The 54,796-nt window shown below is 72.4% G+C and carries 54 protein-coding genes (1 of these 54 running past the window's edge); 18 read left to right on the top strand and 36 right to left on the bottom strand.

Features of this window, described 5'->3' with window-relative positions:
- Positions 1 to 1,004: 1,004 nt before the first annotated feature.
- Complete coding sequence (locus tag IPJ95_04000; protein ID MBK7922781.1) at positions 1,005 to 1,571, top strand: DNA-3-methyladenine glycosylase 2 family protein; 567 nt, start codon at positions 1,005 to 1,007, stop codon at positions 1,569 to 1,571.
- Position 1,572: 1 nt separating this feature from the next.
- Here IPJ95_04000 and IPJ95_03995 read toward each other — a convergent pair whose 3' ends face one another.
- Positions 1,573 to 5,325, bottom strand: coding sequence for a TonB-dependent receptor (locus IPJ95_03995; GenBank protein ID MBK7922780.1), 3,753 nt, complete (start codon positions 5,323 to 5,325; stop codon positions 1,573 to 1,575).
- Between the two features lie 111 nt (positions 5,326 to 5,436).
- Here IPJ95_03995 and IPJ95_03990 point away from each other — a divergent pair, with 111 nt between their 5' ends.
- On the top strand, positions 5,437 to 6,402 hold the full coding sequence (locus IPJ95_03990) for a DUF3187 family protein (GenBank protein ID MBK7922779.1): 966 nt from the start codon (positions 5,437 to 5,439) through the stop codon (positions 6,400 to 6,402).
- A 31-nt stretch (positions 6,403 to 6,433) separates the two neighbouring features.
- Here the strand turns inward: IPJ95_03990 and IPJ95_03985 are convergent, their stop codons facing one another.
- The 5 genes from IPJ95_03985 to IPJ95_03965 all read right to left on the bottom strand — a co-directional run bounded on the left by IPJ95_03985 (position 6,434) and on the right by IPJ95_03965 (position 8,505).
- The gene (locus IPJ95_03985) at positions 6,434 to 6,685 is read right to left on the bottom strand and encodes an oxidative damage protection protein (protein MBK7922778.1); all 252 of its coding nucleotides are present in this window, start codon (positions 6,683 to 6,685) and stop codon (positions 6,434 to 6,436) included.
- Between the two features lie 43 nt (positions 6,686 to 6,728).
- Positions 6,729 to 6,992, bottom strand: a complete 264-nt coding sequence (locus IPJ95_03980; GenBank protein ID MBK7922777.1) for a hypothetical protein — start codon at positions 6,990 to 6,992, stop codon at positions 6,729 to 6,731.
- 74 nt (positions 6,993 to 7,066) lie between these two features.
- A complete protein-coding gene (locus tag IPJ95_03975) occupies positions 7,067 to 7,522 on the bottom strand; it encodes a hypothetical protein (protein ID MBK7922776.1) in 456 nt (151 codons plus the stop codon).
- A 1-nt stretch (position 7,523) separates the two neighbouring features.
- Entirely contained in the window at positions 7,524 to 7,904 is a 381-nt protein-coding gene (locus tag IPJ95_03970; GenBank protein ID MBK7922775.1) for a hypothetical protein, read from the bottom strand.
- A complete protein-coding gene (locus IPJ95_03965; protein MBK7922774.1) occupies positions 7,891 to 8,505 on the bottom strand; it encodes an RNA polymerase sigma factor in 615 nt (204 codons plus the stop codon). Before IPJ95_03965 ends, IPJ95_03970 begins: the two co-directional genes overlap by 14 nt.
- 225 nt (positions 8,506 to 8,730) lie before the next feature.
- Here IPJ95_03965 and IPJ95_03960 point away from each other — a divergent pair, with 225 nt between their 5' ends.
- Entirely contained in the window at positions 8,731 to 9,147 is a 417-nt protein-coding gene (locus IPJ95_03960) for a hypothetical protein (protein MBK7922773.1), read from the top strand.
- 19 nt (positions 9,148 to 9,166) lie between these two features.
- On the opposite strand, the gene IPJ95_03955 is transcribed toward IPJ95_03960, so the two are convergent.
- The gene (locus IPJ95_03955) at positions 9,167 to 10,162 is read right to left on the bottom strand and encodes a ketoacyl-ACP synthase III (protein MBK7922772.1); all 996 of its coding nucleotides are present in this window, start codon (positions 10,160 to 10,162) and stop codon (positions 9,167 to 9,169) included.
- A gap of 90 nt (positions 10,163 to 10,252) precedes the next feature.
- Between IPJ95_03955 and IPJ95_03950 the strand changes: the two genes are divergently transcribed.
- Both IPJ95_03950 and IPJ95_03945 read left to right on the top strand, forming a co-directional pair.
- The gene (locus IPJ95_03950) at positions 10,253 to 10,714 is read left to right on the top strand and encodes a tryptophan-rich sensory protein (protein ID MBK7922771.1); all 462 of its coding nucleotides are present in this window, start codon (positions 10,253 to 10,255) and stop codon (positions 10,712 to 10,714) included.
- A gap of 4 nt (positions 10,715 to 10,718) precedes the next feature.
- The gene (locus tag IPJ95_03945) at positions 10,719 to 10,955 is read left to right on the top strand and encodes a CPXCG motif-containing cysteine-rich protein (protein MBK7922770.1); all 237 of its coding nucleotides are present in this window, start codon (positions 10,719 to 10,721) and stop codon (positions 10,953 to 10,955) included.
- A gap of 7 nt (positions 10,956 to 10,962) precedes the next feature.
- Here the strand turns inward: IPJ95_03945 and IPJ95_03940 are convergent, their stop codons facing one another.
- The 8 genes from IPJ95_03940 to IPJ95_03905 all read right to left on the bottom strand — a co-directional run bounded on the left by IPJ95_03940 (position 10,963) and on the right by IPJ95_03905 (position 19,367).
- Entirely contained in the window at positions 10,963 to 13,224 is a 2,262-nt protein-coding gene (locus IPJ95_03940; GenBank protein MBK7922769.1) for a carbohydrate binding family 9 domain-containing protein, read from the bottom strand.
- 81 nt (positions 13,225 to 13,305) lie between these two features.
- Entirely contained in the window at positions 13,306 to 14,514 is a 1,209-nt protein-coding gene (locus IPJ95_03935; GenBank protein ID MBK7922768.1) for an ABC transporter permease, read from the bottom strand.
- An 8-nt stretch (positions 14,515 to 14,522) separates the two neighbouring features.
- The gene (locus IPJ95_03930; GenBank protein MBK7922767.1) at positions 14,523 to 16,016 is read right to left on the bottom strand and encodes an efflux RND transporter periplasmic adaptor subunit; all 1,494 of its coding nucleotides are present in this window, start codon (positions 16,014 to 16,016) and stop codon (positions 14,523 to 14,525) included.
- A gap of 7 nt (positions 16,017 to 16,023) precedes the next feature.
- On the bottom strand, positions 16,024 to 16,773 hold the full coding sequence (locus IPJ95_03925; GenBank protein ID MBK7922766.1) for an ABC transporter ATP-binding protein: 750 nt from the start codon (positions 16,771 to 16,773) through the stop codon (positions 16,024 to 16,026).
- A complete protein-coding gene (locus IPJ95_03920; GenBank protein ID MBK7922765.1) occupies positions 16,770 to 18,074 on the bottom strand; it encodes a TolC family protein in 1,305 nt (434 codons plus the stop codon). Before IPJ95_03920 ends, IPJ95_03925 begins: the two co-directional genes overlap by 4 nt.
- 5 nt (positions 18,075 to 18,079) lie before the next feature.
- Positions 18,080 to 18,478: a periplasmic heavy metal sensor gene (locus IPJ95_03915; protein MBK7922764.1), complete on the bottom strand. Its 399-nt coding sequence runs from the start codon at positions 18,476 to 18,478 to the stop codon at positions 18,080 to 18,082.
- Between the two features lie 11 nt (positions 18,479 to 18,489).
- Positions 18,490 to 18,813 (bottom strand): hypothetical protein, encoded by a 324-nt coding sequence (locus tag IPJ95_03910; GenBank protein MBK7922763.1) that lies wholly within the window; start codon positions 18,811 to 18,813, stop codon positions 18,490 to 18,492.
- A 2-nt stretch (positions 18,814 to 18,815) separates the two neighbouring features.
- Positions 18,816 to 19,367, bottom strand: coding sequence for a sigma-70 family RNA polymerase sigma factor (locus IPJ95_03905; protein ID MBK7922762.1), 552 nt, complete (start codon positions 19,365 to 19,367; stop codon positions 18,816 to 18,818).
- 323 nt (positions 19,368 to 19,690) lie between these two features.
- Here IPJ95_03905 and IPJ95_03900 point away from each other — a divergent pair, with 323 nt between their 5' ends.
- The 4 genes from IPJ95_03900 (at position 19,691) to IPJ95_03885 (ending at position 23,979) form a co-directional block, all read left to right on the top strand.
- Positions 19,691 to 20,917: a glycosyltransferase family 4 protein gene (locus IPJ95_03900; GenBank protein ID MBK7922761.1), complete on the top strand. Its 1,227-nt coding sequence runs from the start codon at positions 19,691 to 19,693 to the stop codon at positions 20,915 to 20,917.
- A 163-nt stretch (positions 20,918 to 21,080) separates the two neighbouring features.
- A complete protein-coding gene (locus tag IPJ95_03895) occupies positions 21,081 to 22,430 on the top strand; it encodes a sigma-54-dependent Fis family transcriptional regulator (protein ID MBK7922760.1) in 1,350 nt (449 codons plus the stop codon).
- A complete protein-coding gene (locus IPJ95_03890) occupies positions 22,430 to 23,065 on the top strand; it encodes a hypothetical protein (protein MBK7922759.1) in 636 nt (211 codons plus the stop codon). Before IPJ95_03895 ends, IPJ95_03890 begins: the two co-directional genes overlap by 1 nt.
- An 11-nt stretch (positions 23,066 to 23,076) precedes the next feature.
- Positions 23,077 to 23,979 (top strand): tetratricopeptide repeat protein, encoded by a 903-nt coding sequence (locus tag IPJ95_03885; protein ID MBK7922758.1) that lies wholly within the window; start codon positions 23,077 to 23,079, stop codon positions 23,977 to 23,979.
- A gap of 7 nt (positions 23,980 to 23,986) precedes the next feature.
- Here the strand turns inward: IPJ95_03885 and IPJ95_03880 are convergent, their stop codons facing one another.
- From IPJ95_03880 to IPJ95_03850, 7 genes are all read right to left on the bottom strand, one after another.
- Positions 23,987 to 25,405, bottom strand: coding sequence for a phosphatidylserine/phosphatidylglycerophosphate/cardiolipin synthase family protein (locus tag IPJ95_03880; protein MBK7922757.1), 1,419 nt, complete (start codon positions 25,403 to 25,405; stop codon positions 23,987 to 23,989).
- Positions 25,402 to 25,983: an HAD family hydrolase gene (locus tag IPJ95_03875; protein MBK7922756.1), complete on the bottom strand. Its 582-nt coding sequence runs from the start codon at positions 25,981 to 25,983 to the stop codon at positions 25,402 to 25,404. The genes IPJ95_03880 and IPJ95_03875 overlap by 4 nt, the downstream gene beginning before the upstream one ends.
- A gap of 72 nt (positions 25,984 to 26,055) precedes the next feature.
- Positions 26,056 to 27,318 (bottom strand): SGNH/GDSL hydrolase family protein, encoded by a 1,263-nt coding sequence (locus IPJ95_03870; GenBank protein MBK7922755.1) that lies wholly within the window; start codon positions 27,316 to 27,318, stop codon positions 26,056 to 26,058.
- Positions 27,319 to 27,336: 18 nt separating this feature from the next.
- Positions 27,337 to 28,704 (bottom strand): outer membrane protein transport protein, encoded by a 1,368-nt coding sequence (locus tag IPJ95_03865; protein ID MBK7922754.1) that lies wholly within the window; start codon positions 28,702 to 28,704, stop codon positions 27,337 to 27,339.
- A gap of 172 nt (positions 28,705 to 28,876) precedes the next feature.
- Positions 28,877 to 29,281 (bottom strand): hypothetical protein, encoded by a 405-nt coding sequence (locus IPJ95_03860; protein MBK7922753.1) that lies wholly within the window; start codon positions 29,279 to 29,281, stop codon positions 28,877 to 28,879.
- 20 nt (positions 29,282 to 29,301) lie between these two features.
- Positions 29,302 to 29,748: a peptidylprolyl isomerase gene (locus IPJ95_03855; protein MBK7922752.1), complete on the bottom strand. Its 447-nt coding sequence runs from the start codon at positions 29,746 to 29,748 to the stop codon at positions 29,302 to 29,304.
- Positions 29,749 to 29,818: 70 nt separating this feature from the next.
- The gene (locus IPJ95_03850; protein MBK7922751.1) at positions 29,819 to 31,906 is read right to left on the bottom strand and encodes a thioredoxin domain-containing protein; all 2,088 of its coding nucleotides are present in this window, start codon (positions 31,904 to 31,906) and stop codon (positions 29,819 to 29,821) included.
- 64 nt (positions 31,907 to 31,970) lie between these two features.
- On the opposite strand from IPJ95_03850, the gene IPJ95_03845 reads away from it, so the two are divergent.
- The 5 genes from IPJ95_03845 (at position 31,971) to IPJ95_03825 (ending at position 36,378) form a co-directional block, all read left to right on the top strand.
- Entirely contained in the window at positions 31,971 to 33,026 is a 1,056-nt protein-coding gene (locus IPJ95_03845; protein MBK7922750.1) for a hypothetical protein, read from the top strand.
- Positions 33,013 to 34,416, top strand: coding sequence for an MBOAT family protein (locus IPJ95_03840; protein ID MBK7922749.1), 1,404 nt, complete (start codon positions 33,013 to 33,015; stop codon positions 34,414 to 34,416). Before IPJ95_03845 ends, IPJ95_03840 begins: the two co-directional genes overlap by 14 nt.
- A 103-nt stretch (positions 34,417 to 34,519) precedes the next feature.
- Entirely contained in the window at positions 34,520 to 35,038 is a 519-nt protein-coding gene (locus IPJ95_03835; GenBank protein ID MBK7922748.1) for a hypothetical protein, read from the top strand.
- Between the two features lie 178 nt (positions 35,039 to 35,216).
- Entirely contained in the window at positions 35,217 to 35,483 is a 267-nt protein-coding gene (locus tag IPJ95_03830) for a hypothetical protein (protein MBK7922747.1), read from the top strand.
- Positions 35,467 to 36,378 (top strand): prohibitin family protein, encoded by a 912-nt coding sequence (locus tag IPJ95_03825; GenBank protein ID MBK7922746.1) that lies wholly within the window; start codon positions 35,467 to 35,469, stop codon positions 36,376 to 36,378. Before IPJ95_03830 ends, IPJ95_03825 begins: the two co-directional genes overlap by 17 nt.
- 47 nt (positions 36,379 to 36,425) lie before the next feature.
- Here the strand turns inward: IPJ95_03825 and IPJ95_03820 are convergent, their stop codons facing one another.
- Positions 36,426 to 37,802: a tryptophanase gene (locus tag IPJ95_03820; GenBank protein ID MBK7922745.1), complete on the bottom strand. Its 1,377-nt coding sequence runs from the start codon at positions 37,800 to 37,802 to the stop codon at positions 36,426 to 36,428.
- A 174-nt stretch (positions 37,803 to 37,976) separates the two neighbouring features.
- On the opposite strand from IPJ95_03820, the gene IPJ95_03815 reads away from it, so the two are divergent.
- Positions 37,977 to 39,152, top strand: a complete 1,176-nt coding sequence (locus IPJ95_03815; protein MBK7922744.1) for an aminoacetone oxidase family FAD-binding enzyme — start codon at positions 37,977 to 37,979, stop codon at positions 39,150 to 39,152.
- Positions 39,153 to 39,201: 49 nt separating this feature from the next.
- Here IPJ95_03815 and IPJ95_03810 read toward each other — a convergent pair whose 3' ends face one another.
- The 6 genes from IPJ95_03810 to IPJ95_03785 form a co-directional block, all read right to left on the bottom strand.
- A complete protein-coding gene (locus IPJ95_03810) occupies positions 39,202 to 39,747 on the bottom strand; it encodes a porin family protein (protein ID MBK7922743.1) in 546 nt (181 codons plus the stop codon).
- Between the two features lie 78 nt (positions 39,748 to 39,825).
- Positions 39,826 to 40,377, bottom strand: a complete 552-nt coding sequence (locus IPJ95_03805) for a hypothetical protein (GenBank protein ID MBK7922742.1) — start codon at positions 40,375 to 40,377, stop codon at positions 39,826 to 39,828.
- A 97-nt stretch (positions 40,378 to 40,474) separates the two neighbouring features.
- A complete protein-coding gene (locus tag IPJ95_03800; protein ID MBK7922741.1) occupies positions 40,475 to 41,464 on the bottom strand; it encodes a hypothetical protein in 990 nt (329 codons plus the stop codon).
- A 37-nt stretch (positions 41,465 to 41,501) separates the two neighbouring features.
- Complete coding sequence (locus IPJ95_03795) at positions 41,502 to 42,569, bottom strand: zf-HC2 domain-containing protein (protein MBK7922740.1); 1,068 nt, start codon at positions 42,567 to 42,569, stop codon at positions 41,502 to 41,504.
- Positions 42,556 to 43,059 carry a sigma-70 family RNA polymerase sigma factor gene (locus IPJ95_03790; GenBank protein MBK7922739.1) on the bottom strand — a complete coding sequence of 168 codons (504 nt, stop codon included), beginning with the start codon at positions 43,057 to 43,059 and terminating at the stop codon, positions 42,556 to 42,558. Before IPJ95_03790 ends, IPJ95_03795 begins: the two co-directional genes overlap by 14 nt.
- A 3-nt stretch (positions 43,060 to 43,062) precedes the next feature.
- The gene (locus tag IPJ95_03785) at positions 43,063 to 45,243 is read right to left on the bottom strand and encodes a VWA domain-containing protein (protein ID MBK7922738.1); all 2,181 of its coding nucleotides are present in this window, start codon (positions 45,241 to 45,243) and stop codon (positions 43,063 to 43,065) included.
- Between the two features lie 112 nt (positions 45,244 to 45,355).
- Between IPJ95_03785 and IPJ95_03780 the strand changes: the two genes are divergently transcribed.
- Together IPJ95_03780 and IPJ95_03775 are read left to right on the top strand one after the other, a co-directional pair.
- Complete coding sequence (locus IPJ95_03780; GenBank protein ID MBK7922737.1) at positions 45,356 to 45,868, top strand: GNAT family N-acetyltransferase; 513 nt, start codon at positions 45,356 to 45,358, stop codon at positions 45,866 to 45,868.
- Positions 45,869 to 45,955: 87 nt separating this feature from the next.
- On the top strand, positions 45,956 to 46,384 hold the full coding sequence (locus IPJ95_03775; protein MBK7922736.1) for a hypothetical protein: 429 nt from the start codon (positions 45,956 to 45,958) through the stop codon (positions 46,382 to 46,384).
- Positions 46,385 to 46,396: 12 nt separating this feature from the next.
- On the opposite strand, the gene nth is transcribed toward IPJ95_03775, so the two are convergent.
- Genes nth through IPJ95_03745 form a run of 6 tightly spaced genes read right to left on the bottom strand, consistent with a single transcriptional unit; the run spans position 46,397 to position 52,137 of the window.
- Entirely contained in the window at positions 46,397 to 47,095 is a 699-nt protein-coding gene (gene nth / locus IPJ95_03770) for an endonuclease III (GenBank protein ID MBK7922735.1), read from the bottom strand.
- Complete coding sequence (gene polX, locus IPJ95_03765) at positions 47,092 to 48,822, bottom strand: DNA polymerase/3'-5' exonuclease PolX (protein ID MBK7922734.1); 1,731 nt, start codon at positions 48,820 to 48,822, stop codon at positions 47,092 to 47,094. Before polX ends, nth begins: the two co-directional genes overlap by 4 nt.
- On the bottom strand, positions 48,819 to 49,532 hold the full coding sequence (locus tag IPJ95_03760) for a hypothetical protein (protein MBK7922733.1): 714 nt from the start codon (positions 49,530 to 49,532) through the stop codon (positions 48,819 to 48,821). Before IPJ95_03760 ends, polX begins: the two co-directional genes overlap by 4 nt.
- Before the next feature lie 12 nt (positions 49,533 to 49,544).
- Positions 49,545 to 50,411 carry an alpha/beta fold hydrolase gene (locus IPJ95_03755; protein MBK7922732.1) on the bottom strand — a complete coding sequence of 289 codons (867 nt, stop codon included), beginning with the start codon at positions 50,409 to 50,411 and terminating at the stop codon, positions 49,545 to 49,547.
- On the bottom strand, positions 50,408 to 50,866 hold the full coding sequence (locus IPJ95_03750) for a GAF domain-containing protein (protein ID MBK7922731.1): 459 nt from the start codon (positions 50,864 to 50,866) through the stop codon (positions 50,408 to 50,410). The genes IPJ95_03755 and IPJ95_03750 overlap by 4 nt, the downstream gene beginning before the upstream one ends.
- Positions 50,866 to 52,137, bottom strand: coding sequence for a M28 family peptidase (locus IPJ95_03745; GenBank protein ID MBK7922730.1), 1,272 nt, complete (start codon positions 52,135 to 52,137; stop codon positions 50,866 to 50,868). The genes IPJ95_03750 and IPJ95_03745 overlap by 1 nt, the downstream gene beginning before the upstream one ends.
- 125 nt (positions 52,138 to 52,262) lie before the next feature.
- On the opposite strand from IPJ95_03745, the gene IPJ95_03740 reads away from it, so the two are divergent.
- Positions 52,263 to 53,804 carry a HEAT repeat domain-containing protein gene (locus tag IPJ95_03740; protein ID MBK7922729.1) on the top strand — a complete coding sequence of 514 codons (1,542 nt, stop codon included), beginning with the start codon at positions 52,263 to 52,265 and terminating at the stop codon, positions 53,802 to 53,804.
- Between the two features lie 24 nt (positions 53,805 to 53,828).
- Here IPJ95_03740 and IPJ95_03735 read toward each other — a convergent pair whose 3' ends face one another.
- Positions 53,829 to 54,796 carry the 3' portion of a M20/M25/M40 family metallo-hydrolase gene (locus IPJ95_03735; protein ID MBK7922728.1) on the bottom strand. Its footprint extends 100 nt past the window's final position, so the window shows 968 of its 1,068 coding nt (coding positions 101–1,068); the start codon falls outside the window, past its right edge — the gene reads right to left on this strand; its stop codon occupies positions 53,829 to 53,831.

Genomic DNA, 54,796 nt, shown 5'->3' with positions numbered 1-54,796 from the left:
CCCCCCTCGACATCGAAGTAGAAGCGGTAGGTCCACGGCGCGGAGCGCTCCGGCCGCGACTGCAGGCTGGTGAGGTTCACGCCCCGGCCGGCGAAGGCCTGCAGCACCGCCGCGAGCATCCCGGGGCGGTGATCGGTCCATACGATCAGCGAGGTCTTCTGCGGCAGCGTGCTGTCGGCCGGCTCGGGAGTGGACAGCTCGGCGCGGGTGAAGGTCAGGAACCGGGTCTGGTTGGTCGGGTCGTCCTCGATGCGCTCCTCGAACACCGACAGCCCGTAGGCGTCCGCGGCGTGGCGGGAGCAGATGGCGGCCTGGGTCGGGTCGCCCGCCCTGGCCACGATCTCCGCGCTCCCCGCGGTGTCCCAGGCATTCACCAGCGTGGCATTGGGCAGGTGGCGCGCCAGCCAGATGCGGCACTGGCCCAAGGCCACCGGGTGGGAGAGCACCCGGGTCACCTGCTCGAGCCGCGCCCCCGGGACACCCATGATGCTGTGGTGCACCGGGAGGAGGATCTCGCGGGAGAGCGTGAGGTCGCCCTCGCCGAAGGCCTCCTGCAGCAGGTCGTAGGTCGGGGTCACCGACCCGACCAGCGAGTTCTCGATGGCCAGGCAGCCCGCCTCGGCCTCGCCGGCCCGCACCGCGGCCACGGCATCACCGACCTCACGACAGCTGATGGTCTCCAGGTCCGGCCACTGCTGCCGGGCCGCCGCCTCGCTGAAGGCACCCCGGGTGCCCTGAATCGCCACGCGCATGTTCCACTCCACGGATGGACAAACAAAAACGCCCCGCCGGTCATCGGCGGGGCGTCGGGATCCGGGTGACAGGGAGCGTCAGGGCTTCCCCGCACCGGACGACGACGCGCCGCCGGGCGTGGTAAACGAGAAGAAGAAGCCGAATCGCTCAGTGCACCGCATGGACATACGGTACGATGCATACCCGAGGGGTGTCAAGGGCCGCGCCCGCCCGCTGGCCGTCGGGGTCACGTCCCCGGGTAGATTCTGCCCATGCACCCGCCGCTCCTTTCCTGCCCCATCATGGCCGACCTGGTGGCCCGGCACCGCCCGCCGGCGATCACGCCCCAGCCTCCCTTCCCGGCCCTGGTCGACGCCATCGTGTCGCAGCAGATCTCCGGCAAGGCGGCGGCGAGCATCCTGGCCCGGCTGGCGGAGCTGGTCCCGATCCGTCCGGCGGCCCTGGCCAGCGCCGACTTGCGGCGGCTGCGGCGCGCCGGCCTCTCCCGGGCGAAGGCGTCGTATGTGCGCGAGCTGGCGCGGTTCGCCGAGGCGGGTGGCCTGCGCGGACTCGGCCGCCTGTCCGATGCGGCGGTGATCGAGCGACTGGTGCAGGTGAAGGGCGTCGGGGTGTGGACCGCCGAGATGTTCCTGATCTTCTCGCTTGAGCGGCCGGACGTCTGGCCGGTCGGGGACGGCGGCATCCAGCGCGCCGCGGAGCGGCTGTATCGCGTCCGGGCGCGCTCGCGGCTGGAACGCCTGGGCGAGCGCTTCCGCCCCTACCGCACCAGCGCCGCCTGGTATCTCTGGCGGTCGCTGGAGGATCCGACGCCGGCCTGACCTACTGCGGCGGCCGACCGCCCGGCCCCCCTGGGCCCCCGGGCCCGCCGAAGCGGGGCAGGACCTTGGCCTCTTCGGGCAGCTGGGCCCACTGCTCGGCCGTCAGCACCGCCTTGGCGCGGTCGAGGATCCCCTGCGACATCTCCCGCCCGTGCTCCATCCGGCTGCGGATCATCGAGAAGAGCACCGCCCGGTCCGGGTCGCGCCCCATCCCTTCGATCTCCTTCTGGATGTCGGTGCCAAGCGTGTCGCGACGGGCCGCGAACTCCGTGCTCAGCCCCTGCAGCCTGGCCAGCTGGTCGTCGGTGAGCCGGAGCGCGATGTTGAGCGCGATGATCGGCTCGACCGGGTCACGGAGTGCCTGGGTGATCCGGCTCGCGAAGGTCGGCTGCGCCGCCGGCGCGGCCCCCGCGCCCGCCGCCCCAGCCGCGGCCTCGGGCGGGGGGCCACCGGCCGGCGGGCCGCCGAACCCGCCCGGCGGCGGGCCACCGAAGCCGCCTGGGCCGCCGGGACCGCCGGGACCGCCCGGGCCACCGGGCCCCCCGAAGCCACCCGGCCCCCCGCCGAACAGCGAGCTGCCACCGAGCGCCAGCCGCAGCTGCAGCCCGACCTGGAAGGGCTGCCGGAAGGTCTGGGTGCCGCGGATGTCGCCGAAGCGCTCGTTCACGTCGTAGACGAACTGCTGGGTGGCGGCGTCGAAGCCGCGGACCGTGAGCAGGGTCGGGTCGGGCCGCGAGAACTGCCCCCAGCCGTGCAGGTGGTCGTCGTCATGGAACAGCTGGTCCATCCCCGCCAGCAGGTTTGAGGTCAGCAGCGAGATGGTGAGCCGCTGGTCGAGGCCCAGCATGCTGGGCTTCCAGTTGAGCTGCAGGTCGAACGACGGCTGCCACGGGCCCCGGCAGCTGTTGCGGTCGGCGATGGACCCCAGCTGGCGGCGCAGGCAGTCGCGCGCGCCGGCGGGGGCCGCCGCGAGCAGCCGGTCCATGGCGGCGGCGAGCGCCGGGTCCGCGGTGGTCGCCGGGTCGAAGATGAACGCGCGGTCGTTGCGCGAGCCGTCACCGTTGAGGTCGCCCGCCGCGCCCGGGGTGTACGGGGTGCCCGAGGAGGCCCGGCCGATCGCGGTGATCTCGAAGCCCCGGGCCACCGGCACCGTCAGCGTGGTGACGATCGAATGCCGCCGGTCGAAGTCGCTCACGCTGCGCCCGCTGGCGTAGAGCTGGCGGCCCGCGGTCTGCGAGGCAAAGCCGCGCCCGCCGCCGAAGTCGCCCGACGACGACTCGTCGGTGGTGTGCGCCAGGGTGTAGGACCCGGAGAGGGTCACGCCCTTGCCGATGATGCCGCCGAAGGAGAACACCGCCTGCACCGACCGGGTGGTCAGGTCGGACACCGCGGCGAAGACCTGGCCGAAGCCCGGGTCGAGCCGGGAGGCGGTCAGCGTGGTCACCCCGCTCGCCGTGTCGAACGCGCTGGCCGGCACGAACACCTGGCGGCCGCCCTCGCCGGCCAGCGCGAACTGGCTGGCCCCGATGTTCCGGTCGCGGAAGCCCTGCTGGCTCACGCCGACGCCGGCGCTCAGGTCCACGCCATAGGTCAGGAGCCCGGCCCGTCGCTGCACGCCGAAGGAGCCGCGCCACACCCGTGGCGCCGTGAACCCGGGGGCAAAGGCGGTGATCGACGGGAGGTCGTCCCGGGGCCCCCCGGGGAGGCCACCCACGCAGGCGGTCGGGATCGCCGCCGGGTCGGCGGCCATCGCCGTCCAGTCGGGGATGGGCGCCGCGGCGCCGGCGCACACCAGCTGGGTCTGGCCGTTGCTCGTGCCGCTCGCGGCCTGGGCCGCCACCGCCAGCTGGGCGGGCACCGGGCTGCGGAATTCCCCGAAGCCGCCCCGCACGATCCAGCCGGGCGGCCCATCCGTCGAGGGGGGCGTCCAGGTGAACCCGAGCCGCGGGCTCAGGTGGGTCTCCCGTGGCAGCCGGTCGGTGCGCAGGCCGAAGAGGGAGTCCACCGTCGCGTTGTACGCGGGTGCATCCCCGAACCAGGAGTGCTCGCCGCGCACGCCGAAGGTGAGCTGCCAGGCCTGGTTCAGGCGCCAGGTGTCACCCAGGTAGGCGGCGGCGGTGGCACTGCGGCCGGTGCGCTGGTCGGCGCCGAGGGTCCGGGTGAAGAGCGACGGACGCCCCGCCTCGAGGTCGGCCAGCGTCTCGAAGGTGAAGGTGCCGAGCTGGTTGCTGGCGACCTCCTGGGTGGTGCGGGCCGTGGTGTAGAACAGCCCCAGCTTCACCCGGTGGCTCGCTTCCCCGGAGAGCCAGCTCAGCTCGTTGGTGGCCTCGAAGGCGCTGCTGTGGCCGCGCTGGGGAAAGCCCGGGTTGCCGCCGAAGGAGAGGCTCGAGGTGCTGAGGGTGCCGTCGTCGAGCGCGGAGCTGAGCTGTACCCGCCCCGCGGGGAGCTGCAGGTACGGTGCGCCGCGGTTGCGGCTGCCGGAGAGGTAGACCTTCGCCTCGTTGAGCAGGCTCTGCCCGAACCGCGAGCTGAGCTGCAGCATCCCGCCGCCGCTGCGGCTCGAGGTGCGGCCGCCGCTGGCCGGGGGCGCCAGCGGCGCCAGCCGCGCCGGGGCATCGCTGCTCTGGCGCCAGTCGCCGCGGAAGGTGAGCGTGTGCCGCTCGCCCAGCAGCAGGTCCAGCCGCCCGATGCCCGACCAGTCGGTGCCCGAGCGGTCGTCGGGCACGGCCCCGGTGGTGAAGGGGACGTTGAGCCCGCCGAGGATCGTGGTGTAGCGGTCGAGCGAGTCCTGCGCCACGCCGTATCGTTCGGCGCCGCCGTCCGCCAGGGTGAGCAGCGTGATCAGGTCGTTGCCGCGGTGCCGCACCTGCCCGGCCCCGAAGCCGAAGAGCCGGTTGGTGATGAGCGGGCCGCCCACCCCGAACGAGAGCTGCTGCTGGGCCTGGGGCTGGTTGGTGACGCTGTCGGGGATCACCGCGAGCGCCGGGTCGCGCAGGCTGCCGTTCACGGTGCCCTGGAAGATCCGCGTGCCGCTCCGGGTGGTGGACGCGATCAGGCCGCCGCTGAACTGGCCCCGCGACACGTCGTAGGTGTTGGTCACCACCCGGGTGCTCCGCACCGCGTCCTGCGGGATGCTCGAGGCGCCGAAGGTCAGGCCGTCGAGCGTGGTGCTGTTGGCGCTGCTGCGCTGGCCGGCCACGGAAAACGACGCGGCCGTGGAATCGGTCCCGGAGATGCTCACCACCCCGGCGGCCAGCGCGGCGATGGCGTTGAGGTCGCCGGCGTCGAGCGGGAGTCGCGCCAGCCGGTCGGGGGACTGCACCGTCTCGGTGGAGCCCGGCGTCGGCCGGGGGTCATTGAAATTCTGCCGCCGGCCGGAGACCACCAGCTCCTCCAGCGCCACCGCCTGCGGGACCAGCCGGAAGTCCGCGAAGAGGCGGTCGTCGTCGCCGGCCCGCTCCAGCTGTCGCCGGGCTGGCGCGTGCCCGATCTGCTTCACGAACAGCTGGTACCGCCCGCCCCCGTCCGGGAAGAGGATGCGGTACCGGCCGCGGCCATCCGTGCTGGCGCTCCGGGTATGCCCGGTTTCGAGGGAGACCGCCTCGATGGTGGCGCCAGTGAGCGGCGTGCCGGAGGTGTCGGTCACGGTGCCCGTGAGGATGTCGGTGGTGACCCCGACCTGGGCGGCCACCGGGGCGACCCGCCCGGCAAACAGGGGGAGGAGGCAGAAAAGGAGAATCCCGAGCCGCCGCATGCCGAAACCTCGATGGTGGTGGATTAGCTTCCTGCTGTTACGCACCGTCCGGCGCCCTTTGTTGGCTCGGGTCGCCGCCCCGCGCCCCCGGTCGCCCCTGCCTCGGATCCCATGGCCGCTTCCCCTCGGTTCGCCCCCCTCCTGGCCCTGCTGGCGGCCGCGCCGTGCGCGGCCCAGTCGCTGCCCATCTACCACTCCCTGAATCCCGCCGCGGAGTCCCGCAGCGGCCTGTACTTCCAGCCGCTGGTGGCTCCCACGGCGGGCTGGCGCTTCCAGGTGGGGGTGGACTACGCCAGCATGCTGGAGTTCGGCCTGCGGACCTCGGTGGCCGACACCTCGTACATGCTGGACGCCGAGGTGCTGCGGGTGAACCTGAGTGCCACGCACGATCTCGGGGACCGGAGCTTCCTCGTGGCCGAGCTGCCGCTGGGAGGAGCCTACCCCGGCGTCCTGGATGGATTCCTCGACTGGTATCACGGCATCTTCGGCATCTACTACCCGGAGCGGGATGCCCGCAGCCCCAATGACTTCGGCTACCGCTACCAGTTCCCCGACGGCCGGACGGTCAGGTTCCGCGCCCGAGGTGCCGCCCTGGGTGACGCCCGGATCGGGCTCGGGCTTAGGCACGGCACCCGGGCCCAGAGCGTGCTCTCCCTGACCCTGCCCACCAGCACGGCCGGGGCGGGCTTCCGGCGGGGCCAGCCCTCCCTGAGCCTCCTCAACACCTTCCGGGTGCCCCTGGCGCCGCGCCTGGTGTACGAGGGCTCGATCAACCTCGGGTACACCCCGCGGGACGGCCACCTCCGCGCCATCCAGCAGCGGCTCTTTTTCCTCGGCACCAGCGGCGCCCGGTGGCGCACCGTGGGAAGCCTCTGGAGCTTCGCGAACCTGTACCTGCACAGTCCCTACTACGAAGGCGCGGTGGCCCGGCAGCTGGATCGCTGGGACCTGACCATCGACTTCGGGTGGGTGATCCGTGGCAGGAGCGGGCGGGAGTTCCGCTTCGGGATGAGCGAGGACCTCTGGCCCAGCGGCCCGGCGATCGACGCGAACTTCCGGCTGGGGTATTCCTGGTAGGTGGTAAGGGCAGTGGAGGCGGTGGGGCGGCTCAGGCCGGGGGTGGCTCCATCGGCGTGACGAAGAGGAACTGTTCCATCTGCTTGAAGAGGAATTCCTTGGCCTGGGCATCGCGCACGTTCAGCGCGTAGTGGTTGATCAGCTGCTGCTGCAGCTTGAGCCAATCGCCCCAGCAGGGATTGCAGATGTGCTGGAAGACCCGCAGGCCGAGGTCGTTCTGGAACGGGCGGAAGGGCATCTGGTCGCGGGACTGGCCGCAGCGACCGCAGGCGATGGTCGGCATGGTGGTGCAAGTATAACGGGGGCGGCCACCCCCGGCCCGGAGATCAGTCGCCGCGGCGGAGCGCCTTGACGCCGCTGGCCGTGCCGAGCCCCGCGCCGATGCCGAACAGGGTGGTGGTGGCGGTGGTGACGAGGGGCAGGGCGGCAATCGGCCACGCGATCAGCGCCGCGCCGAGCCCGGCGAGCCACGGCGCCGCGGGCGACCGCACCGCGTCCACGAAGCGCAGCCGCCGCCGAACGAAGTCGCGCGCGACGAGAAAGCCGAAGAGCGTGGCGGCGGCGCTCACCGCGAAGTAGATGAACCCCATGGAGTCCGACCTTCCATACCTAGGGAGCTGAATCGACCGGCGTGTTGCAGTACGCAACAGGCACGTCGTTGGATTCAGGGCCGGGGACCGTCGTGTCCCCGGTCTCCGCCGGGGGGCATCCCCGGCGGCCCGGCCGGAATCCCCATCCGCTTCCAGCGTTGCTCCCACACCTGGCGCTGCGCCGGGGTGAGGATGGCGGCCACCTCCGCCGCCGAGCGGGCAGCCACCGCCTCCACCTGGGGCTCAATGGCGGCACGGACGCTGTCCAGGGCGGCGATGTGGCGCGGGAGCATCTCGCGGAGCTGTCGCTCCTGGTCGCCGGAGAGGTCGAGTTCCCGCCGGAGCCGGTCCACGATCATGCCCGCCATCCGGTCGCGCATCTCCGGCGACGGGACCGGGCCGCCGTGCTCACCACCGGGACCCCGGCGCATCGGGGGCCGGTGCATGTAGCGGTCGGTTGCCATGCCCACGGCGACCCCGCTGAGGAAGAGGGCCGCCAGGACGGCGGCGCCGATGAGTTTCTGTCGCATCCTACTGTTCTCCTTCCACGATCAGCCATCCCGCCGACTCGGCCACGGCGGACTCGAGCAGCGAGGCCGAGCCGCTGGTGCCTGCCAGGACGCCGGCGAAGGCGGTCTCGGCCGACGTGCTGGTCGAGGCGGGGAGCCGCCCCGAGCCGAGCAGGAAGACCGCTGCGAGCCCCGCGGCAATGGCCAGTGGGGCCACCACGCGACCGAGGTCGATGAGGTCGTCCCGCCAGGTGCGCGGGGGGGCGGGCGCCGGCTCCCGCGCGATCCGGGCGGCGATGCCGCGTGCCAGGCGCTCCTGGTCCGCGGCACCGAGCGTGGGCGTGGGGGCGGTGGCGAGGAGTTCGGCCCGCAGCGCGGCCTCCCGCGGATCAGTGTTCGTCATTGCTCTCCTCCAGTGTCCCGTGCCACGGCGCGAGCGCCTTGCGCAGGGTCTGCCGGGCCTGGTGCAGGTACCAGCGCACCGTCCCCGACGGCACGCCCAGGCTCTCCCCGATCTCTTCCGCGGTGAAGCCGTCCACGTCGTGCCACTGCACCGCCAGTCGCTGCTTCTCCGGGAGCTCCGCCAGGGTGCGGCGGAACTGCTCCCGGACCTCCCCGCGCGCGGTCTCCCCCAGGGGGGAGGGACCGCCGGCACTGGCATGCTCGGCCAGCGACTCGGTGGGTCTCCGGCCCTCGCGTCGCAGGTGACTCACGGCGGCGTTCGTGATGATCCGGTACAGCCAGGGGCCGAAGGGCCGCCCGACCTCGAAGCGGTCGATGGACCGGTACGCCGACATGAAGCCGTCCTGGACCAGGTCCTCGGCGTCCTGCCGGTTGCCCGAGACCCGGAACGCCACCGTATAGGCGCGCGGGAGGTAACGCCGGACCAGGCGGTCGTACGCCTCGCGGTCGCCGCCCTGGGCCAGCCGGATCAGGCTGGCGTCCTCCTCGGGGCCCGGCGCGACTGGGGTCATCGGGTCCTGCGGCTTGTGGACAGCGGTCATCGCCTCGGCCGGCGCGGGTACGTGCTCTGGAACATCTCCGTTACGTCGGCCCGGCCCGGAGTGTTGGGATGGTGCGCGGCCAACGGGCCGGCCGGAGCCGGCGTACCTCCCACGCACCTACACTGGAGGATTCCATGTTCGGCCTGACGTCGCCGGCGCGCCTCGCGCCAACACTCTTCTTTGCCTGCGGCCTGCTGGCCGCGCCGCTTGCGCACGAGGCCCAGGGTGGGCCGCCCCCGCGCCCGCGCCCCCGACCCGGTGGTGGTCGAGGGCCCGCCCGCCCCCGGGGAGTTCCGCGACCTCACCGGCATCACCGAGGAGCAGGCCACGCAGTACGGCGTGCTCTATGACAACCTGATGGCCGCCACCCGTGTCACCCGCGACAGCCTGCAGCAGTTCCGTGCGTCGATGCGTGGCGGGCGCGATCGTGCCGAGCGCGACTCCACGCCGTCCCGGGGGGACGGTCCCCGGGCGCTGGTCACCGGTCTGGAGCAGAAGCAGCGGGCCTTCGACGAGTCGCTGAAGGGGCTGCTCTCCAAGGAGCAGTACGCCAGGTACCAGGCGTGGCGGGCGGAGCGGCGTCACGACATGCGGGACCACCGGCGCGGCGAGGGCCCTCCGCACGGTCACCGCGGGATCTAGGCGGCCGGCCGGGGCGGCGTCACCAGCGGCAGGCGACGCTGCCCCAGGAGAACCCGGCCCCGAAGGCGGTCATGACCAGCAGGTCCCCGTCCTTCAGGCGGCCGCCGCGGACGCATTCGTCGAGCAGGATCGGAATGGTGGCGGCGGTGGTGTTGCCGTAGCGCTGGATGTTGTTGTAGACCTGGTCGTCGCGCAGCTTGAGCTCGCGCTGGACCAGCTCGGAGATGCGCAGGTTGGCCTGGTGGGGCAGCAGCAGGCTGAGGTCGGCCGGGCTGGCCCCCACCTTGGCCAGCACGGCGCGCACCGATTCCGGCATGCGGGTCACCGCATGCCGGAACACTTCCTTGCCATCCATCGAGAGGAAGTGCCGCCCCTGGTCAATGTGTTCGCGAGTGATCCGCGGGTGGTACATGCAGCCGGGCACGTCCACCCACAGCAGCTCGGCGTGGTCCCCGTCGCTGTGCAGGTCGAAGGCGAGCAGCCCCTGACCTTCGCGCTCGGCGGGGCCGAGCACCACGGCGCCGGCGCCATCGGCGAAGATCACCGCGGTGTTGCGGCCGTGTGTGCTCACGTCCATGGCGGTAGATTGGATCTCCGCGCCCACCACCAGGATGCGCCGGAAGAGCCCCACCCGGATCCAGGCGTCGGCCACCGACAGGCTGTAGATGAAGCCGCTGCAGGCCTGGTGGATGTCCATCGCGGGAATGGGCTGCACCCCGAGGAGCCGCTGCAGGAAGACGCCGTTGCCCGGGGCGTAGTGGTCGGGGGTGGAGGTGGCGTAGACGATCGCGTCGAGGTCCGTCGGCGCGAGGCCGGCCATCTCGAGCGCCCGCCGGCTGGCCTGCAGCGCCAGGTCGGCGCCGCTCTGGCCCTCCGCCACCCAGCGCCGTTCCTGGATGCCGGTACGGGTGCGGATCCACTCATCGGTGGTGTCCATGAGGACCGACAGGTCCGCGTTGGTGACGACGCGGTCCGGCACGGCGAAGCCGGTGCCGAGGATACGGCTGTGCTGCATGAGATTCCCCGGGGAGTGGACTGGCGAAGATAAGGTCGCCGTCCGCGTGGGCCGGGGCAAGGCACCGGGAACTTCAGGTTCGATGGGGGTATGACACGGATGCTCGCACTGGCTGGCTGGATCCTGCTCTCGTTCCTCGCGGCCACCATCGGTGGCCTGGCCGCGCCCGGCCAGTGGTACGAACGCGTGAACAAGCCCTCATGGAACCCGCCCAACGCGGTCTTCGCGCCGGTCTGGACGGTGCTGTTCATCCTGATGGGGGTCGCGGCGTGGCTGGTCTGGCTGCGGCGGGGGGAGACCGGGGTGACCCTGGCGCTGGCCCTCTTCGTGGGGCAGCTGGTGCTCAACGTGCTGTGGTCGTGGCTCTTCTTCCACTGGCACCGGATGGACCTGGCGTTCTACGAGCTGCTGCTCTTCTGGGTGGTCATCCTGGCCACGCTCGTGGCGTTCTGGCAGGTGCGGCCGCTGGCGGGGTGGCTGTTCGTGCCGTACCTGGTCTGGGTCACGTTCGCCGGGTACCTGAACCTCACCCTCTGGCGCCTCAACCGCTGACCCCATGGTCGACCTGCCCGATCCGCTCGACGAGGACTTCCCGCTCGGGGACGGGGTGGCCGACCTCGAGGCCGAGGTGACCTGCCCCTACTGCGGCGAGGTGAGCACGATCGGCCTGGATCCGGGGAGCGGGGCGGCGCAGGAGTACGTGGAGGACTGTCCTGTCTGCTGCCAGCCCTGGGTGCTGCACGTCCACTACGGCGACGACGGCGCCGCCGACGTGTGGGCCGACCAGGCCTGAGCCGGGCTCAGTAGCGGAACTGGTAGGCCAGCTTCACGAAGAAGCCGTCGCTGTCCCGGGTCAGGTCCCGGAAGGCGAACGCCTCCCGGTCGGCCAGCGAGGCCCCGTACCCGAAGAAGGCCACCGTCCCCGGCGTCGGCTCGAACGACGCCAGCCAGTCCATCCGCATCCGGTTCGATTCGCGCCCCACCACCTGGCTCCCGTTCACGAACAGCGGGGCGCCGGTCCGGGCGTCCTCGAGCGGCGACCGCCGCTCCGCCACGTACTCCGCCACCACCCGGAAGAACAGCGCGCGGTTGGCCTGCAGCTCCAGCTTGAGCCGCGGGATGATCGTGCGCGCGAACTCCGAACCGTCGCGGTCGCGGGTGATGCGGGACCAGGTGTTGGAGGCCGTGAGGCGGACGGAGCCGGTGGGCCGCAGCGAGAGGCTCGAGGTGAAGCGGGTCTCGTACCCGCGCGACGCCTCGGGGAAGATCGGCCCACGGCTGCGGGCCAGGCGCGCGGTGGCGTTGAGCGCCTGGAAGGTCGGGGTGGTCACGCTGCCGGAGAACGAGAAGCCGTCGCTGATGCCGTCGAGCGGGGCGTACGGCGTCCCCGGCGCCCCGGTCTCGTAGCCGGCGTAGTCCCCCGGGATGAAGTCGGTGAAGTTGTGCTCGGCGTGGGCCGACGCCTTCCAGCCGCCGCGGAAGGTCAGGTTGAGGTCGCCGCTCTCGGAACCCTCGAGCGCGTCGCTGGGGAACCGGTCGTACCGCCACAGCCGGCTGGGGCCGAAGAAGACGGTGAGCTGCTCGAGCGTTGCGCCCCGCGCGCCATAGAACGAGAAGCGATTGAAGGCGCGGACCGTGATGATGTCGTTCCGCGGCACGAAGCCGGCCTGCGCGGAGAAGTCGCGCCCGATGCCGGTCAGCTTGTAGTTGAACCCCCAGCTGCGCCCGGTGCGGTCGAACTCGGCCTCCCAGAGGGGGCTGGTGCGCGCGTCGCCGCTCCGCGTGTCGCGGGTCCACGAGGCGCCGAGCTGTCCCGCCACGTAGTAGAGCTTGCCGAACACCACCCGGACGTCGCCGGCCGCCAGGCGGTTGAAGGCGCCGTCCTGGTCGCGGGTGGTCAGGGTGAGCCCGCCGGTGGAGTTGGCCCCGATGTCCCGGCGCAGCCGGGTGACGGTGAATACCGCGTTGTGGCCCGGCTGCTCGTCGATGGCCGAGAGATGCGCCAGGTTGGTGCGGCCCACCTTGGTGGTCACCTTGCCGCCCACCAGCGGGTTCACGATCTGGCGGGTGTAGACCAGCTGGTTGGGGGTGGCGAAGAGCTCGATCCCCTCCAGGAAGAAGGGCCGCTTCTCGGAGAAGAACAGCGCGAACCGCTCATTGACGGTCACCAGGCTCGCGTCGGACTCCACCTGGCTGAAGTCCGGATTGTACGTGGCGTCGATCGACACGTTGCTGCTGATGCCCAGGCGCAGGTTCACGCCGGCGCTCGGGTCGAGGTCCTCGCGGGTGAAGCCCGAGGCGTCGCGGAGGCCGTTGGCCTGCGCGGTCACGAAGGGCTGCACCTCGGCGCTCAGGCCGCGCTGCAGGTCGTGCAGGCCGGTGGCGGTGCCGGCCTGCAGCAGGTAGCTGGCGTTGGCGCGCCGCACGTCGGTCCAGGTGTCGTCGTAGCCAGTGCGCTGCACCCGGCGCTGCACGTTGAGCCCCCAGGACTGGGCGCCGTCCCCGGGGTAGCGCAGGCTCTTGAAGGGGATCCGGACCTCGACCACGTACCCCGAGTCGGTGACCACGCCGCGGGACTGCCAGAGGTAGTCGGGGTTCTTGTCGGTGGTCCCCCCGCTCAGGGAGCCGGCCGTGAAGCCTCCCTCGCTGCGCACCCCGTCCTCCTGCACCCCGAGCGGATTCACGGTGAAGAAGAAGGCGCGGCGCCGGTCGTTGAAGGTGTCCAGGTAGATCGTGACCCGGTCATCGGCGTCGAGGTTGTCGCGGTCGGCCACGGTGGCGCGGATGCCCTGGGGCTGCCGGTCGTGGGCGAGGATGCCGAAGTGGATCGCGCCCGGCGCGTACCAGACCAGGACCTCGGTCCGCTCCTCGGCGGGCCGCCCATCCACCGGCTGGTACTGGTGGAAGCCGTCGAGCCGGGCCGCCTCGCGCCAGACCGGCTCGTCGAGCACGCCATCGATCGTGACCAGCGCCTCACGGCGGGGCAGGTCCACGGCGAAGCGCACGGTCCCGGTGTCCTGCGGGGCGGCCTGGAGGGCCGCGAGCATCATGAGCGTCAGCATGCGGAGCGACGTCCGTCGGCAAGGGGGAGGGGCGCACCGCAGCCTCCCTCCGTCGGGAGGGAGGCCCGGGGCGCGCGGGTGCTACTCGTACCGCAGGGCGATGATCGGGTCGAGCCGGGCGGCCCGGCTGGCGGGCCAGATCCCGAACACCAGGCCGATGGCGGCGCTGGTCCCGAACGCGACCGCGATGCTCTGGCTCGAGATGAGGGTGTTCCAGCCGTTGTTGGTGGCCAGGGTGTCGGTGACCCACCAGCCGAGCCCGATGCCGAGCAGCCCGCCTACCAGGCAGAGCACCAGGGCCTCGATGAGGAACTGGAACATGATGTTGAGCCGGGTGGCGCCGAGCGCCTTGCGCACCCCGATCTCGCGGGTCCGCTCGGTGACCGAGACCAGCATGATGTTCATGATGCCGATGCCGCCGACCACCAGGGACACCGCCGCGATGCTCGCCAGCAGCGTGGTGAAGATCTGGGTGGTGGCCGCCTGGGTGGCCAGCACCTCCTGCGACCCGCGGATCATGAAGTCGTTCTCCTGGCCGGGGCGGATCTTGTGCTCCCGGCGCATCACCCGCTCGATGTCCACCATCCCGATGTCCACCGGGACGCTGTCCTTCACCTCCACGCTGATGGCGCGCAGCCGGTCATTGCCGAAGACCCGGTAGCGGGCGGTGTTGAGCGGGATGAAGACGATCTCGTCGGGGTTCTGCCACGAGTTGCTCGCGCCCTTGGGCTGCAGCACGCCGATGATCTCGAAGCTGATCCCGCGGATCTGGATGGTCTGGTGGATCAGCGCGGCCGGGTTGGCGTTGAGCATCACCGGGATCTCGGACCCGAGCACGGCATAGCGCTCACGGGCCTCGTCGTCCCCTTCGCTGAAGATCCGCCCGTGGGCCAGCTTGTACCGCTTCACCGGCATGAAGTTGGCCGTCACGCCGGTGATGGAGGTGTTGATGTTGGTGTTGAGGTACTTCACCTGCAGGTTGTTCCCCAGCTCCGGCACCACGGCCTTGAGCTGGGTGGCGTCGCGCTGCAGGGCGGCGGCGTCGTCGGTGGTCAGGCTCACGCGGGTGGCGCTGGCCACCCCGCCCATGCGGCCCCAGTTGGGATAGACCTGCAGGACGTTGGCCCCGATGGAGGCGATCTGTTCCTCGACGGCCTTCTGGGCGCCGGCGCCGAGGGCCACCATGGTGATGACGGCGGCCACGCCGATGATGATGCCCAGGGCCGTCAGGATGGACCGCAGCACGTTCACCCGGATGGAACCCAGCGCCACCCGGATGATCTCGAGCAGGTTCATGGTCAGGGCCTCGTGGTGGTGGCGGTGGGCGCCTTGGAGCTGGTGGACGGGTTGGCCAGCCCGGGGATCCCGCCCCCGCCCGTCATCCGCGCCATCCGTTCATTGAATTCCTTCTGCGACTCGATCAGCCCAGCGCTGGGCAGGATGAGCACCGAGTCGGTCTCGCCGAGGCCGCTGCTCACCTCGCTCCAGTCGAGGTCGGTGAGGCCCGTCGCGATGTTGGTGGCGAAGGGCTTGCCGTCCCGCCGGACGAACACGATGTACTTCCCGCCGAAGCGGGAGTCGGTCTGGGGGCGTCGCGCCCCGCCGCCGCCGGCGCCCGAGAAGACCTTCTGCAGCAGCGCCTTCTCGGCCGGGGTGGTGGCCTCGCCGGAGAAGCGCTTCTTCATGGCGTTGCGGACCTGTTCTTCGGTCACGCCCTCGGGCAGGGTGATGGTCTGCCCGTTCTGCAGCGTCATGGTGGCGCCGGCCGGCTTCGCGCCCGCGCTCGCGGGCCGGACCTGGGCGCTGTCCCCGGGCGCGCGGGCGGCCTGGGCCAGCTGGGTCGCCACCTCCGTGGCCGTCAGCCCCAGGACCTCCGCCGCGCTGGCGACGTCGCGCTGGGTGCGCAGGGCCGCGTTGGGCACGGCGAGCACGCCGTCGCGGCGGCCCACGTGGATCTCGACGTCCGCGTTCATCCCCGGCTTGAGCAGCCCCTCGCGGTTCTGGATGCGCACCATGACCGGGAACATGGTCACGTTCTGCTGCGTCACGGCGAGCGGCTCGATCTTGAGCACCGTGCCCTCGAACGGCCGGTTGGGGTAGGCGTCCACCGTGACCGTGGCCCGCAGCCCCGGCTGGATCTTGCCGATGTCCGTCTCGTCCACCAGGGTGCGCACCTGCACCAGGTTGAGGTCGGCCATGCGGAGCAGCACGGTGCCGCCGCCCACGTCACTCGTGGGCGAGGAGATCACCTGCCCGCGCTCCACGCTCTTCTCGATGATCGTGCCGCCGATCGGCGCCCGGACGTCGGTGTCCTCCAGCCGGATGCGGGCGTTCTCGACCGCCACCTCGGCCCGCACCACCTCCGAGCGGGCGTTGGCGAAGTCGAGCACCGCCTGCTCATGCTCCTGCTCGGTCAGCGCCTTGGACTCGAACAGCGCGTCGGAGCGGTTCTTCTGGGCCGTGGCGTTGGCCAGCTTGGCCTTGGCCACGTCGAGATCGGCCTCGGCCTGCGCGAAACTGTTCTTGGCGGTGCGCGGGTCCACCTGGATCAGCAGGTCGCCCCGGGCCACCGTGCTCCCCGTCTCGACGTTGAGCTTGAGGATCTCGCCCGAGGCCTTGGACTTCACCTCGACCGTGGTGTCGGGCTGGATCGTGCCGTTGGCGCGGGCGGAGACCACGATGTCCCGCCGCTCGACCGCCACCGCCTGGTAGACGGGCAGCGGGGCGGCCTCGGGCTCGCTGCAGGCGGCGAGGGCGAGGGCGAACACGGCAACGGAGAGCGTCTTGCGCATGGCGGCGTCAGTTCCTGGGCGTCTGGAAATCCTGCGCGACCTTGCCGTCGTGCAGGTGGACCTGCCGCTCGGCGTGCGCGGCGATGTCGTGTTCGTGCGTGACCAGCACGATGGTCTGCGATTCGGTGTGCAGCTCGCGGAACAGCGCCATGATCTCCGCGCTGGTGCTGGAGTCGAGGTTGCCGGTGGGCTCGTCGGCCAGCAGGATGCTCGGCCGGTTGACCAGCGCCCGGGCGATGGCCACGCGCTGCCGCTGGCCGCCGGAGAGCTCGTTGGGACGGTGGCTCATCCGCGATTCGAGCCCCACCCGCCGCAACGCCTCGGCCGCGCGCTCCCGGCGCTCCCGGGTGGCCACGCCGGCGTAGACCAGCGGCAGCTCCACGTTGTGCAGCGCGTCGGCGCGGGGGAGCAGGTTGAAGGTCTGGAAGACGAACCCGATCTCCTTGTTGCGGATCCGCGCCAGGGCGTCGTCGCCCAGCTCGGAGACCCGATAGCCATTGAGCCAGTACTCCCCCTCGCTCGGCGTGTCGAGGCAGCCGATGAGGTTCATCAGCGTGGACTTCCCCGACCCCGAGGGGCCCATCACGGCCACGTACTCGTTGCGGCGGATGGTAAGGTCCACGCCCCGGAGGGCGCGCACGATCTCGCCCCCCATGTCGTACTGGCGCTGCAGGTTCCGGGTGACGATCACCGCATCGCGGGGGACGTCGCCGGGCAGCTGGGCCATCCGTTCCGCCGTATCCGTCAGTGTGCTCATAGCCGCCGTCCGATGAGGGCCTCGATCTGGGCTCGGGCCTTGAGGTAGTCAAACCGTGCCGTGACCACGTCCACGTCCGCCTGCGCCAGCGCTTCCTGCGAGTTGAGCACGTCGAGGATCGTCGCCGCCCCGACCCGGTACCGCTCGCTCACCACCCGGAGGTCCTCGGTGGCGGCCTCGAGGCTGCTCTGGGCGATCTCCATCCGCACCCGCGCCGCGTCGAGCGCGGCATACTGGGTGGTCAGCGAGGCCTGCACCTCGCGCCGCGCGTCCTGCGCGCTCGCCTCCGCCGCGTCGAGGCTGGAGAGCCGGGTGACGATGGTCTGTTCCCGCTGGAACCGGTTGAAGATCGGCCACGAGAGCCCGAGCTGCAGCTGCCGGTTGGCGAAGAGCCGGTAATCGGAGTTGTTGTTGCCGCTCCATCCGGCCGACCCTGACAGGGCCAGGGTGGGGAAGTACTGCGACCGCGCCGCCTTCACCGAGGCGTCCGCCGCCCGCGCGCTCGCCTCGGCGGCCTGCACCCGCGGGGAGCGGGCCAGCGCCTCGCGGTTGAGCGCGGTGGTGTCGATGCTCGTCGTCGGGGCGTAGAAGGCGGAGTCGTCTGACGCGGCCACCCGGCCGTCGAGGCCGATGGTGCGCGCCAGCGCCGCCTGGGTCCGGGCCACGTCACTGCCGGCCGAGACCAGCGCCAGCCGCGCGTTGCCCAGGTTCACCACCGAACGGAGCGAGTCGGAACGGGTGGCGGAGCCCACCCGGAGCTTGGCCGCCGACAGGTTGAGCTGCTCCTCGGCCCGGCGCACCCCCGCCTCCCGCACCCGCACCAGCTGCTGGGCCGCCAGCGCGTCGAAGAACTGCTGCGTGGCGGTCAGCCCGGCCTGGAACTCGGCGTTGGTCACCCCCGCCTCCGCGGCGTCCTGGGTGGCCCGCGCCGAGCGGCGGTCCGCGCCCCGGCGGAACCCGGTGAACAGGTCCACGCTGCTGGACAGCCCGAAGTTGACGCTGTTGGTGGTGGTCCCGCCGCTCTCGAGTTCGCCGGTGGGGCCCACGCGCTGGGTTTCGTTGTAGCTGCGGGTGCCGGAGGAGGTCGCGTTCAGGCTGGGCAGGAACGCGCCGGTGGACGAGCGGACCTGGGCGTCGGCGTTGCGGAGGCTGCCGCGCGCCTGCACCACGGCGGGCTGTGCCTGCTGCGCCCGGCGCACCGCCTCCTCGAGGGTCACGGTCGGGGTCTGCGCCGCCAGGGGGCCGGCCACCAGGGCGGCGAGCAGCGCCAGGGTGGCCCGCCAGGTACGCCGGGGCATCATCGTCGTCATCGGTTGGTCGAATCCCTGGAGGTCGAATCACGCCGCTCGGCGTCCAGCCGGGCGGTGAGCGCAGCGTACCGCTCACGCTGCGCGGGGGTCAGCAGTGTCCGGACGTCGGCGCGGATGGCCTGGCGCATCGCGTCCATCCGGGCGCCGACATCGGCCCAGAGGGAGTCCATCGCGCCGCGGTGATGGTCCAGCACCTGCCGCACGCTGTCCTGTTGCGCGGCCGTGAGCTGCAGTTCCGCCTTGAGCAGGTCCATGTACCAGTCGCTGCCGCGGTGGCCATGCGCGCCGTCGCGGTGCTCGCCGTGCATCCGGCTGGTGACCACACTGCCCACCGCCGCCCCCGCGAAGGTGGCCAGCAGGAGCAGCACCACGGCCTTCCAGGTATCGGTGCGCATGGCCGCCACGCTCAGCGCCCCCCGCCGAGCGCCACGCCCATGAGGGCGTCGCTGTCCTGGGGCCGGCCGGAGGCACCCACCTCCGCCAGCGGGCTCACCCCCGCACCCGCCTCGGCTCGCAGGGTGAGCCACACCCCGAGCGCGGTGGCCAGGAGCAGCGCGGCGGCGATCCCCGGCCGGGCCCAGCCGGCCAGCACGTGGAGGAGGGAGTTCCGGGCCGGGAGCCCCGCGACGACGCGCGCGGCGAACCCCGCGTCGGCCCCGTCGCCAAGCAGGTCGCGCAGCCCGCGCTCGAGGGCCGGGTCACGATCCAGGGGGAAGGGCGATTCCTGCATGGTCACTCCTCTCTCAGTCCGTCAAGCGCCGCACGCAGTTTTCGCTTGGCGTGGAACAGCTCCGACCGCACCGTGCCCTCGGGGATGCCGAACAGCCCGGCGATCTCGCCGTGGGCGTATCCCTCGACCTCGAACAGCACCACCACCAGCCGTTGCCGCTCCGGCAGGGATGCGAGCGCCGCCGCCAGCCGCCCCCGCTGCACCCTGGCCTCGGCGGCCCGGTCCGGCAGCGGACCCAGGTCGGCGCGGTCCATCGGCACCGGCTCGGTGACCCGGACCCGGCGACGCCGGACCAGGTCCCGCGCCGCGTTCACCGCGATGCGGGCCAGCCAGGGCCCGAGGGTCTGCGCGGGATCGAACCGATCGATGGCCTGCCAGGCGGAGAAGAACGCATCCTGGGCGGCATCGTCCGCGTCGGCACCATGGTGGAGGACCGCCCGGGTCAGGCGCCGGACCATGGGCCCGTAGCGGCCGACCAGCACGCCGAAGGCGTCACGGTCACCACCCTGGGCCCTGGCGATGAGGGCGGCGTCGGACTCAGCGGAGATACGCACCATCCCTGGCAATCGTTGATCGACCGTGTCGGCGCGGCCGCCGCGCGGGAATTGTACCGCCCCGATCCATGATGGAGCGAATCGTGGGGGGCCGGACCCGGGCAGGGCCTCGGTCCCCGGCCTGCAAGTTGTTGCTGGACATGAAGCTCCGGAAGATCGCCGGGAGGCGCAGGCCGCGCCCGCCCCTTGCACAGGCAGGCCCGGCGGTGCCGCGACAGGACACGGCGTCCCGGGCGGGCTGACCCTACGGTGGAGGTAGCATGGAGTTGCCAGTCGGTCGCGCCGTCCCGGCGCGAGGGCCGCTCAGGATCGCGTATGTCAGCGTGGATCGGGACCAGCCGCTCTTCGGCCGATCGCGGGTCGCTGCCCGCGCCCAGGCGTTCCTCCGCACCCTGCGCGCGCTGGGCCACGCCGTCGAGGTGTTCACGATCCGGCCCGGGCGGGAGCGCCCGGTGGGGCTCGCCGACATCCCGGTGCATGCCCTGTCGGCCGGCCGGCCCGCCCGACGCTTGCCGCCGGTCTGGCGCGCCCTGTCGGTCAACGGCGAGCTGCGCGCCGCGCTGGACGCTGCCGGGCCCTTCGACCTGGTCTACGAGCGCTACTCCCTCTGGAGCTACGCCGCCATGGACTGGGCGGCGGGCGCCGGGCTCCCGAGCATCCTCGAAGTCGATGCCCCGCTGGTGGAACTCGAGGGACGTCGCCTGGGGGTGCTCGAGGGGCATGCCGGCATTCGCGTGGCGTACCGGGCCTTCGCGGCGGCCGGGACCCTGGTCGCGGCCTCGCCCGCGGTGGCGGCCTACCTGCGGTCGTTCAATATCCCGCCCGACCGGGTCCGGGTGGTGCGCCACGCCATCGAGCCGGAACGGTTCACTCCGCAGCCCTGCCCGGCGTGGTGCGCCCCGCCCGGAAGCTTCACCATCGGCTACGCCGGACCGCTCGGAGAGGCCGAAGCGCTGCCCGTCCTGCTGCGGGCGTTCGCCAGCCTCGCCCGGTTCCACGATGACTGCCAGCTCCTGCTGGTCGGCGGCGGCCCGGAACGGGAGCGGCTGGAGACGGTGCTGGCGGAGTGGGGCCTGGCGGACCGGGCGTACTTCGCCGGCGCCGTCCCGTCGTGTGAGGTGCCCGGCTGGCTGGCGGCGATGGACGTGGTGGTCACCCCGCCGGCCGATCCGGTGGACGCCGGCTGGCCCCTCGAGGTCTATGAGGCGATGGCCGCCGGGCGCCCTGTCGTGGCGCGGCAGGTCGGACCGGGCCGTTACCTGGTCGAGCATGAACTGACCGGGTTCGCGGTCCCGGCGGTGGATGCCTGGGCGCTCGCCACGGCCCTGTCCCGGCTGCGACGCGATTACGCACTGCGGCAGCGGCTCGGCGCCAACGCCCGGGCCGTAGCGACCCGCCACCACGGATGGGAAGCGAGCGCCCGACACCTGCTCGACCTCCCCCGGGTCGGGTCGGTGCCACGGGTGCCGCTGCCGGCCGCCGGGGATCCGCGCAGTGACTCGACAGCCGCACCGGACGGGCCGCCGCCTGTACCGTTTCGGTACGACTAGCACAATTCGTCACCACAGCCAGGGCCGGCCCCGCCGATCCGTGATTAGTAAAGTGTTTGTTGGTAAAGGGTTTGGAGGCACGGCCTTGCTGGAGCATTCCGGTCCACTTCGTGCCTTGGAGGGGGGCAGTGCAGGCCGCCCTTCCCCGAATGCCCGAGGATCCGTGCCGCAACCGCTGCCCCAGCTCGCCCTGCTCGCCGCGAGCGATTCCTTCGCCGCCATCTGGCCAGGCCTCGCGGCCGCGGCCGGGTTCGAGCTGGTGGTCGGGGAACGGGCATCCGCTGAGGCGGCCGTCGTGGTCCTGAACGCCGCGGGGGTGGAGGACCAGATCGTGGACCGGCTGGAGGCCGTCCGGGGCACCCACCCGGAGATCGCGGTGGTGGGTGCCGCGGCCGAGCACCGGATCGCCATCCGGGCCATGCGGGCCGGGGCGCGGGAGTACTTCGCGCTGCCGCAGGACCTGGCGCTGCTGCAGGGCTGGCTGGCGCAGCAGGCCGAGCGGGTGCGGACGGCCGGGGCCTCGGCCAGCTTCACCACCCTCGAGGCATCCAAGTACCAGTTCGACGGCATCCTGGGCGAGAGCCCGGCCCTGCGGGAGACCCTGGACCGCGCGGCGCGAATCATCCCGCACGGCGCGGTCACGGTGCTCATCGGCGGCGAGACCGGGACGGGCAAGGAGCTGCTGGCGCGGGCGGTCCACTACAACGGGCCGCGCAAGAAGGCGCCGTTCGTGGATGTGAACTGCGCCGCGATCCCGGAGAACCTGCTGGAGAGCGAGCTGTTCGGGCACGAGAAGGGCGCCTTCACCGACGCGAGCGCCGCCAAGCCCGGGCTGTTCGAGGTGGCCAACGGCGGGACGATCTTCCTCGACGAGATCGGCCACCTCTCCCTGCCGCTGCAGGGCAAGCTGCTCCGGGTGCTGGAGCAGCGCGAGATCCGGCGGGTCGGCGGGACCACCACCATGGCGGTGGATGTCCGGGTCATCGCCGCCACCCACGTGGACCTGGCCGAAGCCTCGCGCCGGGGCGAGTTCCGCGAGGACCTGTACTACCGGCTCAACGTGGTGGGGCTGCGCCTGCCCGCGCTGCGCGAGCGCGGCAAGGACCTGCTGCTGCTCACCGGGAGCTTCCTGCGCCGCTTCGCCGGGGAATACGGGATCGCCGTCCCGGCCCTGTCGCCGGCCGCCGAGCGCCGGTTGCTCGCGCACCCGTGGAGCGGGAACATCCGCGAGCTGCGCAACGTGATCGAGCGGGCGCTGCTGATGTGCGACGGCGGGGTCCTCGACGCCGCCGACCTGGGGCTCGATACCGCCCGGCCGCTGTCGTCCGCCGACGGCGTGCCGTTCCCCGCCGCGATGTCCGACATCGTCCGCGCCGCCGCCGCCTCCATGGTCCGGCTGGCCGACGGCAACAAGAGCGAGGCGGCGCGCCGCCTCGGGATCTCCCGTACCCGCCTGCTCCGACTGCTGGCCCCCCGCGGACGGCAGGCCGCCCTCACCGAGGATGAATTCTGATGTCTCCCCGATTCGTTTCCCTTGCGACCCTCGCCGCCCTGGCCCTGGCCTGCAGCACCGCCTCTGATGGGGGCGGTGGCAACGGCCCCGACCCCACCGACACCACGGTGTCGCAGGACAGTCTGACCTTCCTGCGTCCCGCCGTGACCGCGCCGCCCCTCGCCGAGCGTACCCAGAGCTTCTGGGCGGTGCGCGGCGAGCGGCGCGAGCTCCGGCTCATGTACCAGAAGGCCGCCGGGGCCACCGATTCCTTCGAGTTCATCCGCTTCCGGGTGGACGACCGGACCCTGGTGAGCGACAGCGCGGGGAACCCGCTCGCCAGCGGTGACTCCGTCCTGATCACGGTGACGGTGAGCGATACCGCGAACCTGATCATCCAGTTTGCGCCCTCGGGGCTGGTGTTCAACCCGTCGAGGCCGGCCCGGCTGTGGATCAAGTTCCGCGACGCCGACCCGGATCTCGACGAGGACGGGTTCGTCACCGCGGCCGACACCACGATCCTGCTCGGCCTGCAGATCTGGAAGGAAGAGCAGCTCGGGGACCCGTGGTCGCCGCTGGTGAGCAGCGTCGACACCGTGGAGCAGGAAGTCGAAGCGGATGTGCCCGGCTTCACCCGTTACGCCGTGGCCTACTAGGAGCACATGGCATGACCGCCCATCCCCACGAGGTGCCGGACGAAGTCGCCGCGGCGGAGCGCGAGCTCCGCCAGGGGCTGCTGCGGCCCGCCCGCGAACGCCTCCTCGCCGCGATGCCGGCACTGGAGCGGGGGGATGCGGCCATCTACCGGCGGGCGGTGAACATGCTGGGGGCCGCCCACTTCGAGCTGGGCGAGCTGCCGGAGGCGAGTGCCGCCTTCGCGCGGGCGCTGGACCTCGCGAGCCAGGCGGCCGATCCGCTGGTGCTGGCGCGGGCCTGCAACAACCTCGGCATGATCGCCAACCTCACCGGGCGGCGGGAGGAGGCGCTCACCCAGTACCAGCTGGCGATTCCCGCCTACCAGCGCATCGGCAGCACCGCCGGCCTCGCCGAGACCTGCCACAACCTGGCCATTGCCTACCGGGACCTGGGACAGTACGACCCCGCCGACCGCTATGAGCGGCGCGCCATCGGGTACGCCCGCGAGGCGGGGAACCAGCGGCTGCTGGCCATGGCCCACGTGGGCCGGGGCGACCTGTCGCTGCGCCGGGGCGAGGCGGTGGTGGCGGAAGCCGGGGCCCGGCTCGGGGCCGAGCAGTACGCGGCCATCCCCGACTACCTTGGCGAGGCCGATGCGCTGCGGCTCGCGGGCGCCGCGCGGACCGCGCTGGGGCAGGTGACCGCCGCGCGTGCCGCGCTGGATCGTGCCGTGGGCCTGGCCCGGGAGTACGGCAGCCCGCTCATCGAGGCGGAGGCGCTCGAGGCCCGGGCGCGGCTGGGTGCTGTCGAGCGGCGCTGGGCGGAGGCGGGCGCGGATGTGGCGGCGGCGCTCGGGCTGCTGGAGCGGCTGGGCGCTACCGAGGAGCACGCGGCCGTGGCCCGCTGGTACGAGGAGGCGCGCGCGCGGGCCTAGGCGTCGATCATCCCCACCCGCCGCGGCGTCCCCAGGCCTGGACCCCGAGCACCGCCGCAAACCAGAGGCAGATCCCCCCGAAGACGTAACTCATCACCGTCGGCAGCCCCACGAAGAGCACGCCGAGGACGGCGAGCGCCAGGATGCCGGGGCCGACGAGCGACCGGAACGCGCCGCTGACCAGCCGGCGGGCGGCCACCACCGTGCGGGCCCGGAACTCCCGCCGGCCTCGCCGCCGCCCGGCCACGCCCCGCTCCCCGCGCCGGGCCAGGCGGCTCGGCATCACGCCGCGCAGCGCCGCCGGCCCGCGGCGCACCTGCCGCACCACCTCGCTGCTCTGGGCGATGTCGCGCCGGAACTGCTGTTCCATGGCGCGGGCGAGCGCCGGGTCCTCGATGACCACGTCGAGTTCGTAGTTCCCCACCAGGCTCGACGCGTTCAGGTTGCTGGTGCCCACGCGCACCCACCGGCCGTCCGCCACCATGGTCTTGGCGTGGATCATGGGCCCGTCCCACTCGAAGATCCGCAGCCCCGCGCGGAGGATGTCGCGGTAGCCGAGCCGGGTGAGGTTCCGCACCAGCGGGACGTCGCTGGCGCCGGGCACCAGCAGCCGGATGTCCACGCCGTCGCGCTCGGCGAGCGCCATTACCTCGAACAGCCGGGCGGGCGGCACCAGGTAGGCATCGACGATCCACAGCCGGCGGCGGCACCCGGCGGTCAGGTACTCGAGCACCCGGTAGGCGCGCTGCTTGCCCGGTTCCCCCACCACGATCCGCACCGCCGCATCGCCCATGGCGGGCGCCTCGGCGGCGTGCTCCTCCTCCGGGAGCGGCAGCCCGGCGCGGGCCCAGACCCGCGCAAACGCCAGGTCGAGTGCGTGGCTGGCGGGTCCCTCGATGAGCACGGCGGTGTCGCGCCAGGGCGGGATGCCGCGGGCCGGATCGCCGGCCCATTCATCACCGATGCAGAGTCCCCCGACCACGGCGCGGACGCCATCGGCCACCACCAGCTTCCGGTGGTCGCGCGCGATGAGGCGGAGGGGGCGGATCAGGGAGGGTGTCCCGAAGCAGCGCACCTCGCAGCCGGCCTGGCGGAGGAAGCGCCAGTAGGCCCGGCCGGTGCCGATGGAGCCGAGCCAGTCGTACAGCACCCGCACCGGGAGGCCGGTGCGGGCGCGGGCGGCGAGGGCCTCCGCGAAACGCCAGCCGGTGGCGTCGTCGCGGATGATGTAGTTCTCGAAGTGGATGAACCGGGTGGCGCCCTCGATCAGCGCGAGCATGGCGCCGTAGGCGGCGGGCCCGTCCTGCAGCAGGGCCACCCGGTTCCCCGGGATGGGCCGGGCGGCGGCCGCGCGGTCGATGGCCCGCTGCGTCGCCGGCCGGCTCGTGGTCGAGATCCGGGTCGGCCGCTCCGCCGGCCCGGTCATCCCGTGCCCAGCCCCAGCTCGCGCTCGATGGGGCGCAGGGCCTCGAGCACGAAGGCGATGAGTTCCTCGAGCGGCACGCCGAGCTCGGTGGCGCCCTGCAGCACGTCCTCGCGGCTCACGCCGCGGGCAAAGGCCTTGTCCTTGAGCTTCTTCCGGACACTGGCCACCTCGAGGTCCTGCAGGCTCCGCGACGGGCGGACCAGGGCGCACGCCACCAGGAATCCGCAGAGTTCGTCTACCGCAAAGAGCGCGCGCGCCATGGGCGTGTCGCGGGGCACCCCGGTATAGCCCGCATGGCCAAGGATGGCCCGCTGCATCGGCTCAGGGAGGCCCTGCGACGCAAGGAGCCGCACGCCTTCGGAGGGATGTTCCTCCATGGCGGAGCGGGCGGCGTTGGGATAGCGCTCATAGTCAAAGTCGTGCAGCAGCCCCACCAGTCCCCAGGCGTCGGGATCCTCCCCCCCGCGAACCGCCATGGCCCGCATGGCCGCCTCGACGGCGTACATGTGCTTCCGGAGGGCGTCGGACGGGGTGTACTCGTGCATGAGCGCCAGGGCGCGATCGCGGGTCCAAGTCATGGCCTGCAATGAACGGCCCCCCGCCGCCGGAGGCAACGGGGGGCCGGAGATCACGGCAGCGCTCGCCGGGCGTCAGGGCGCCGGGCAGCTCACCGTGCCGCAGACCGGGACCGGCAGGCTGGTCCCGTAGGTGGCGTTGATGACTGAGGCCAGGGAGTCGGCCACGATCTGGTGGGCCAGCGCGCTCGGGTGGACCCCGTCGAGCGTGAACATCGTGCCGAAGGTCACCGGCTGTCCCACGGCCGCACCCGCGATGTTCGGGAACTGGGGGATGGTCCCGTTGAGGACCAGCGCGCCGAGGGTCGGGTTGATGTCGAAGACCGCCATGCCGCGGGCCGCGCCCTCAGCCACGATGTGGGCGTTGAACCCGGCCACCGCGGTCACCAGCCCGGTCAGCTCGGCGCTGGTCACCACCTCGTTGTCCACCGAGCAATCAATGGTGGCGGGGAACCCGGCGATGGCCGTGCTCAGCTTGGTGAGGCCCACGGTCCACGGCACCAGGATGCTGAGGCCGCCGCCGGCGGGCGGAACCGGCGCGCAGCTGACGTTCACCGTGAACGTCGGGATGCCGGCGAGCGTGGGGTCCTGCGGCGGGAGCGGCGCGGGGCAGCCGCCGTTCTTGAGGCAGTACCAGATCGCGCCCTTCGAGGCATAGGGAATCACGCTCACGTCGCCGACCGTCACCAGCGCGGCGCGGGCCCCGGTGGCCTCGATGGCGTCGAGGACCGAGTCGTACTGGGCGGTGAAGGTGTTGAGTGGGGTGACCAGCGCCGGGTTGCCGGGATTGGCCGAGCTGGTCAGCGAGCCCAGCACGTCGTTGTTGCCGATCCACACCGTCACGAAGGTGGGCTGGGCCTCGGTCATGCGCTGGATCTGCGTCTTGCCGCCGAGGAAGAACGTGGTCAGCGCGTTCGACGACGAGACGGGCACGCCGAAGTTGCTGAGCAGCTCCTGCACCCGCGCGCCGGGGACGGCGGTGTTGTTGAGGGTGCCCTCGAGCGGGACCCGCAGGTCACAGGTGGTCGAGGTGCCGCCGCCGACGCGGGCCTGCGTCACGTTGTTGGTGAACGGCGGGGCGCAGCCCCGGCCGTTGAGCCGGGGATAGTTGAAGCTGGTGCCCATGGCGGCGCCGAGCAGGACGGCGTAGGAGCGCTTCTGGGTGCTGTCGTTGATGCCCGCCGACATGTAGCCGGCGGTGATGCTGTTGCCCATCGACACGTAGCGCTGGAAGATCGGGTCCAGCACGTCGGGCGCGTTGAGCTTCTCGTCGGTGCGGCATCCCGCGAGCACCGGCAGCGCGACGAGCAGGGTCGAAACGAGTCGCTTGATCTGCATGATCAGGCTCCGGTGGCGTCAGAAGGTGTAGGACAGGGTAGCGCCGAACAGGTGCGCCTTGAACTCGAACAGCCCGTTGTCGGGCAGGCCGTATTCAACGGTGCGGCCGCGGCGATTCTGCTGCTGGATGTACTGGTAGGCCACGTCGGCGTGGAGCTTGGACCCGAGCCGGGTGCCGAAGCCGAGCGTGAACTCCGCCCGCTTGCCTTCGGGCAGGTTCGGCGTGACCGAGCCGGCCGGCAGCGCCGCGTCGTGGAAGAGGTAGCCGCCGCGGAGCACGCTCCCAGCGCTGATCTCGTACTCGGCGCCGTAGCGCCAGGCGGTGGACCCGTTGGCGTTCTCGGCCAGGAAGGTCGTCGGCAGGAGGTCGGTGTGGATGGTGATCGTGTCGAACACCTTCCAGTTGGTGTAGGTCACGTCGAGCAGCAGCTTGAGCTTCTCGATGGGGCGCACCATGACGCCGGCGGTGAGCTGCTCCGGCATGCGCAGCCAGGTCCGGCCGCCCTGGTCCTGCAGCGGGCCGCTGCCGCTGAACTGGGGCGAGAGCACGCTGTCGAGCGGGGTGCCGGCCGGCGCGCCGAGCGGGTTGCCCTGCGCCAGCGTGATCCCGGTGAACACCCGGTCGATCGCGGCCTCGGCGCTATTGATCTTCACCAGCTGCCGCGAGAGGTACCGCAGGCCGAAGCTGACCCGGCGGCTCGGCTCCCACAGCGCCCCGAGGTGGTAGCCCACGCCCGTGCCGTTGCCCGTCAATTCCACGTCTGCGATGTCGGTCCCGCGCTGGAACCCCAGGTTCCCGAAGGTGACCCCGGGCGCCGCGTCCTGGTCGAACAGGTCCACCCGCTGCTGCAGCGCCAGGTGCAGGAAGTTCACGTCGAAGCCCGCGCCGACCTTGAGCTGGTTGGTGAGCTTGTACGCCAGCGTGGGCTGGACGTAGATCGCCCGGATGGTGCTGCGGTAGCCCCGGAACCGCGCCTCGGACTTCTCGGGCCACTTGGTGGTCAGGCCGTAGGGCGCGAACGCGCCGAAGCCGACGCTCAGCTTGTCGGTGAGCCCGCCCTGCATGTACAGGGCCGGGACCGGGATGATGATGTCCTCGAGGTCGGTGCGCAGCCCGGTGGCGTCGTTGGTGAAGCCGCCACTCGGCGCGATCGCGGTGACGCCGGTCGAGATGGTCCAGACCCCCTTCGCCGCGCTGGCGATGCCGGCCGGATTGAAGAAGATCGAGGAACCGTCCGCGCAGGGAGAGGCCACCGCCGTGCCCGCGCGGCCCATGGCACAGGAGCTGTGCTCATTGACGCTGTACCCCTGGGCCGTCAGGGACGCGGGTGCGCCCGCGAGGACGACCGACCCGCAGACGGCGAGCCAGACCGGATACCGCCGCATAGATGAACTCCGAAAAGAGGAAGGAATCGGTTGACGAGGAACCGAGTGTTGCGGGTGTGCCTAGGCTAGTCTACGCCCCGGCCACAACTTTGTCAAAAGGAGACGTGCATGCGGCGCTGGCACCCCGCATCGGAGATCCGACCGGCGACATCGCAGATGCGTGCGCGGAGTTCTAGTGCAGTGTCGGGGTGTCCGCTGGGGGCCCCGGCAGCTGGGAGGCGCTCAGGGGTACCCGGTATCCCTCGGCCCCGTCCAGGCTGATCTCGAACGCGTACTGGCCGGGCGCCGGGAGCGGCAGGTCAAAGACCAGCACCGCGCCCGCCTCCACGTCGGTGACGCCGGCCGGCGGCTCCCCGAAATGCACCGCCCCGTCGCCCTCCACCAGCGCGTTGCCGGCCGCATCGAGGAACCGGATCCGGATGCGGTGGGTGCCGATCTCGGTCCGGCGGCCCCGGACCCGGAGGACCAGGTGGGCCCGGGGATGCACCGAGGGGAAGGCCGGCACCCAGACGTGCTGGAACAGGCCGAGCACCGAGAGCTTCCCCTGCTGGTCGATCAGGGCGTAGTCCGCGAGCACCGCGAAGTCGAGCAGCAGGCTCAGCTCACCCGGATCGAGGTGATCTCGTCGTTCTTGCGGATGGCGTTCACCACGTCCATCCCGGTGGTGACCTGGCCGAAGACGGTGTGCACGCCGTCGAGGTGCGACTGCGGCGCGTGGCAGATGAAGAACTGGCTGCCGCCGGTGTCCTTGCCCGCATGGGCCATCGACAGCGTGCCGGCCACGTGCTTGTGGGTGTTGCGCTGGGTCTCGCACTTGATCTTGTAGCCCGGCCCGCCGGTGCCGGCGCGCGGGTCATTCGGGTCGCGCGAGTTGGGGCACCCGCCCTGGACCATGAAGTTGCTGATCACGCGGTGGAACCGCAGCCCGTCGTAGAAGTTGCTGTTGGCGAGCTTCTCGAAGTTCTCGACGGTCTTCGGGGCGTCCTCGTCGAACAGCTCCGCGACGATGGTGCCCCGGCTGGTGGTGATGGTGGCGGTCTTCATGGTCCGGGATGGAAGGGGGAGGAGTGGACGGCGTCGTCGACGGGGAGAATAAGGGCGTGGGGGGGATAGCTCAATCGCCCCTGGCCGGGCCACCGATGGCCGCCAGCGCCGCCCGCCACCCCGCGAGGTCGGTGGCCGGCCGCTGGCAGGTCGCGCCCACGCAGGCGTAGCCCCGGGTGCCGCCCCCGGCGGCGAGCATCGCGCGGAGCGCGGGCGGGGTGGCCGCCGGGTCGAGGTCGCCGGGGCGCACCCGCCGCACCACCCGGCGAGGCACCCAGGTGGCGAGCGCGGCGCGGTGCATGGCGTCCGCGAGCGGCTCGGCCTCGGGTCCCTCGCCCGCGACGATCACCAGGTGCGCCGCCGGCTGCACCGCCCAGTCGAGCGCCAGCAGCAGGGTGGCGCCGTAGATGCCGAGCGCCGGGGCGGCCCCGGCGAAGGCGCCGAGCAGCGCGTCCCGCCGTTCCGCCCACTCCGGGGCCTGGGTGTGCGCATGCAACCGGGCCAGGCAGAGGGCGGCCACGCCATTCGGCGAGGGCGTCGGCGCGTCCTGGACCGGGGTGGCCCGGGTGGGGAGCAGGCCGGGCCCGTCCCGCTCCGCGGTATCGTACAACCCGCCCCCCAGCGGGTCACGGTAGTCCCGCCACACCCGCTCCATGATGGCGCCGCTCCAGTCGATCCACTCGGCCTCGCCGGTCACCTCGAACGCCTCGAGGGCCGCCAGCGCCACCTGCACCTGGTCGTCGAGCAGGCCGCCCACGCCCCCGGGGGCGTGGCGGAGCGCGGCCGGGTCGGCCTGCTCGGCGCGCAGGCGCCGCAGGGTACGGAGCGCGTGCTCCACCGCCCAGGGTTCCGCCAGCGCCGCCCCGGCCACCAGGAGCGCCCCGGCCAGCATGCCGTTCCACCCCGTGTAGCGGCCCCGGTCCACGAACGGCGCGGGCCGCCGGGCCCGCGCGGCCCGCAGCCGGTCCTCGGCCGCATGCAGCCGGCGGGCCGCCTCGGGGCCGTCGAGCCCCAGCCGCGCGGCGATCCCGGTCAGCGGCTCGGTGACGTGCAGGACGTTCTTCGAGGGGTTGTGGTGCATCTCCCCGGCCGTGCCGATGTCATACCACGCGGCCGCGACCGCTAGCAGGTCGTCATCGCCGATGGCGGCGCGGGCCTCCTCCAGCGTCCAGGTGAAGTAGTCGCCATCGTCGTGCAGGCCCACGTCGGCGTCCTGGCTGGCGCCATACCCGCCCTCCGGGTCGGCCAGCACCTCCCGCACCCAGCGGATGGTGCCGCGCGCCGCGGCCGCGAACCCTGGGTGCCCCAGCGCCAGGTGCCCCTCGACGTAGGCCCGGAGCAGCTCGGCGTTGTCGTACGACATCTTCTCGAAGTGCGGCACTACCCAGCGGGCGTCGACCGCGTAGCGATGGAAGCCCCCCGCGAGGTGGTCGTGGATGCCACCGAGCTGCATGGCCACCAACGTGTGCTCGGCGAGATCCCGCGGGGCCGCGGCGCCGGTGTCCCTCCAGCGGTTGAGCAGGAAGCGCACCGCCACCGGGTGGGGGAACTTGGGCTGCGCGCCGAAGCCGCCATGCTGCGGGTCGAACAGCCGCGCCATCGCCGCCTCGCCCTCGGCGAGCAGCGCCACCGAGGGCGCGCCCGGCGCGGCCTCGTCGAGGTGCTCTGCCAGCACGCGACGCAGCGCGTCCGCCTGCTGCAGCACCCGGTCGCGCTGGGTCTGGTACACGTGGAGCACCTGGGCCAGCACCGCGCGGAAGCCCGGGCGACCGTACTTGCCATCCGGCGGGAAATAGGTGCCGCCATAGAAGACCTGCCCGTCCGGCAGCAGGAAGGCGGTGAGTGGCCATCCGCCCTGGCCCACGATGGCCTGCACCGCCCGTTGGTAGCGGGCATCCACGTCCGGCCGCTCGTCGCGGTCCACCTTGATGCAGACGAAGTGCTCGTTGAGGAACTCCGCGAGGGCGGGGTCCTCGTACGACTCGCCGTCCATCACGTGGCACCAGTGGCACCACACCGCCCCGATGTCGAGCAACACGGGCCGGTCCGCGGCCGCGGCCCGCGCAAAGGCCTCCGGCTCCCAGGGATGCCAGTGGATCGGCTGGTGGGCGGCGGACTGCAGGTAGGCCGAACGGGCGCCGGCGAGGCGGTTGGTCATGGCCGTAAGGTAGATGGGTGCCGGGCAGGCGCGGAGCGGGGGCGCCGTCCCTACTTTTCGGCGCATGACCCACCCGCACGCCGCCCCGGATCCTTCCCCGAACGACGGGCCCTTCCTCCGGAGCTTCCTGGCCACCCTCCTGGCGCTGCTCGCCCTCGTGGCCGCGCTGGTGGTGCTGGTGGATCCGGTCGGCCGGTTTGGTACCGGGCTGCTGCCTCCCGCGGTGAGCGCGGACCGCGACCAGAAGGCCGCGATGCTCCGGGCGCTCCCCGCGCCCCCGCGCGTGGTGATCCTCGGATCGTCCCGTTCCAAGACGCTGCCGCCGGCCTGCGTGACCGCGCTCGGGGGTGGGCCGGCCTTCAACTTCGCGGTGAACGGCGCCGCCACCCAGGACCTGGTGGCCATCGGGCGCTACCTGCGGGCACGCGCGCCCGGCGGCGCCACGACCCTGCTCGTGGGGGTCGAGCCCGAGCTGCTCCAGCCTGGCGCGGGCCCGCACCGGCCCCTCACCCTGAGCCGGAGCCTCGCGCCGCTCCTGCCGGAGGAGCCGGCCGCGACCGATGTCACGCTCGCGGCCGACCTCCTCGGATGGCAGGCGGTCCAGGGGGCGCTGCAGTCGGCCTGGGCGGCGGTACGGAAACCGGCGGGACCTCCGGAGGCCGTTCTCGAGCCGGATGGCCGCCAGCGTTACCCGCGTATCGAGGCGGCGCGCGCCGCCGGCCGCTTCGACGCGGCCAGTGCCGTGCGCGCGTCCCTGCCGGGAATCCTCGCCCGGTACGAGTCCTTTGGCCGGCTCGACCCGATGCGGCTCAGCTGGCTCCGGCAGTTCCTGCGCGAGGCGCGGGGCGATGGCCGGCAGGTGATCGCCTTCATCCCGCCGGTGCATCCCGACTTCGCCAGCGCCGCGGCGAGCACCGCGTGGCGCGAGCGCACGGAGGAGACGGTGCTGCTGCTCCGCAGCCTCGAACGGGAGGGGCTGCTCCGCTACGTCCCGATGGACGGGCTGGTGGACAGCGCGCTGGCCGGCGACTACGTGGACGGCATCCACTTCCTCGCCCCGGTCGCGGCGCGGGTGGTGCAGCGCGTGCTGGGCGCGCCGGAGCCCTGTGCTCTTCAATAGCTACGTCTTTGTCCTGGCCTTCCTCCCGGCGGTGCTGCTCGGGTGGTGGCTGCTCCCCGGGGTCCGCAGCCGGCTCTGCCTGCTCACCCTCGCCAGCTACCTCTTCTACGGCTGGTGGGACTGGCGCTTCGTCCCGCTCATGCTGGTCTCCACCACCGCCGACTTCGCTGCGGGCGCCTACCTTGGCCGCACCGAGGCGCCAGGGCGTCGTCGTGCCTGCCTGGTGCTGCTGCTGGCGCTCAACCTCGGGATCCTCGGGGTCTTCAAGTACTACGACTTCTTCGCCGGCAGCCTGAACGGCCTGGGCCGCGTGCTCGGGGCCCCGCTGGACCTGCCGCTGCTCCACCTGGTGCTGCCGGTGGGCATCTCGTTCTACACCTTCAACTCGATCAGCTACACCATCGACATCTACCGCCGCCGGCTGCAGCCCGCGCGGAGCCTCCTCGAGTTCTCCACCTTCGTGGCGATGTTCCCCCACCTGGTGGCCGGTCCCATCGTGCGCTACGCCGACCTCGCACCGCAGTTCGCGCGGCTCGGGCGCCGCCCCGACCGCGCGCTGTGGGCCCTCGGCATCTGGTTCCTCGTCGTGGGGATGGCCAAGAAGGTCCTGCTCGCCGACCCGATCGCGGCGCACATCGTGGCGCCGCTCTGGAGCCGGATCCCGCTGCTCGACACCCTCGAGGCGTGGGTCGCGCTGCTCGGCTACACCCTGCAGATCTACTTCGACTTCTCCGGCTACAGCGACATGGCCATCGGCCTGGCCGCGCTGCTCGGCTTCCGTTTCCCGCAGAACTTCGATGCCCCCTATCAGGCGACGAACATCGCGGACTTCTGGCGCCGGTGGCACATGTCGCTCTCCTTCTGGCTCAGGGACTATCTCTACATCCCGCTGGGCGGCAACCAGCACGGGCGGCTGAGCACCCTCCGCAACCTGGTGCTGGTGATGCTCCTCGGCGGCCTCTGGCACGGCGCCGCCTGGACCTTCGTGCTGTGGGGGCTCTATCACGGGGCCCTGCTGGCGGGGCACGCGGTCTTTCGCGAACGCGGGTGGGGGCCGCGCTCGCCGGCGCTGGCCATGGCGGCCACCTTCCTCGCCGTGTCGCTGGGCTGGGTGCTCTTCCGCGCCGCCGACCTTCCGCAGGCCGGGCTGCTGTTCATGCGCCTCGGTGGGCTCGGTCCGGCGGGCGAGGGTGGCAACGTCGACCTGCTGGGCGTGCCCACGGTGGTGGCCCTGCTCTCGGTCGGATGCGCCATCGCGTGGTGGGTTCCCGATCCCTGGCACTGGCGCCTGCCACGCGGGCGGCTCGCGGGCGCCGCGCTCGCCGTGGTGTTCCTGCTCGCCATCCTGCGCTTCGCGTCGCCGAGCCCCTTCCTCTACTTCCAGTTCTAGAACGCGACGTCCCGCCCGGCCGAAACCGGCGCCGGGGCCACGCCCGTAGGGGACGCCTGCCGCGGCACCTGCCCCGGTCCCACCCCGACATCGTGAGTGCCTCATGCGCCGCCCCATCCGCCGGCTGACGCTCGTCCTGCTGCTCGGGCTCCTCCCCGCCGCCCTCGGGGCCCAGAATGCCGCGCCCGCCTTCGGCTGCGGGGAGGCGTCCCAACGACAGTTCGACTTCTGGCTCGGGCGCTGGGACGTGACCGTGGGCGGCAACGCCGCTGGCACCAACGAGATCACGCTGGAGGAGGACGGCTGCCTGCTGCATGAGCACTGGGTCGGCTCCCGGGGCGGAACGGGCCAGAGCCTCAACTGGTACGATCGCGGCACCGGCGAGTGGCATCAGGTCTGGGTGGACAACCAGGGCAACGGCCTGCAGCTCGCGGGCCGCTTCACGGAGGGCCGCCTGACACTGCTTGGCACGGCGCCCGGTCCCGACGGCCGGCCGCAGTCGCAGCGGCTCAGCTTCACGCCCAACGCCGACGGCACCGTGCGGCAGCTCTGGGAAACGTCCAGCGACGGCGGCCAGAGCTGGCAGGTGTCCTTCGACGGCCTGTATCGCCGCCGGACCTGATCGACGTAGCGGCCCGGAACGTCGCCGCCTGACGCGCGGCTCCGCCCGCGCGGGCTAACCGCCGCGGGGGGATTCGCTTCCCCTGCCTTCGGCATCGCTTCGGCGGAAACCGCCGGGGCGATGCCCCGTACGTCCCCGTCACCTCTTTCCGAACGCCCCGGTCCGATCGGGCGCACCGATGCTCGCCATCCTGCTGGAGATCGTGGTCCTCGTCGCAACCCTGGTTGCGACGGCGGTCGCGGTGTTCACGCGGGCGTGGCGCCGGTCGCCACCGGGGCTCCAGTGGCGGCAGGCCCGTCACCACCGCGCGGCCGCTCGCCGCTCCAGCCATCCATGCGTGATTCACGGGAGGCAGGCTCCCGAGTGTCCCGTCCGCCTGAAGAGCGGCGGGACGGCCATTCCACAGTCCTTCGAGGAGGCGATGAACGATGTCGGTGCGTCATGAAGGGCGGGTCCGCCGGGCGGGTGAGCGCGGGGGCGCGCTCGCGACCCTGCTGGGCCTGGGGCTGCTGCTGCTCCTGGTGGCGGCCACCGTGCCCTCGTGCGTGACGTATGTGGATCCGGGCAGCGTGGGGATCGTGATTCACCGCGCGGGCGGCGGGGTCGACCCGACACCGCTCGGGCCGGGATTCCACCTGCGCAACCCGCTCACCACGGGGATCGAGGAGTACCCGACGTACATGCAGACCCTGATCCTCACCCAGTCGGTGGTGGAGGGATCGCCGCACAACGACGAGATCAACGTCAACAGCGTGGAGGGGCAGCCGTTGTCGCTCGACGTCTCGATGTCGTTCGAGCTGGCCCCGGCACGGGTGCCGGAGCTGTACACCACGTTCCGGAGTGACATCGGGGCGATCCAGCGCACCTACGTGAAGCAGTCGATCCGGCAGGCGCTGCAGGAGGTGGTGGGGAGCGAGCCGATCGCCGAGATCATCGGGCCCCGGAAGGCGCAGGTGGTGGCCCGGGTGCAGGCGCTGCTGACCGAGCGGCTGGCGACGTACGGGATCCTGGTGCGGCAGTTCACGCTGAACGAGCTGCGGGCGCCGGCGGCGGTGATGGAGGCGATCAACCAGAAGAACGTGATGCAGCAGCAGGCCCTCACGGCCGAGAACGAGCTGCAGAAGAACCGGTACGAGGCGCAGGGAGATTCCATCAAGGCGGCGGGCCGGGCCAAGGCCATCCTGGCCGAGGCCGAGGCGCAGGCCCGGGCCAACCGGCTGCTGGCGGAGAGCATCACCGGCACGCTGGTGCAGTACGAGGTCGCCAAGCGGTGGGATGGCAAGATGCCGCAGGTGGCCGGCGGCAACGCGCCGCTGCTCTCGCTGCCGCTGAGCCACTAGCGGAGCCCGCCCGGGAGGCCCCGGCCTCCCGGGCGGCCGCCGGCCGGTCAGCCCAGCGGAGCGAAGCGCGCGGTGAAGTGCCGCAGGAAGGGCGCCTGCTCCACGAACCGGTAGCCGCGCACCGCGGCCCGGCGGGCGTACACGTTGAGGATGGCCTCGACCACGTAGTCGATGTGGCTCTGGGTGTAGACCCGCCGCGGAATGGCCAGCCGCACCAGCTCCATCGGGGCGGTCGTCTCCGCTCCCGTGGCCGGGTCCCGCCGGCCGAACATCACCGTCCCGATCTCCACCGCCCGGATGCCCGCCTCCCGGTACAGCTCCACCACCAGGGCCTGGCCCGGCAGTTCGTGTGGCGGGATCTGGGGAAAGAGCGCCGCCGCATCGATGTACACGGCGTGGCCTCCCGGCGGCTGCACGATCGGCACGCCGGCCTCGGAGATGTGCCGCCCCAGGTAGGTCGTCGAGGTGATCCGGTAGAGCAGGTAGTCTTCCGCCAGCGCCTCGTGCAGCCCGACCGCGATGGCCTCGAGGTCGCGGCCCGCCAGTCCGCCGTAGGTGGGAAAGCCCTCGGTGAGGATCAGCAGGTTGCGCTCCTGCACCGCCACCTGCGCGTTGTTGCTGGCCAGGAACCCGCCGATGTTGGCCAGGCCGTCCTTCTTGGCCGACATCGTCGCGCCGTCGGCGTGGGAGAACATCTCCCGCGCGATCGCCAGCGGCGAGCGGTCCGCGTAGCCGGCCTCGCGCAGCTTGATGAAGTAGGCGTTCTCGGCGAACCGGCAGGCGTCGATGTACAGCGGGATGCCGTGCGCCCGGCACACCGCCGACACGGCGCGGATGTTGGCCATCGACACCGGCTGCCCGCCCCCGCTGTTGTTGGTCACCGTCAGCATGCACAGCGGGATCTTCTCGCGCCCCACCTCGGCGATGAGCCGCTCCAGCGCCGCCACGTCCATGTTGCCCTTGAAGGGGTGCACCGCCTGCGGCTGCCGGCCCTCGGGGATGACCAGGTCCACGGCGCGGGCCCCGGTGAACTCCACGTTCGCCCGGGTGGTGTCGAAGTGGGTGTTGCTCGGCACCACGTCGCCCGGCTTGCAGAGCACCGAGAAGAGGATCCGCTCCGCCGCGCGCCCCTGGTGGGTGGGGAGCACGTGCTGGAAGCCGAAGATATCCTGCACCGCCTTCTCGAACCGGTACCACGAGGGGCTGCCGGCGTACGATTCATCCCCACGCATCAGCGACGCCCACTGCTCGCTCGACATCGCCGAGGTGCCGCTGTCGGTCAGCAGGTCGATCAGCACGTCCTCCGAGCGGAGCAGGAAGGCATTGTAGGCGGCCTCCCGCAACCGCTCCTCCCGCTCGGCCGGGGTGGTCAGGCGGATCGGCTCGACGGACTTGATGCGGAACGGCTCGATGATCGTCTTCATGGACATCCGCGTTTCCGGTTCGGGTGGGGGCCAGACAGGAAATATGGAGGCGGGAGCCCCGATCCGGCATATTCCAGCCCACGTGACACCGCGTCCTGTCCCTCCGTTCCGCACTGCCCGCCCGTGGCGACTGACCGGCCGGTGGTAATCGTCGGCGCCGGCGCCGCCGGTCTGATGGCGGCCATCCACGCCGCCCGGGCCGGCGGGCCCGTGGTGCTGGTCGACGGCACCGCCGATGGCGGCCGCAAGATCCTGATCAGCGGCGGGGGGCGGTGCAACATCCTCCCCGCAGTGCTGGATCCGGCGCGCTTCGTCTCCGCGGCCCCGGCGCACCTGGTGCGGCGGCTCCTCGCCGCCTGGCCGCTGCGCGAGCAGCGGGCCTTTTTCGAGGGCGACCTGGGCCTGCCGCTCGCTCTCGAGGCCGGGAGCGGGAAGCTCTTTCCCGCCTCCAACCGCGCGCGCGAGGTGCGCGACCGGCTGGTGGAGGCCGCGCGCGCCGCGGGGGCGGAGTGCCGCTTCGGGTGGACCCTCGCCCGCGCCGAACCGGCACCCAACGGCTGGCGGCTGGAGAGCGCCTCGGGCCGGAGCCTGGAGGCGCGGGCACTGGTGATCGCCACCGGCGGCCTGTCGGTGCCCGCGACCGGCAGTGACGGCTTCGGGCTCCGCCTGGCCCGCGAGCTGGGGCACGCCCTCGTGCCGACCTATCCCGCGCTCACCCCGCTGCTGGCGCAGCCCGCCGCCCATGCGGCGCTGTCCGGCCTCTCCCTCGACGTGACCATCGAGGCGCGCGCCGGCGATCATGTGGCCCGCGCCCAGGGCGGGTTTCTCTTCACCCACCGGGGGTACAGCGGGCCGGCGGTGCTCGACATCTCGCACCTCCCCGCCCAGTACCGCGACGGTCCCGGCCGGGCCCGCGTCACGGTGCAGTGGGGCGTCCTCGACGCCGGTGCGTGGGAGGCGCGTCTGACTGCCCGCACCGCCCAGGGTGTCCTGCGGCGAGTGCAGGAAGAGCTCCCCGCTCGCCTGGCGGAGGTCCTCCTCCAGGAGTGCGGCATCCCTGCCGACACCCAGCTGGCCCAGCTGCGTCGCGAGGACCGCCGCGCGCTGGTGGAGCGGCTGGCGCGCTATCCGCTCCCCTGGACCGGGGACGAGGGCTACAAGAAGGCGGAGGTGACGGGGGGCGGCGTGGCGCTGGGTGACGTGGATCCGGCCACCCTGCAGAGCCGCCGGGTGCCGCGCCTGCACTTTGCCGGCGAGGTCCTGGACGCGTTCGGCCCGATCGGCGGCTACAACTTCGCGTGGGCCTGGGCCACCGGGCGCACCGCGGGTCTGGGGGCGGCCCGGACGTGACGAGGGGCGGGCCGGATGGCCCGCCCCTCGCCCAGGTGCGGCGCGCGGCCTACCTGGTGCCGAACTGGATGCCGACCGTCAGCGGAATGAAGTTGGTTGAATTGTCCGAGGTGAAGACGTTGATGAACCGGCTTTCGGCAAAGATGCTCGCGTCCGAGCCCGCCCGGAACTTGAGGCCGAGCCCGCCACCCGCGGCCAGCTTGGTCTCGCTGTCCGAGCCGAACCCGGTGATGTCGACCTTCGCGTTGAAGAGGCCCAGGCCACCGATCAGGTACGGCTTGATCGAGCCCTTGCTCTGGAAGGCGTAGGTCACGTTCACCAGGCCCCCGGCGAGCTTGGTCTTGCCGTCCGCGCCATCGATGCTGTTCTGGGCGTACATGAAGTCACCACGGAAGCCGACCGGTGAGGCCGATGGCGCATAACCGATCACGGCCAGGCCGTGCCAGCCGAGCTTGGCGACGTCATTGAAATCGCCGAGCGGCAGTGTCAGGCCGCCCCCCGCGCCGAAGGAGAGCTTCGACTGTGCCTCGAGGGCGGTGGAGGACACCTGGGCCGCCAGGGCGACGGCTACCATCGAGAGTACGACACGCTTCATTGTGTTGCTCCTCTGTGAGATCTGCCCGGGCATCCGGCCGTCGTGGCCGGCGGACGGGCAGCGGAAACTAGCGTACGGCTAGAATCCGCCGAAGGTTACGCCGGCCATGAGGGGGGCGTACTGGGGCTTGACCCCGTCGGTGTACACGTTGATGTACCGCGCCTCCACGAACAGGGCCAGCGACCGGGCTCCGAGGCTGAACCCGGCGCCGCCGTTGAGGGCGGGGTTGGTGTCGCTCAGCTTGCCGAAGTTGGGGCTCGAGTTCGTGGTCTTCACGTAGCCCCCACCGCCGAAGACGTAGAACCGGTTGGGTGACCGCCGGGCACCGAACTGCAGCACGAGGTTGGCGGTGCCGCCCACCTGGGTCTGCCGCCCGCTGATCGCGCTCAGGCTGTTGCGGCCGTAGAACCCATCGAGCCGGAAGCCGAGGGCGGCCGAGGCCGCCGGGAAGAAGGTCAGGCTCGCGTTGCCCATCCATCCCTTGTCCACCACGTCGCCGTAGCTGCGCAGCGGCATGGTGATCCCGGCGCCAAGGCCGAGACGGATGTCCCCCTGGGCGGCGAGGGTGGCGGGGAGCGACAACAGCGGGAGGGCGAGCAGGCAGGCTGCCCGGAGGTGACGGGACGGCATGAGGGGCCTCGTAGGGGTGCGAGGCTCCAATGGTGGGTGGGCCGGGAGAGCCGTGCCGTAACCGGTGTCACATTGCGGCGCGGATCACTGCCGGAGGCTACTCGACCCGCTGTACCAGCCGCTTGAGGGAATCCACGGGGGCCTGGGCCACCACCGAGATGCGATAGCCCTCCTCGTCCAGCCAGGTGGCCACCGAGACCCCGGTCGGGGAGGTGCCGTAGGCCGTCTCGCCGCTCTCGAGCGTGGGGTCGTCGATCGGACGGAACCCGGAAGAGTCGGCGGGGATCAGCTGCTGGTCCACCAGGATCCGGCCGCCGTCGGCGGTGCGGTAGACCACGCGCACCACGTCGAGTCCGGCCTGCGCGCCTGGGACCGCAGTCGCGGGTCCGACCTCGATGTGATCCGGCTCGAGCCCCGCCACCATGCGCAGACGCCCCCCGAGGCGCAGGCTCGCCTCACGCGCGCCCACCGCACGAAAACGGGGGGAGACCGTGAGCGGCTTGGGCTCGGTGGTTGGGGCGCTCGCGGGGGCCGACGACGGGCTGGCCCGCGGCGGGGTGGGCCGGCTCGGGGACGCCGTGGCCGCTGGCACGGGGTTCGGGCGGGTCGAGGTCGCGGTGGGTTGCGGCACGGGCTCTATCGGCGGCACCGCCGCAGCGCCTCCGGCCGCGAGACCCGCCGCGGGCGGGCGCGGGGCCGGGGGCGGGGCCTGGGTCGTCCCGCGATTGGCCACGGCCATCCCTTCGTTGGGCTGGCGCAGCCGACTGGCGCCGTATCCCACCAGCAGCGCCATCAGCACCGTGGCGATCCACAGCAGGGTCGAGAGCTCCAGCTCCCAGCGCCGCCTCGGCTCCTCCACCGACGGCATCAGCACCAAGCCGCCGGGGGTCACCGTGGCGGCGGGACCGCTCTCGGTGGCCAGCTCGGGAAAGTGCTGGTCGAGCTCCTGGTAGTTGTCCCGCCACTCCTCGAGCCGGCGGGCACACGCACGGCACGACTCCGTGTGGTTACGGATGCGGTGCACGTCGGAGCCGCTGGCGCTCCCGTCGATGAGCTTCTCGAGGAGCCGGTCGTTCAGGTGAAACATGCCGTGGAATCTACCTTCCGGGGCCAGCCGCCGCCCGCTACTCGACCCTCCGGAGGAGTGCCCGCAGGGAGTCGGTCGGGAGAAATCCCGTAAGTGCAAGTCTGAAACCAGCTTGGTCCATCCACCGGACACTCTGCATGCCTTGGGCCGCGGGCGCTGCCACGGTGTCCCCCACCAGCAGGGGGGCCGCGCTTGCCGTCAGTCCCGTCCGGACCCCCTCGGCCACCCGGAGTCGCTGTTGGTCCAGCCAGAGCTCCCGGCCTGGGGGATCGTCGTAGACCACCCGAACCACCGGCAAGTCGGCGCTGGCGCCGGGGACCAGGGTTCCCGGCCCGGTGAGCACCCGCTGGGGCTTGAGGCCATCCAGAAGACGGATTGTCCCACCGAGGGTTCTCACGGCCTCCTCCATGGCCACCTGATGGAACGCCACAACAGGTGCGGCGATGGACCGGGCCTCGGCGGGGGCCTGCTTGGTCGATACGGCCGGTGTTCGGTCCAGGTTCCCGGTGGCCCCTGCCACGGGGGCCGTTGCGTCGGACGCCAGTTCCGTGAGCCGGTTGTCGCGACGCAGGGCGGTCGGGGCCGGCGTCGCCGCCGGAGTAGCCGCCTCTTCCGAGCGCGCCTGCGCCGGCGCCGCCGGCGGGGGGGCGTCGGCCGGCCGCGGCAGGGTGAATCCCACGGCCGGCGGGCCGGACTCCGGAGGCACCGGGGCGGTGGCCGGCGGGGCGATCTCCCGCTCCGCCACGCCCTTGTCCGTTCCGATGTCGCTCTGGGCCATGCCCGTCGGCCGGGTCCGCATCGAGTAGCCCAGCCCGATGGCCAGGATCACCGTCGCGGCCCAGGCGAGTGATCGCCACGGCAGCGGCGTCCGGGAGGTCCCGGCCGTGGTGGGCTGAGCGGAGCGCGCCGGCGGGGCGGCCGGCTGCCGGGGCAGCTCGACGGCGGTGACCAGCGCATCGGCCTCGCCGGAGAAGGCCCGGATCTCCTCGTACAGCCGCCGGCACTCCGCGCACGCGCCGAGGTGCGCCTCGGCGGCGCGGCGCTCGTCGGCCGTGAGCTCGTCGTCGAGCAGGCAGGTCAGCTGGCCTTCATCAAGATGCGACATGGCGATCCTTCTCCTGCGCGCGGACCAGTTCCACCAGCCGCTTGCGGGCGCGGCAGATCGTGGTGCCGATCGCGCCCTTGGCGAGGCCGGTGGCGGCCGCGATCTCGTCGTAGTCAAAGCCCTCGGCCTTGAGCAGCAGCACCTCGCGATCGAGGTCCCGCATCTCGGCCAGGGCGGCCTGGACGGCCCGGGTCTTCTGGGTCCGTTCGTAGTCCTCGTCCGCGGGGCTGGCGCTGGTCGCGCTCTCCCCCTTGAGCAGCTGCAGCCGCCGTCCCTGGCGCACCGCCCGGCGCCCATCGTCCCGCACCAGGTTGAGCGCCACCGCGAACAGCCAGGGGCGCGGATTGTCCGGTGGGGAGGCGAGGGCGCGGGCGAACACCTCCGCCGCGAGGTCCTCGGCCCGGTCCTGGTCGCCCGTGCGGCGATACAGCATCCGCACGAGCGGCTGGTGGAACTGGGCGAACAGCTCTTCGATCGGTACCTGGCTCATCGGTTATCCACGGAAGTCCCGCACGAACGCCTTGAGTTCTGCATCGCTGATCGTGGTCCGGCCGCCCGCGGCGACCTTGAGGCTGGCGCGCCGGCCCGCGATGAGCAGCTCCTCGCCGACGCCAAGACTGGGCGCCAGCTCGGGCAGCGCGCGGGTCAGGGCAAAGTACGCGGCGCTGTAGGGGGCGATGTCGAGCACCCGGAGGCTATCGCCGTGGCCCACGTCCGTCCAGACGGTCCCCGTCCGGGTGAACACCCGGCCGCCGGCCCGGCGCACCTCGCGGCTGCCGCCAGTCAGCGTATTGAGGCGGGCATCCGCCGCCACTTCGGCATCGGCGAGGCTGGTGGCGCGGGAGAGCTGTCCGCTGGCCTTGGCGGCCTCGAACGAGGCCGCGCCGGTCTGGGCGGCGGGGGCCGGGGTGGCCATGGGCATGACGTCACGGCGCGGCTGGCGCGTGCCGGGTGTCCCGGGCTGGTTCATGGCCAGGGTCGGCTCCTGCACCAGGTACGAGGTGTACTCCGTGAGGATGCCGTAGCGCAGGCCGAGTTCGCGGATCTCGCGGATGAGGGCGTCGGACTGGCCTTCCAGGCGAAGCTGGCGGTTCAGGTCGCCGATCCGGCGCGCGGCCCAGAGCCGCGGGATGAACTCGTTCTCGTGGGCGGTCGCGGGGAAGGTGGCCTGGGCCGTGAAGCGCTCGCGGCGCCCGTTGCGCTCGCCCTCGAAGACCACGGTGCCCGACCCCTGGCCCCGGTAGCGCCCGAAGATCACCAGTTCCTCGCCATAGAACAGGTCCGGCAGCTGCGCGGGGGAGAGTTCGCGCAGGGCCACCGGGCTCTCCACGATGCGCAGGTTCACCAGCGCGGGGCGGCGCAGCTTGCTCATCAGCGTTCCGATGGCCACCTCGACGTCCGCCTCGGGCGCCACGTACTCCGCGGCACCATGCCCCTCCTTGGCCAGCCGGTCGAGCAGGTAGGTGTTGACGTCGGTCCCCACGCCCACGGTGAAGAGGCGGGCGCGTCCCACCCGGCTCGCCGCCAGCGCGGCGATGCGGTCCGGCTGCTCCTCGCCCACGGAGGGAATCCCGTCGGTCATGAAGAGCACCAGGGGCAGCCGTCCCTCGGGCACCGAGGTGCCCAGCACGGCATCGAGCGCGCCCGCGATGTTGGTGCCACCATCCGCGTTGAGGCCATCGATGAACCCACGCGCCTCGGCCAGCACCTCGGGGGTGACCGGCGCCCAGCCGTCGCGGAAGTGTCGCACGCCGGAGCTGAAGGCCACCAGGCGGAAGCGGTCACCGCCGCGCAGGGTACCGAGGGCCTGACGCAGCGCAGCCCGGGCCTGGTCCATCTTCTGGCCGGACATCGAGCCGGAGACATCCACCACGAACGCGACGTCGCGCGGGACGACCGGGCCCTCCTCTGCTTCCGCCGGCGCCAGCAGCAGCATGGCGTACCCGTCCTCGCCACCGGGGGCGCTGGTGAGCACGCTGGTGCCGACCAGTCCGCGTCGGAGCGGGAGCAGCAGCTCGATGTCGCCGCCGCCATGGGTATCCACGTTCACCTCGAGGGTCCCGCGCTCCCGGCGGACGGTGAGGGCATGGGTCGGTGAGTAGGGGGTGCCGTAGGTGTCCTCCCCGCGGCTGGTGAGGCGCCAGGTGCCGCCCTCGCCGCCACGGACACCCAGGGCGTAGCGGACGCGCAGCGCGTCGCCGGCGCGGTCGAGCAGCTGGGTGTAGCGGAGCACCACCTTGCGGGTCTCGCCCGGCTGAATGGGGAATACCTGCGCCCGCACCAGGCCGTGGCCGGCGAGGGTGAGCAGCGCCGGGTCCTTCTGCCGCCGCACGATCTCCTCATAGATCCCGCGAGCCTGTTCGGCGTTCATCATCTCGCCCTTCATCTCCTGTTCCCCCATCCAGAGCGAGAAGTTCTGGAACACCGCCTCCCCGGGGAGTGGGTACAGGTAGGTGCCTTCCGCGAGGCCGCCGCCGGTGTTGCGGAACCGCTCCTCCACCTCGACGCGCGCAATCCGCCCCTCGATGACGGTGCGGACCTCGGAGCCGACGCGGACGATGGATGGCGACACGGGAACGGTGGTGCGGGGGCGGTCGACTTCGATCCAGCCCTGCGCCGCGACGGGGGCGGCGGACAACAGGAGCGCGACGGCGCCCAGGAGCGTGCGATGCATGGGACCCTCATTGGCCTGTGGAGACGGCGAGGGGATGCGCCGGGGGCCGGGATTTGCACGGCGGGAGCGGCGCGGCCTTGGTCGGCCGGGCCGGCCGTCCTATCGTACAGGCATGCCAACCATCGACGTGGTGCGGACCTACCTCGAGATGACCTCGCCCGCCGACCTGCGGGACGAGGGCTCGGCGGGGCCGGAGGTGCGGCTGGAGCGGGTCGCCGACTGCCCCTGGCACTTCTACCGCTATCTCTATGTCGAGGTCGGAAGGCTGTACCACTGGCGGGACCGGCTCCCCTGGACTGAGGCCCAGTTCCGGGCCTGGCTCGCGGGGCCGAGCGCGATCTGGCTGCTGGCGGTGGCGGGCGCGCCGGCGGGGTTCTTCGAGTTGCGTGGGCCGGAGGACGGGGCGGTGGAGATCGCCTACTTCGGCGTGCTGCCGGAGTACCAGGGGCGCGGGCTCGGCAAGTACCTCCTGACCCGCGCGGTGCAGGAGGCGTGGCGAGCGGGCGCGGCGCGGGTCTGGCTGCACACCTGCACCCTCGACCATCCGGGCGCGCTTCCCAACTACCTGCGGCGCGGGTTCCGGAAGACCGGCGAGGAGGTCTACGCCACCACGGTGCCCGAATGAACTGTGATGTTTCCGTGGCGGGATCGTGACTCGGCCCGGGTAGCCTGAGGTGTCGTTGTCCCCATCCCCCAGACCCGAGGCCCCCGTATGCGTTCCCTGTTCCGCGCGTCCTTTGCCCTGGCCACTGCCTGCGCCCTGCTCCCGGCCTGCACCGGGCTCATGGCGGGCCCCAGCGCCCAGGCCAGCAGCGTCGTCCCGGTCGGGAAGGACTCCGCCTGGGTGCGCGCCAAGCGGGCCATGACCGCGGAGGTGTTCTCCTTTGAAGTGCAGGACTCCATCAACGGCCTCATCTACGGCGTGCGCCATCCCAAGCCTGGTACGCTCGAGGCCGATCCGCTCTCCTGCCGCCTCCACGTCACCTACCGGGTGAGCGGCAGTGCCGGGGAGTCGACGGTGGCCTCCGAGGCGCTCTACGCGGTGCCGAAGGGGAAGGATGGCCAGCCGACGGCCAAGTGCGACGGTGAGATGGCGGACGCGCTCCAGCGCATGGCCAGCACGATCCTGACCGGTCGCTGAGGCGCGCGGCCGCTAGCGTGTGGCCCCGGGGCACAGCTCCCGGAGGACGCAGCCATCGCACTGCGGCCGCCGCGCGATGCACGCGGCGCGACCATGCAGGATCAGCAGGTGGGAGACGAGCGTCCAGTCCTCGCGCGGCACCAGCCGCATGAGGTCCTGCTCGATCTTCACGGGGTCGGTGTGCCGGGTGAGCCGGAGCAGGCCCGCGAGGCGGGTCACGTGGGTGTCGACGGTGACCCCCTCGTTCAGCCCGAAGGCGTTGCCGAGCACCACGTTGGCGGTCTTGCGCCCCACGCCGGGCAGCGCATGCAGCGCGGCCATGGTCCGCGGGATCTCGCCGCCGTGCTCCAGCATGACCGCCTGGGCCATCGCGATCAGGTTCTTCGCCTTGTTGCGGAAGAACCCGGTGGACTGCACCAGCGCCTCGACGTCGGCCTGACGGGCGCGGGCCAGCTGGGCCGGGCCGGGGAAGCGCGCAAAGATCGCCGGCGTCACCAGGTTCACGCGGGCGTCGGTGCACTGGGCGCTCAGGATCGTGGCGACCAGCAGCTGGTAGGCGTCGGCGTGGTCGAGCGCGCAGTGCGCATCCGGGTAGGCCGCCTTGAGCCGGGCCAGGACTGGAGAGATCCGCTCCGCGGGCGGCGCCGCGCCGCGGCGGGGCGCCGGCTTGGAGCGGGGCGGCTTCGCCGGCGTCCGCCTGGCGGGGCTCACGCCCGCGCCCGCCGGGCCGCCACGTGTGCCAGGAACCCGTCGACCGCGAGGGTGTTCAGCACGTCCGCGCGGGTGAGCCAGCCCTTCCGGGCGATCCCCACGCCAAACGCGACGTTGCGGATCCCCGCCAGGTTGTGGGCGTCGGCGCCGATCGAGATCCGCAGGCCGGCGTCGCGGGCCTCGCGCAGCAGGCGCCAGTCGAGGTCGAGGCGGTGGGGGTCGGCGTTGATCTCGATTGCCACCCCGGAGGCGATGGCCTTGGCGATGACCGCCTCCATGTCGATCTGGTAGGGGTCCCGCGAGAGCAGCAACCGGCCGGTGGGGTGGCCCAGGATGGCGAGGTGCGGATTGTCCATCGCGGCCAGCACCCGCGCCGTCATCTCCGGCCGGCTCTGGCTGAAGCGGCTGTGGATCGAGCCGATCACGAAATCGAGCTGGGCCAGCACGGGGTCCTCGTAGTCGAGGAGGCCATCGCCAAGGATGTCCACCTCGATGCCCTTGAGGACCCGGATGCCGGGGCCGGCGGCGTTGAGGGCGTCGATCTCCGCGGCCTGGCGCTGCAGGTCCGCGACCGACAACCCGCCGGCGTAGGCCGCGGCCTTGCTGTGGTCGGTGATGCCCATCCACGCGTAGCCCTGCTCCCGGCAGGCCTCCGCCAGCTCCGCCACGGTGTTGGTGCCATCGGAGGCCGTGGTGTGGCAGTGCAGGAAGCCGCGCAGGTCGTCCGGCTCGAGCAGGGTGGGCAGCGTGCCCGCGGCGGCGGCGGCGATCTCCCCCCGGCCCTCGCGCAGCTCCGGCGGGATCTCGGCCAGGCCAAGCGCGGCATAGAACGCCGCCTCATCGGCGGTGGGGACGAACGTGCTGCCGTGCCACAGCGCCGCGCCGTCGAAGGTGAAGCCCCGGTCCCTGGCGTGGACCGCCAGCTGGGCCAGGTGCGCGTCGCTGCCGGTGGCCTGGACCAGCACGCCGCCGACGTTGCGCGGGGTGGTGACCACCACCTGCGCCTCCGCGCCGCCACTGACCCGCAGCGTCACCCGCCGCTCGTCCTGGCCCGAGAACTCGTGGACCCCGGGGAGTGCCCCGATGCGCCGGTAGATCTCCTCCGGGGCCACGTCGGCCACCAGCACGATCGAGAGGCCGCGCACCACCTCCATCCGCCGCCGCACGTCGCCCGCGATGATTGCCGCGCTCACGCCCGGCAGGGCGGCGAGGGCCTCGCGCAGCCCGGCCGCCTCGTCGGCGGCGTGGTGGGCCAGCCGGAAGCCGCTGGCCGTGCGCAGGAACGCGATGCCCTTGAGGATGTTCTCCGCCGTCTTCTGGCCGAAGCGCGGCAGCCGCGCCAGCCGCCCGTCGCGCGCGGCGGCCTCGAGCTCCGGCAGGGAGTCGATGCCCAGGGTCTCGTGGATCTGGCGGATCTTGGCCACGCCGAGCCCGGAGATCTGCAGCATCTCCACCAGGCCGGCGGGCACCTGGCCGCGCAGCTCATCGAGCAGCGAGGAGCGGCCGCTGGCGGCGACCTCCTGGACGATCGCGAGCGTGGCCGGACCGACGCCCTTGGTGGCGGCGAGCGAGCCATCGGCGAGCGCATCGGCCACGCTGCCGGAAAGCGCTCCCACCGCCTTGGCCGCGCTCCGGAAGGCCCGCACCCGGAACGGGTTTTCCCCCTGCAGTTCCAGGAACGCGGCGATCTGCTCCAGCACCTGGGCGATGGTCTTCTGGTCGGTCACGCGAGGCTCCCGAGTTCCACGGCCTGGTGCGGCCGGTGGCTCGCGCCGGCGCAGGCCCGGCTCTCCGCGGCGAGCGGCACGGTGCGGGCGGCGAGCTCGAGCAGCTCTTCCTCGCCCGTGATCGAATGCAGCCCGGCCGCGGCGCCGCCCGCGAGCACGGGGGCAAAGAGCGGCGCGCCGTCCGCACGGACGGGCGCCACGGGGGGGTAGCCGTCCACCGCCACCACGCTGAATCCCGCCTGTCCCGGGTGGAGCCCGAAGACCGCCAGCGCGAACAGGCCGCCGCCCGGCCACGGGCGCACGAAGAGCCCGTCGAGCGGCTGGTGCGGCTCGTCGGGGGCCAGCGCGGCCCAGACCACTCGCTCGGGAAACTGGACGTAGTACGTGGCGGGAGGCGCGGTGTCGCCCGGGGGCAGCGGCAACCCCGTGGTGAGGAGCGCCTGGGCCCGCTCGGGCGAGAGGCCGAGCAACCACCCGCCCGAGGCCCAATAGAGATAGGCGTGATGCAGCAGCGCCACGTGCTCCGCGACGGCCTCGCCCACGCCCTCCTCGGGCACCAGTTCGCGCAGGTACCGCACTACCTCAGGATCGAGGACGAAGGCGTCGGCGTCGTGCGGGTCCCGGCCCCCGCGCGCCAGCGACTCCCGCAGCAGTTCGAAGCGGGGCTCGGCGTCGGGGCCGAAGGCGATCTCGTAGGGAGTGCGGCGCATGGGCGGGGAAAGCTAGGGCCGCGGGAGAAAGGCGTCCATCACCCGGTGGAACGCCTCCGGCGCCTCCACATAGGGGACGTGCCCGCACGCCGGCACCAGGTGGAAGGCCGCGCCGAGGCAGGTGGCCAGTTCGCGGGAGGCCTCGTGCGGGATCGGGTCGTCATCGCCGTGCAGGACGAGCGCCGGCACGGTGAGGGCGCGGAGCGCCGGCCGCAAGTCGAACTCGCCGAGCGAGGTCCACACCTCGGCCCGGGTGCGCTCGGTGACGCGGAACGGGGTGAGCGCCGTGGCACGGGCGGGGTCGTGGAAGTAGCCCGCCACCGCGAGCTCGAAGAGGCGCGCCGCGTGGGCGGCCGGATCCCGCTCCCGCAGGCCGCTGTCCCGCAGCGTGCGCCGGGCTTCCTGCAGCGCCGGGGCCAGGGTGCGCGCCTCGAAGCGGCGCTCGAATTCGTCCCGGGCCGCGCGCCAGGCCGGGGCGGGGGAGACCAGCGCCAGGCGCTGGACCCGGCCCGGATGCTCCAGGGCGTAGAGCAGCGCCAGCAGCCCGCCCCAGGAGTAGCCGGCGAGGGTGAGGCGCGGCAGGTCCCAGGCCGCGCGCAGCGCCTCGAGGTCGGCCACCTGCTCGCGCCAGCCGACCGGCACCTCGCGTCCCACCGGGGAGCGGCCGCCGCCGCGCTGGTCGTAATAGATCAGCTCGCGGCCGGCGACGAGGGTATCGAAGCCAGGGAGCAGGTAATCGTGGTGCGCGCCGGGCCCGCCGTGCAGCACCACCACCGGCGGGCCATTGCCCACCCGCCGCTCGAACAGCGTCACCTCGCCGGCCGGCAGGCGCCGGGTGCGCTCGGCGTGGGCGCCGCCCGTCGGCTGGAGGGGAATCACAGCAGGCTGGCGAGTCCGTCGGCCACCGCCCGGACCGCGGCTTCCTCGTCGGGACGGAAGGGATCGGGGACGTCGCTGTCGACGTCGATCTGTCCCAGGATGGTCGCGCCGCGGCGGATCAGCACCACCAGCTCGGAGCGGGTGAAGGTGTTGCAGGCGATGTAATTGCCCACGGCGCGCACGTCGCCGATGTTCTGGTCGGTGCCGGTCGCCACCGCGGTGCCGCAGACGCCCTTGCCGACGGCGATGCGGGTGTGCTCCGTCTCCCGTCCGCTCCACGCCTCGAGTTCGAGGGTGTCGCCGTGGAGCATGTAGAGGTAGACCGAGGTATATGGCGCGCCCGCGGCGCGGATCCGGTCGGCGGCGTACTGCAGCAGCGCCGCGCGCCCGGCGTCCTTGCAGAAGAGCCCGCGGAGCCCCGCCACGATCGGGAGCGGGTCGAGGACGGCCGCCATCAGCCGCCCCGGGTGCCCAGGGTCACGCTGGTGCGCTGCTCGGCCCCGTCCCGCAGGAACCGCACCTCGATCACGTCGCCGGGCTTGTGCTGCCGGAGCACCCCGGTCATGGCCTGGAGGTCGGGGATCTTCGTCTCGCCGATCCACAGGATGATGTCATTGCCCCGGAGCCCCGCCTTCTCGGCCGGGCTCCCGGCGCGGACGCCGGTGAGCCGCACCCCACCCGGGTTCTCCGACATGTCGGGGATGGTGCCGAGGTAGGCGCCGTAGCCGGAGGACTGGCCGCCGGCCGCGACCTGCGGCGGGGGCACGTTCACGAACACCAGCGGCTCCCGACGGTTGGCGAGGGTCCGCACGATGGCCGCGGTGAAGTCGGCCACCTGCGCCAGGCCGTCGGCGTTGATCTTCTCCCAGTCGTCGCTGGCGCGGTGGTAGTCCTCGTGCAGGTCGGTGAAGACGTGCAGGACGGGTTTGCCGGCGGCGTAGAACGAGGACTGGTCGCTGCGGCCCCAGCCGTCGCCCGAGGCGCGCAGGTCGAAGCCGGCCGTGAGGTTGAGCGAATCGAGCAGCGCCGGGAACTCCTGCGCGGTGGCCGCCCCGTAGACCAGCAGCCGGTTCTCCCGCAGCCGTCCCACCATGTCCATGTTCACCATGGCATAGGTCCGGGCCAGCGGGAAGACGGGGTGCTTCACGTAGTAGTCCGACCCGAGCAGTCCCTCCTCCTCGCCGCTGAAGGCCACGAACACGACGGTGCGCGCGGGGCGGCTGGCGGCGAGCTTCCGGGCGATGTGCACCAGGGCGCTCGCCCCGGAGGCGTTGTCGTCGGCGCCGTTGTGCACCCGGCCCGCGCTGTCGGGGTCGAGCGCGCCGAAGCGGCCGGCCCCCAGGTGGTCGTAGTGCGCGCCCACCACCACGATCTCGTTGCGGAGCGTCGGGTCGCGGCCCGCCAGCACCCCGATCACGTTCCGGCCCACCGCGCCGCCGATGCCCGTGCCCCGCGCCGCGGGGGCATCGGCCGCGACGGTGAAGGGCTGGAACCAGCCCCCGGGTGCCGGTCGGAGGCCGGCCTGCTTGAAGCGGCGGGAGAGGAACGCGGCAGCACTGTCCGCCCCTGGCGACCCGATGAGGCGGCCACCGAGTGAGTCGGCGGCCAGGGTCCGCACGTCGTTGAGGAGGGCCACCGCGTCGGCGGTGGACTGGGCCGCCAGCGGGGCGGCGAAGGGCACGGCCCCCAGCAGCAGGAGGGGGGCGACTCGGAGGCGGATCGACATGGGCACAAAGCTAGTGCTGGCCCGGGGCCGGTTGAAGCCGGGGTCTGCCCTGCCCGCCAATGGGTGCCTAACCTATTGCTGCGCTTGATGGTAGAACTTATCTTGGGGTCGGAAACCCCCATCCCATGACCACACCCGCGGGCATCCTCTCCGACTTCGCCAGCATCCTCCTCCTGTTCCGGGATCACCCGGACAAGAAGGAGGAGCAAAAGCAGGCATTCCGGCGCCTCACGGCCAACCTGCCGGACGGGGACCACCAGCTCCGGGTGACCCAGGCGGGATTCCGCTGGGACCACATCGAGATCCCGGTGGGCCGGGGCGAGGTGGCCGCGCTGCACGACCAGTTCCGCCAGCACGGCGTCGGCGAGGTGCGGATTCCCTCGGGGCTCATGAGTTCCACGCTGCTGTCGCTGGTGCGGATCCTCGCGGCGCCCCCGGGAACCTACGGCTCCTTCGACCACCTGAGCGCCCGGCTCGACGCCGCGGGATGCGGGGTGATCCCGGTCCTGCCGCTCGAGGACGCGCTCAAGCCGGCCGCCCGGGCCGCCCCGACGGTCGATCCGCGTCCGGCGGCCAAGGGCGACAAGGTGGACGACGAGGGGCACATCACCGCCATCGGCCCGGACGCGCTCACCGAGGCCAAGGTCGGCATGATGCATTTCGTCACCATGCAGACCCACACGGTGAGCCCCACCGACGAGCTGGTGGACCAGATCTCCCACGCGCAGTCCTCGGCGGCGCGCAACGAGCTGCTCAACCAGCTGATCGCGACCGGGGAGTTCGCCGCGCGGCAGAAGGAATGGCGGCAGCTGCTGATGGCCGCGCACGGACTGGTGGAGCTGGAGCGCAAGGACCAGGGGCACGGCGGGGACGGGCGCGGCTACGGCATCGCGCTGCGGCGGATGCTGCCCCGCTCGACGCTGGAACAGCTGGTGCGGATGACCGCCCACGGCGACATGAAGGCCGAGGCGATCACCGTGCTGCGGCGGATGGGGGTGGACGGCACGGAGGTGCTGCTCAACGCCCTGGTGAACGCCGAGGAGGTGGGGCAGCGGCGCGCGTACTTCAACGCCCTCAAGGAGATGACCGAGGGGGGCGAGCTGCTGGTCCACATGCTGAGCCACGACCAGTGGTTCGTGGTGCGCAACGTGGCCGACCTCTGCGGCGAGCTGCGGCTGGAGAGCGCGGTGCATGGCCTGGCCCGGCAGGTTGCGCACGACGACGAGCGGGTGCGGCGGGCGGTGGCGGGGGCGCTGGGCAGGATCGGTGGCGCGGGGGCGGTGGAACCGCTGCGCCGCGCGCTCAAGGACCCGCTGCCCGGGGTCCGGCTCCAGGCCGCCAAGGACCTCGACGGCCGGAAGAACCGCAGCCTGGCGATGACGCTGGCGGTGGCCGCCGACGCGGAGTCCAAGCCCGACGTGCAGCGGGAGATGTACCTGGCGCTGGGGCGGATCGCGTCCAACGACGCGATCCTGGCCCTGAGCAAGGCCGCGGAGCCGGGTGGGCGGCTGTTCCGGCGCAAGCCCCAGAGCGTGCGGCTGGCCGCGGTGGCGGGCCTGCATGTGGCCGGCCCTTCCGGATCCAACGCGCTCAAGGAACTGCTGGGGGATGAGGACCGCGAGGTCCGCGCCGCCGCGGAAAAGGCGTTGCAGACCCTCTGGGAGTGAGCCGGCGCGGCAGCCCGGCGCCGCCTACCGCGGCACGAAATCCGTCGCCGGCGTGACCCGCCGCGCAAATCCCGCCAGCAGCCGTGCCGTCCGGTCCAGGTCCTCCAGCGCCACCATCTCGTTCGGGCTGTGCATGTAGCGCAGCGGCACCGACACCAGCGCGGTGGCCACGCCCTTGAGCGCCGTGAAGATGTTGTCGGCGTCGGTGCTGGTGTCCCGTGGCGCGGCCTCGATGGTGTACGGGATGCCTTCCGCCTCGGCCGTGGCCACGAGGAGATCGAACACCACCGGGTTGATCGCCGCGCCGCGGGTGAGGGCGGGGCCGCTGCCCAGCTTGTACTCGCCGTGCTTCCGCTTCTCGACCCCCGGATAATCGGTGGCGTGGGTGACGTCGACCACCACGGCCACGTCGGCCGCGAGCGCCGCGGCGCCGGTGCGGGCCCCGCCACCGGTGTAGCTGATCTCCTCGCGCGTGGTGGCGGCGGCCGTGACCCGCGCCACGGGGCGGTCGGCGGCGAGCAGCCGGAGCGCCTCCAGCACCACGAAGGCCCCCACCCGGTTGTCGAGCGAGCGGCTGACCAGCCGCCCGTTCGGGAATTCGAGGACGCTGGCGGCGAGCACCCCGGGATCGCCGATCCGCACCTGCGCGGCGGCGCCGGCCCGGTTCGCGGCGCCGATGTCGATCCACAGGTCGTCGGCCTTGGAGACTTTCTCGCGGTCGTCCTTCTCCATGAGGTGGATGGCCTTCTTCCCGATCACCCCCGCGACCAGGCCGCCCCGGGTGAGCAGCTGCACCCGCTGGCCCACAAAGACTTGGTGGTCCCACCCGCCGATGGTATCGAAGCTGAGGAACCCTTCCTCGTCGATGTAGGTCACCATCAGCCCGATCTCGTCGATATGGCCGGCGAGCATCACCCGCGGCGAGGCGGCGGGATTGAGCGTCGCGAACGAGTTGCCGCTCACGTCGGCCTGCACCTCGGTGGCGAAGCCCT

It is taken from the genome of Gemmatimonadota bacterium (genome assembly GCA_016713785.1).
Classification (GTDB): domain Bacteria; phylum Gemmatimonadota; class Gemmatimonadetes; order Gemmatimonadales; family GWC2-71-9; genus JADJOM01.
The sequence above is the reverse complement of the archived record's forward strand: the minus strand, read 5'-3'. Positions and strand labels throughout refer to the sequence as shown.

Excerpts from the sequence above, each read along its gene's own strand:
- IPJ95_04000 (MBK7922781.1), top strand. The coding sequence starts at position 1,005 with ATGCACCCGCCGCTCCTTTCCTGCCCCATCATGGCCGACCTGGTGGCC.
- IPJ95_03995 (MBK7922780.1), bottom strand. The coding sequence starts at position 5,325 with ATGCGGCGGCTCGGGATTCTCCTTTTCTGCCTCCTCCCCCTGTTTGCC.
- IPJ95_03990 (MBK7922779.1), top strand. The coding sequence starts at position 5,437 with ATGGCCGCTTCCCCTCGGTTCGCCCCCCTCCTGGCCCTGCTGGCGGCC.
- IPJ95_03985 (MBK7922778.1), bottom strand. The coding sequence starts at position 6,685 with ATGCCGACCATCGCCTGCGGTCGCTGCGGCCAGTCCCGCGACCAGATG.
- IPJ95_03980 (MBK7922777.1), bottom strand. The coding sequence starts at position 6,992 with ATGGGGTTCATCTACTTCGCGGTGAGCGCCGCCGCCACGCTCTTCGGC.
- IPJ95_03975 (MBK7922776.1), bottom strand. The coding sequence starts at position 7,522 with ATGCGACAGAAACTCATCGGCGCCGCCGTCCTGGCGGCCCTCTTCCTC.
- IPJ95_03970 (MBK7922775.1), bottom strand. The coding sequence starts at position 7,904 with ATGACGAACACTGATCCGCGGGAGGCCGCGCTGCGGGCCGAACTCCTC.
- IPJ95_03965 (MBK7922774.1), bottom strand. The coding sequence starts at position 8,505 with ATGACCGCTGTCCACAAGCCGCAGGACCCGATGACCCCAGTCGCGCCG.
- IPJ95_03955 (MBK7922772.1), bottom strand. The coding sequence starts at position 10,162 with ATGCAGCACAGCCGTATCCTCGGCACCGGCTTCGCCGTGCCGGACCGC.
- IPJ95_03950 (MBK7922771.1), top strand. The coding sequence starts at position 10,253 with ATGACACGGATGCTCGCACTGGCTGGCTGGATCCTGCTCTCGTTCCTC.
- IPJ95_03945 (MBK7922770.1), top strand. The coding sequence starts at position 10,719 with ATGGTCGACCTGCCCGATCCGCTCGACGAGGACTTCCCGCTCGGGGAC.
- IPJ95_03940 (MBK7922769.1), bottom strand. The coding sequence starts at position 13,224 with ATGCTGACGCTCATGATGCTCGCGGCCCTCCAGGCCGCCCCGCAGGAC.
- IPJ95_03930 (MBK7922767.1), bottom strand. The coding sequence starts at position 16,016 with ATGCGCAAGACGCTCTCCGTTGCCGTGTTCGCCCTCGCCCTCGCCGCC.
- IPJ95_03925 (MBK7922766.1), bottom strand. The coding sequence starts at position 16,773 with ATGAGCACACTGACGGATACGGCGGAACGGATGGCCCAGCTGCCCGGC.
- IPJ95_03920 (MBK7922765.1), bottom strand. The coding sequence starts at position 18,074 with ATGATGCCCCGGCGTACCTGGCGGGCCACCCTGGCGCTGCTCGCCGCC.
- IPJ95_03915 (MBK7922764.1), bottom strand. The coding sequence starts at position 18,478 with ATGCGCACCGATACCTGGAAGGCCGTGGTGCTGCTCCTGCTGGCCACC.
- IPJ95_03910 (MBK7922763.1), bottom strand. The coding sequence starts at position 18,813 with ATGCAGGAATCGCCCTTCCCCCTGGATCGTGACCCGGCCCTCGAGCGC.
- IPJ95_03890 (MBK7922759.1), top strand. The coding sequence starts at position 22,430 with ATGTCTCCCCGATTCGTTTCCCTTGCGACCCTCGCCGCCCTGGCCCTG.
- IPJ95_03885 (MBK7922758.1), top strand. The coding sequence starts at position 23,077 with ATGACCGCCCATCCCCACGAGGTGCCGGACGAAGTCGCCGCGGCGGAG.
- IPJ95_03880 (MBK7922757.1), bottom strand. The coding sequence starts at position 25,405 with ATGACCGGGCCGGCGGAGCGGCCGACCCGGATCTCGACCACGAGCCGG.
- IPJ95_03875 (MBK7922756.1), bottom strand. The coding sequence starts at position 25,983 with ATGACTTGGACCCGCGATCGCGCCCTGGCGCTCATGCACGAGTACACC.
- IPJ95_03870 (MBK7922755.1), bottom strand. The coding sequence starts at position 27,318 with ATGCAGATCAAGCGACTCGTTTCGACCCTGCTCGTCGCGCTGCCGGTG.
- IPJ95_03865 (MBK7922754.1), bottom strand. The coding sequence starts at position 28,704 with ATGCGGCGGTATCCGGTCTGGCTCGCCGTCTGCGGGTCGGTCGTCCTC.
- IPJ95_03855 (MBK7922752.1), bottom strand. The coding sequence starts at position 29,748 with ATGAAGACCGCCACCATCACCACCAGCCGGGGCACCATCGTCGCGGAG.
- IPJ95_03850 (MBK7922751.1), bottom strand. The coding sequence starts at position 31,906 with ATGACCAACCGCCTCGCCGGCGCCCGTTCGGCCTACCTGCAGTCCGCC.
- IPJ95_03845 (MBK7922750.1), top strand. The coding sequence starts at position 31,971 with ATGACCCACCCGCACGCCGCCCCGGATCCTTCCCCGAACGACGGGCCC.
- IPJ95_03835 (MBK7922748.1), top strand. The coding sequence starts at position 34,520 with ATGCGCCGCCCCATCCGCCGGCTGACGCTCGTCCTGCTGCTCGGGCTC.
- IPJ95_03830 (MBK7922747.1), top strand. The coding sequence starts at position 35,217 with ATGCTCGCCATCCTGCTGGAGATCGTGGTCCTCGTCGCAACCCTGGTT.
- IPJ95_03825 (MBK7922746.1), top strand. The coding sequence starts at position 35,467 with ATGTCGGTGCGTCATGAAGGGCGGGTCCGCCGGGCGGGTGAGCGCGGG.
- IPJ95_03820 (MBK7922745.1), bottom strand. The coding sequence starts at position 37,802 with ATGAAGACGATCATCGAGCCGTTCCGCATCAAGTCCGTCGAGCCGATC.
- IPJ95_03815 (MBK7922744.1), top strand. The coding sequence starts at position 37,977 with ATGGCGGCCATCCACGCCGCCCGGGCCGGCGGGCCCGTGGTGCTGGTC.
- IPJ95_03810 (MBK7922743.1), bottom strand. The coding sequence starts at position 39,747 with ATGAAGCGTGTCGTACTCTCGATGGTAGCCGTCGCCCTGGCGGCCCAG.
- IPJ95_03805 (MBK7922742.1), bottom strand. The coding sequence starts at position 40,377 with ATGCCGTCCCGTCACCTCCGGGCAGCCTGCCTGCTCGCCCTCCCGCTG.
- IPJ95_03800 (MBK7922741.1), bottom strand. The coding sequence starts at position 41,464 with ATGTTTCACCTGAACGACCGGCTCCTCGAGAAGCTCATCGACGGGAGC.
- IPJ95_03795 (MBK7922740.1), bottom strand. The coding sequence starts at position 42,569 with ATGTCGCATCTTGATGAAGGCCAGCTGACCTGCCTGCTCGACGACGAG.
- IPJ95_03790 (MBK7922739.1), bottom strand. The coding sequence starts at position 43,059 with ATGAGCCAGGTACCGATCGAAGAGCTGTTCGCCCAGTTCCACCAGCCG.
- IPJ95_03785 (MBK7922738.1), bottom strand. The coding sequence starts at position 45,243 with ATGCATCGCACGCTCCTGGGCGCCGTCGCGCTCCTGTTGTCCGCCGCC.
- IPJ95_03780 (MBK7922737.1), top strand. The coding sequence starts at position 45,356 with ATGCCAACCATCGACGTGGTGCGGACCTACCTCGAGATGACCTCGCCC.
- IPJ95_03775 (MBK7922736.1), top strand. The coding sequence starts at position 45,956 with ATGCGTTCCCTGTTCCGCGCGTCCTTTGCCCTGGCCACTGCCTGCGCC.
- IPJ95_03760 (MBK7922733.1), bottom strand. The coding sequence starts at position 49,532 with ATGCGCCGCACTCCCTACGAGATCGCCTTCGGCCCCGACGCCGAGCCC.
- IPJ95_03750 (MBK7922731.1), bottom strand. The coding sequence starts at position 50,866 with ATGGCGGCCGTCCTCGACCCGCTCCCGATCGTGGCGGGGCTCCGCGGG.
- IPJ95_03745 (MBK7922730.1), bottom strand. The coding sequence starts at position 52,137 with ATGTCGATCCGCCTCCGAGTCGCCCCCCTCCTGCTGCTGGGGGCCGTG.
- IPJ95_03740 (MBK7922729.1), top strand. The coding sequence starts at position 52,263 with ATGACCACACCCGCGGGCATCCTCTCCGACTTCGCCAGCATCCTCCTC.